This window comes from Streptomyces sp. PA03-3a, assembly GCF_033792735.1.
GTDB lineage: Bacteria > Actinomycetota > Actinomycetes > Streptomycetales > Streptomycetaceae > Actinacidiphila.
In genome coordinates this window covers 1-57,671 of the sequence record NZ_JARAVM010000017.1, presented here as the reverse complement: position 1 = coordinate 57,671, position 57,671 = coordinate 1, and the positions used below count along the sequence as shown (strand labels likewise).

Here is a 57,671-nt window from a genome sequence, read left to right as displayed (position 1 = left end):
CGGACCGAACCTGAGCCGGCTGGTGGACTCCGGTGACGCGCTGGTGGAGGCGGCGTCCGAGTCGCTCCCCCAGACGATCTCGCTGATCGAGGACTCGCGGAAGGTACTCAGGACACAGGCCGACCAGGGCTCGGCCATCAAGTCGTTCTCCCGCGATCTCGCCACGCTCACCGGACAGTTGAAGTCGAGCGACGGCGACCTTCGCCGGCTGATCGGCAGCACCGTGCCCGCCGCGCGGCAGGTCGATTCGCTGCTCAAGTCCACGCAGCCGCACGTGCCGATCCTGCTGGCCAACCTCATCAGCGGCGGCCAGATCACCGTGGCCCGGTTGCCCGGCGTCGAACAGGCCCTGGTCACGCTCCCACTCACTGTCGCGGGCAGCTACACGGTCATCCCCGGCGACGGCACCACCCACTTCGGGCTGACCGTGAACGCCGACGACCCTCCCGCTTGCACCAAGGGCTACAACACCCAGCGGCGCGACCCAGCCGACACCGGCACGCGCCATGCGAACACCGACGCGCGCTGCACGCTACCGCGTGGCAGCAAGTCCTCGGTGCGCGGAGCGCAGAACGCGCCCGGCGCCACGACCGGCCCGCACAGCGGTGACCAGGCCGCGTTCGTGGCCCCGTACGACCCGGAGACCGGCACCGTGACCGGCCCGGACGGAACGCTCCTCGAGATCGGCTCGACGGGCGGGGAACAGGCCGTGTTCGGAAAGGAGTCGTGGCAATGGCTGCTCGTGGGACCGATGGTGTGAGAGGCGGCATGAGGCTGCTGTCTGCGGGGCTCGTCGCCGCGACCGTGTTGACGACCGTGCTGTGTGTCTGGCTGGGCTGGAAGCTGTCCGACCAGCGCGCGGCGGAACAGCGCCGTCAGGACATATTGGCTGCGGCCCGCCAGTCGGCGCTGAGCTTCACCTCGCTCGACTACCGGCACTACGACCGGGACAGCGCCAATGTGCTGGCGAACGCCACCGGCGAGTTCAAGAAGGAGTTCGCCTCGCAGACCGAACAACTGACGAGGCTGGTCGCACAGAACAAGTCGGTGTCCGACGGACAGGTCCTGGAAGCGGGCATCGTGCGGTACGACGGGCGCTCGGCCCGGGTCCTGGTCGTGGCCGACAGCGAGGTGACCAACACCGCCGCGCCCGAGGGCCAGGCGCGCACCTACCGGCTCCAGCTCGACCTCGCGTATGTAGCAGGTCGCTGGTTGACCTCCGACGTCGTGTTCGTGGGCTGACCCGGCCGTGAGACCAACAATGAGGAGAGACACCGTGGCGAACCCGGCCTTCCGCAGCACCCGCGGCACCGGCTCACCGGCCCGCCGCACCATGACCGCGGCCACCCGCGCGGCGGCCAAGCGCGCCGGGCGGCCTGCGCCTCGCGAGTGCGGTGCCCACCAGGAAGAGCAGACCCGCTCCGGGCGCACCCTGCTCGTCGATCCGCCGCCGAACGGCTGGGAGGACCCGCCGGAGCCCGAGTCACCCGAGTCGTTCGAGGGGAAGACGGAGGTCGGTGCGTCCCCGCGCAAGGCCGGGCGGGGCGTGCTCACCGCGGCGCTGGGCATCGTCCTCGTGGCGGCCCTGGTCGCGGCCGCCGTACTCGGGCGGGAGTACCAGCAGGGGCGGCAGGCGGAGCAGGCCCGCGACGAGGCCCTCGCAGCCGCGCGGAATGCGGCGCCGGTCGTGCTGTCGTACGACTACCGGCACCTGGACCGGGACTTCTCCCGTGCCCGCATCCTGCTGACCGGGCGCTTCCGCGACCAGTACGGCAAGACCACGAAGGCGGTGGTCGCGCCGACCGCGACGAAGTACCACGGTGTGGTGAAGGCGACCGTGGCCACACCACCCGACGGTGACGCCCCGGCGGTGTCCGTCGTATCGGCCACACGGGACCGGGCCGTCGTCCTGCTCTTCGTCAACCAGATCACCCAGAGCACTCAGGTCCCGCAGCCGCGGCTGGACATGAACAGGGTGCGCATGACGCTCACCAACACCAACGACGGCTGGAAGGTGAGCGGCGTCGACGCGCTCTGACCAGGCCTCCGTAAGTGCCCTCGCGCGGTCGCGCGGGGGCACTTTTTCGAGGGGAACGGGCGCGGCCGGGCTGGGCCGGCGGGCTTCACTGCGGTCGGGCCGTGGTGGGCCGGGCGACGTTCTTGCCCCCGAGCGGTCTGCCTCACCAACTCCGGCCAACCCCCTCAGCACCCGTCCGGCCCGCTTCGAAAAGAGTCCGGTTGCTCGCGACGGACGCCGCCTGCCTCCCCGTAGAGCAGATGAAGGCTTCACCCGTACCGCCACCCTTCATCCGACTCGCGAATCCACGAGGTACCTGTGGCTCTCCTCTTCGCACGTCGCCTTCACCACCACCTGCGGTCGCGGGGGCGTCGCGCCGTCGGGTTGCTGGTGCTCGTCGCCGGAACCCTGCCGAGTGCGCCGGCCGGCGCCGCGACCCCGTCCTCCGGATCGGTCAGCGACACCGCGCTCACGACCACGTGGAGCGCCGGGCCCTTCGCCGTCCCGAATGTCTCCGGCACTGCCGGGACGGTGAGCTGCGGGCATGGGCAACCCTGCGACGACTACGCCCTGAAGGTGTCGGTGCCTGCGGGCTACGACGCCGGTCACAGCCTGCGCATCGACGTCAGATGGCCGGGTTCCGCCGCCGACTTCGACCTGTACGTCCTCGATGCGGACGACCAAGAGGTGGTGGCCACCTCGGCCTCTTCCAGCGACCCCGAGACCGTGCTGCTTCCAGCGGTGTCGGCGTCGTACACCGTGCGCGTGGTGCCGTACGCGCCGCTCGGCAACAGCTTCACCGGCACCGCGAGCCTGATCGCCGCTCCGGCCGATCCGCCGCCGAGTACGGCCACGCCGCCGACGTACGCGAACTCCCGGGCACCCGACGGCATCGCGGATGCGCACAACGCCGGTGAACCATCGATCGGCGTCGACCGTGCGAGTGGCGCCGCAATGTTCCAGGCGTACACGTCGACACTCAAGGTCACCTACGACAGTGCCGGTGCCGCCGCATGGCAGGACAAGAGCGCGAGCGCGGCCAACGGCTGCCCCCAGGGAAGCACCACCAGCCTCGACCCGATCCTGTTCACCGACCCGGTCACCCACCGCACCTTCGAGTCGCAGCTTGCCGGCAAGACCGCCCTGACCTGCTATACCGACGACGACGGTGACATGTGGACGCCGACGGGCGGCTCGGGCATCAACTCCGGTGTGGACCACCAGACCATCGGTGGCGGCGCCTTCGCCACGGGCGGTCCAGGCACCGTCACGTCGTACCCGAACGCCGTCTACTACTGTTCCCAGGACATCGCCGACGCCTCTTGCGCGGTCAGTCGGGACGGCGGTCTGACGTACGGTCCCGCCGTTCCGATGTACTCGCTGCTGGACTGCGGCGGCCTGCACGGGCATGTGAAGGTCGCCCCGGACGGCACGGTGTACGTGCCCAACAAGGGCTGCGGTGGCAATCAGGCCGTGGCCGTCTCCGAGGACAACGGGCTGACGTGGACCGTCCGCAAGAACCCGTCCAGCACCCCCGGGGACTCGGACCCGAGCGTGGGAGTCGGGGCCGGCGGGACCGTCTACATGGGCTACCAGAACAGCGACGGCACGCCGCGTACCGCCGTCAGCCACGACAAGGGCAAGACGTGGCTGTACGACCAGAACGTCGGCGCGGCCCTCGGCATCAAGAACATCGTCTTTCCGGCCGTGACCGCGGGCGACGACAACCGCGCCGCGTTCGCCTTCCTGGGCACCACCACCGGCGGCAACTATCAGGACGCGGCCAACTTCACGGGCGTCTGGCACCTGTACGTGGCCACCACCTACGACGGCGGCCAGTCCTGGGTGACCGTCGACGCCACCCCCACCGACCCGGTTCAGAAGGGGTCGATCTGCACGGGCGGCACCACGTGCGGCAACGATCGCAATCTCCTGGACTTCATCGACGTCACCACCGACGCCCAGGGTCGCGTGCTCGCCGCCTACGCCGACGGCTGCACCGGCACCTGCGGGACCGGAGGTGCGCAGAACTACGACGCGCTGGCGTCCATCGCCCGCCAGTCCTCCGGCAACACGCTGTACGGCGCGTACGACGCCTTGATCCTCGGCCGCACAAGAAGCCCTAAGGAAGTCACTAGATGAAGCCATCGCCCCCGGCTGCCGTAATGGCAGCAGCCGTCGTCAGCCTGGCCGCGGTCACCGGATGCTCAGCGGCGAACAAGCACGCCGAGCCACCGCGGGCGACACCGTACGCGGCGGAGCACGCAACCGATCCGCCGGCCGGGAATGCGGTCGGCTTCGCGCCCGGCGGCTGTCCCACTGCCGCGTCACTGCCGCTCCCCAAGGACTTCCCGGAGAACCTGCCGGTGCCCGACGGCGCGGTCGTGACCTCGGTGGAGCACCGCACCGGCGGCCGGCTCGTCGTCGCCACCGTCGTCCGGCGCGGCTTCGACACCACGCTGGCGTTCCTGCACAAGCGACTCCCAAAGGCTGGCTACATCCCCAAGGAGGGCGAAGTGGAGGAGGCCGACGCCGAGTCGAACTTCTCCTCCAGGAGCGTCCGGGGCCGCTGGACCCTGCGGAAGATGTCCGACTGCGAGGGAGGGGTGTACCTGACGTACCTGACGTCCGCTGTCTCCTGACCCTGCCCCGGCCAAGCCCTCTTCCTGGCCGGTGAAACTGCAAGGGGCCGCCTTCCGCGGCGAGCGGTACCACGTGCGCCGTTGACCGAGGGGTGGCCTCCCGGACTGGAAGACCCCTGGTGAACGCGTGCACCGCGATTCTGATCGGCCGGCCTGACGCAGCAGTCGGCCGGGGCCGTATACGGGGGCGGGTTGTCGCTGGTGCGGTGGAGAATGGGTCTTCGCAGGTCGTCGTGTCCGACTGCAGGCTGGGAGCGGAAGCCCTGACCAGGGACTCGGGACCCGGCCCTGCCTTGTTCCTCCCGGTGTCCATCTCGCGTGTCCGCCCCCGTGGCCCTGGGACCGGGGGCGTTCCCAGCCGAGGAGATCGGGAGCACTTCTCCTCGTCCATCGGTCCCGAGTGGTGGCGACGGATCGCGGGTGCGGTGGGTCCCGGGGGCAGCCGGATCAGGACCGGGGGAGGTCCAGGGAGTCGAAGCGGCGCATGAGGGCGGGCTTGGCCAGGTGGGCGGCCCGCAGTTCACCGGCCCGCCGGTCGAAGTCCGAGGTGCCACCGGTGCGGGCCTCCAGGGCGCGCAGGTCCGCCAGGAGTGCGACGGCGGCGTCGTAGGCGCTGGCGTTCTTCCGGGCGATCAGGTCGTCGACCTCACGCCACGCCTGTTCGGTGTTCTCGGCGAGCTTGTCCAAGCGCGCCTCCTGCGCCTCGGCGGCGGCCCGTGCCCGAGCCTGCTCGGCCGCGGCCTGGGCGACTTTCTCTCGCTGCCTGCGGTCGGTACGACGGCGGTAGGCCATGTCGAGGAGCTGGGCCGCAGTGCGCCGGCCAATTACGTCACGAGGGCCCGGGATAGTGGTCGCCGCCCGATAGCGGGCCAGGAGTCGGGGCCCTGGGGACGCGGTGGTCAGCGCGGCCTCGACCAGCAGGGCGTCCTTGTCGGCGGCGGGAAGACCGGCGACGAAGGCCGCCAGGGCCTTCCGGTCCAGGACGTCCGCGGTGGCGGGCCGGCTGTCCTCGGCGGCGACCGCCAGCAGGTCCGCGTCGACGCCAAGGAAGTCCGCCAGGGCCTGCTGCGGGCCGGTAAGCGAGGCCAGTCCCGCGGGGACGGGCGGCTCGACCTCGCGGGCGTAGTTCTCCTCGTCGTCCTCCGCGAGCTCCCAGGCGGTGAGCCCGGCAAGCCATGCCAGGTACAGCGGCCGCAGGTCTCCCGCCGCGAGTTCGGCGCGCAGCCCCACGAATGCGGAGAGCGTGTAGGACGTCTCGAATTCCCACTCGCAGCCGTCCTCCGAGGACACGGTGAAGTCCAGCAGCGTGTGTCCGGACCGATCCCATACGGTGAGCACGTCCTCCATGGCGTACGCGGTGGCCTCCTTGGCCGGGAGCGTCCCTGCGGGCAGGCGCAGGAGGAGGCGGCGGCTTCCCCAGTTCGCGTAGTACAGGTGAGCGTCGTAGAGCTCCTCGACCAGCTTCGTCGGATCGCCCTTGAAGTCGCCCCAGTGGTACTCGTTGACGAAGCGCGTCGCGGTGATGTCGGCGCGAGTGGACAGCGCCCGTACCTGTCTAACGTCGTCCTCGTCCAACGGCCGGTCAAGCGCGAGGAACTCGTAATACTGATACTCGCTCACGCCTCGGCAGCCTACCGGCCGTACACCCTGGGTTTGGGTCAGCCGCGGAGCCATCCGAACAGCCCATTGCCGCGCCGCTCCCGTTCCCACTCCGCCTGCGCTTCGGCTCGCTCGGCCGCGACGCGCTCGCGCTGCGTACGACAGCGCGGGCATTCATCGCCGCGGGCCAAGCCAGGGGCATCGTCAGGGTCGACGTCGCCGCCGCAGGTCGGGCAAGGCCACAGCGAGGCCTCCCATTGCCGGTGCTCGTCCTCCTGCCGACGTGCTTCCTCCTCCTCAGCTGCCCGCTGGGCGGCGCGACGTTGTTCGTCTCGACGGCCGTAGGCATGCAGGTCGTCGGCGTTGCGCAGGGCATCGGTGAGTGTCTGGGCTGAACCGTGGCCGAAGCGCCACCAGATCGCCCCGCACGGGCCGTGCTGCTGCAGCCGGTCCAGTGCGGTGGCCAGGACGGGCACCGTGCCGTCGTAGTCCCGGTACCCGTCCCGCTCTCCGGTGTTCCCTATCGGGCGGCCAGGACACCACATGCCCTGCCAGTGCTCCTCAGATGAGCGTGCGACCTCATGTATCCGTGCTTGCAGGGCCTCAGGACCGACCTGCTTGGTGAACACGAACGCCACTGGTGGGAATCCGCCGCGACCGGACGCCTGCCAGAGGGTCGACCACAGTGGGACTTGCTGCCCACCTTGGTCCTTCACGGTGCGCTGGAAGAACCGGCGGTAGCGAACGATCTTGTCTGCCACCTTGGCTGGCGGTTCGGTGCCGTTGTCCACCTCCACGAACAGCACCGGCAGCCCGGCCTCCGGCGCGCTCAGGACCGCGTCGGCGCGCAGGCTTCCCTTGCCCGGTGTGGTAAACGTGCCGGTGACGGGGAGAGCGACCTCGGTTTGCCAGCCGTGGAGTGTGCCAAGCCCTGGCGGCCTGGAAGGCAGCGGCTTCGTCGGCCCGGCGGCGGGCGGTGTGCCGCGGCGGGCAACCGGTTTGGTCGGCTCTGGCGGCGACTGCAGGAACGCGTCGATGGTGTCGGTTACCTTCACCGCGTGCGCCGCGCCGGCTCTGGCCGCCTCCCGAGCGGTACCGCCCATCTCACCGAGCGGCCGGTCCAGCTCGGTCGCGGCCACCGCCAATCCGGCCGTGGTGAGATTCCACAGGTGCTCGCTGACCGGCCGCCCCGACGGGTTCGTGCCGGTCACCTTGCCGACCGATTCCACCAGACCGGCGTCGCGCAGGTCCTTGCACGCGTTGCGAACGGTCTGTACGTCAGCAGTGCCCGGCAGGACGAGATGCCGAAGCTGTGCGGCCGTGGCGACCTTCACCACCCCCAGGGCCAGCAGCACCAGACCCCGCGTCCGCGCCGTCGACCCGAACCGCCACCGCGTCGTGCCCGTCATCGCGTTCTCCCTCCCCTCGGCTCTCGGCGCCGCACCACCCCACCCGCGTACCCACCGTCCGCGCCGCCACGGCGGCAGCCGGTGATCTGGGGCTGGGCGGACACCCGGGGCCCACCTCGCGCCCCCGGCACGACCACTCCACCACGTCCCACTGACACACAAGACAAAGAACAGGCAGGAGAAAAAGGGGTTGTCGAGGCGTCCGCCATCGGCCAATGCGCGGTCTGACCTGCGGCATCGCTGCACACGAGGTGGAAGGTCACCGTAGGGCGCGGTGTAGGGAGGACTGTAGGGAACGGTGTTGGGGCGTTTGTACGCACCGACGACAAATGCGGGTCACGAGCCGGAGAGGCCCACAGGCCGTGCACCGCGTCCTAGCCGCCCCGCCACTCACCGCCCGACTTCCCCCGACAGCCCATGCGCCACGAAAGGCACTCCCGGCCATCGGGCCTGCTTGAAGCACGACGGAGACTTGTCGGCCCGAGTCGGAACTCACCGACTACCGCGGCCGCACTCACCGTCCAGAGCTGAGGCGGTGGTCGGTGAGTGGCATCGGTCTCATGCACTGAGCGCCCCGGTGGTTCGCGACGCTCGGCAACGAGCAGGCGGGAGCACTTGGCATCAGCCGACCGTCGGACATCGCGAGGACACGGGGACCGGTTTACCTGTAGATCCTCCCGCTGAGCACGACATCGTTCTCGCGGGTTCTGGGGCGTGTGGACGTCTGGAGGTCAGACCGCCATGGGGCGATCATCACTCCTCGGCGTCTGGACTGGGGCAGCGCGGCGACAGCGTCCACCTACGGCTGATCCCGCTCCTCCGGCCTCAACACGTACGTGCCCATGCCCTTCTCGGAGCGCGTCAGCCCCTCGGCACGTACCCGCTCCATCGCACGCTGAGCCGTCGAGTTGACCACACCGAACTCAGCCGCAATCTGCACCACGCTGGGGACCTTGCTGCCAGGCGGATAGGTGCCGTCCGCGATCCGCTCAATGATCACGTCAGCGATCTGCGGCCACATGGCCCGGGTGCGATCGATCATGGGTCTACTGAAGCGCTCCGAAGTGTTCTCAGCATCCGAAGCGCACTGAGGTATACCGAGGTACACTGAGGCCTCAAACGAAAACGCCCCTGGGAGATCCGGGCTAGGGATCACTCAGGGGCTGACCGAAGAATGGAGCTTCGGCTATGCGAAACCCTATCGCCGCGCTTACCGCGTGGCTCCGACCCGCTCGTGGAAAGCGCCACGCGGCCGAGCCGGCGCAGGCAGTCCATCTCGTCCCGCTGTCCACGCCTCGGCTCTTACATCCGAGTGCGTGGGTCGAGGGTGACAGCCTTCCACTCGTGCCCTGGTACCTCGTCGACCACGAGTGCCTCCAGGAAGCACGGCGACAGCGCGACCGGCGAAGGGCACTGGCACTCGCCACGATGGGACAGGACTACGTGCCGGAGCGCACGGCATGACTGACGCTGTGGCGGGGCTCCGCCTGCTGCCGTGGGACGGTCCCAACGGGAAGCCCGCATACACCCCCGACGACAATCCCGAAGGCATGATCGCGCGACTCGCCGACCGCATGGAACGCGAACAACTCACCACAGCATCAGAGCTGCTTGAGCTTGCCCGTCAGATGCTCGCCGTTACCGAGCCACCGACCCCGAACCAGTCGCGCTTCGTCGTGGCACGTCTCTGCGACGCCCTGTCGAACACGCTGCGGGTCGCCGAGTCGCGCGGCATGCGTCTGACGACCGGAGACGCCGATGAGTAGGCGCGAAGCTCCGCGAATGACCATGCGCGTATCGCGCGATGGCGGGCAGACGTGGGGGCGCCGCCTGCACGTCCACAGCAGCGACAATCTCAAGCCCCTCCAGTCTTCCGAGTGGCCACCGTGCGAGTGCCGCCGATGCATGCCAGGCGTGCACCGCGCATAGCGACCCGCCCGAACGTAGAGAGGCCCCGTAGCGGCCTGCGGACAAGCAGGCCGCTACGGCCTGGCGCCCAGTCGTCTCGTGGCGTCAGCGGGACTCAGAGCTCCCAATCGCAGCGTTAGAGTACTGGGCCTCATCCCACCTTGATCGACAGCAACCCACAGCGAACCGTCCACGCAGGTCAGATGCGGTTTGCCATGAGGTCTGGACCGACGGCAACCGATCGCAACCCGCACTCTTGGTGCCATCCCTGCGCCATCAACTCACGTTCCTTTGGGGGCTCTAGGCGCGGGGTTCTTTCGGGCCGCGGCCCTTCCGGGAACGACGTTGGGCGAACTCGCGATCTCCCTCGTCGAGGGCCGCAATGCCTCCCCGCCCCCCACCCGCCGAGGACGACCAGACGCCGAGGGCGCGCGAGGAGTTCGGCGACCTGTTGGCCGCTGGCACCGGCCCGTCGACCCGCACCCTCAAAGGCAGGTACGGGATCGGCCAGGGCCGGGCCCAGCGCATCCAGAACGCGATCACCACCGCGGTCACCCGGCACGTTGAGTTGGCTGCCATCTCGCTCCGCGGCGGCATGGGGCCCACTGCGGAGGACGTGGCCCGCCACCTCAACGGCGGCGCGTACCAGTGGGTCCTGAACGCCGCCCTCATCGTCACGAAGGCGTCGTGAGCACGCCCCGCCGCTACCGCTGCGACAACCCCATGCCGAAGACAGGCGAGGACGCCCAGGCACCCGTGTACCGGGCTGCGCCTGCCCCGGAGCAGCAGCCCGTGCCACAGGTCGTCCACATCCACCAGGCGCCCCGTTACCGCACCCTTGCAACGCGTCACGCGCGGGGCGGAGGCCGGTGCCGTCGCGGCCGGGGGCAAGCCGCGCCCTGATGTCGAGCACGGCCGAGGTCTCGTCCTCGTCGACACACTCGCCCACGACTCGGAAAGCGAACTGGTCTGCGGTGGGGCACGGGTATGGGCCGAGCTGCGCGTGCCGATCGCAGACGGCGTCCCTTGAGCCGCCGCCTGGTGCCGGAGACTGAGCGCCCGGAACCAGGCGGTGCACCGACCCGCTCCACCCCGCGACTCCCCGGGGTGGAGCGGGCCCGTAAGCCTCGCCAGCGTCCTGGCCCGCCTTGCGAAGCACGCCCGCCGCCAATGGGTGCCGATCGAGACCACCTGGCCCTGGGCCGACGCCTTCACCACCAGCTGGCGACGGCTCGGCGCGCTGCCCGCCGCGCCATAAACCGGGCGCCACCACCCCGAACGAGGACCAGGACCCTCTCGAGAACCGTGGAAGCCTGGCGCGGCCGCAGCGACACGAGAAGAACCCACCGGCACCGGCCGGGACAAACGGGATGAACCGATCACCTCAACTGACAGCGATCAGGCCTAAAGTATCGAGGTGAAACGCCAAGCTACGAGCCGGGCGCGATTCGAACAAGCTTCTCGGCCTCGTCGCGGAGGCCCTTGATCGCTCCCAACGCTCTTTCACGTTCGGCGATGATCTCCACACCCTGCTTCGTAAGACCGCTGAGCGACTGCTCCACCTCCGCGATCCACTTGCTCAGGTGCCGCTCACCGGCGTCAGCGAGACTGGTCTGCTGCCTGAGTGCTTCTTCGTCGGAGCGACGCCTGATCATCTTCCGGCGCTTGTCAAGCTTCATCCGCTCGGCCTGGTCCTGCGCGACACTCTTCCAGTCGATCAACGACGGCCCGATGACCGTCAGCACCCACTGCGCCTTGCCGGCCGCGTTGGCGAGCTTGGCGGCTGCCTTGCCTCGACCCCACGGCCTGAACTTGTCCGCGCCGTTGGTCACCGTCCCGCCGGCGTCGAGCAACTTCTGGCCCACTCGACTCTTGATGATCCGGGTCGCGACGTTGGAGGCCATGCTTCCCTGCTCGCTATCGCTAGCCGCGACCTCCTCGATCCACTCGCGTATCCTTCTGCCGCCCGCCTTCGCGGCTTTCTCCGCGCCTTCCCTGACCGCACGTTCAAACCGTGATTCGGAATCCGGGGACGCGTCGATCGTCGTCTCGGGTGCGTCAAGGTCGTTCACCCAGGCTTCAGGCTCAGGCACACCGGTTCCGCACTCAGCGACCAGCGCATCGAACGCTGTCCTCATCGATTCGGAGAACTTGGCTTCGAACTCGGTAATCTCAAAAGCTAGTTCACTGCCGAGATCACGAGCGACGTCGGCGGGGACGTCATCTTTCTCTGAGACGCTGTCAGCGATCTTCCTTCCCGCCGCCCCGATCACGGAAGCGACGACACCGCTCTCCCGCTCAAGTGTGCTCAGCACACTCTCCTTCGCCTGGGAGATCGACTCCTCGACCTTCTTCGCGGTCTCCGCGGCACGGAGTTCCGCGCCGTCCAGCACCCACTTCTGTTCGGCGTCCGCCAGAACCCGGAGAAGTTCGAATGCCTGCGCGTTCGGTCGGATAGCGCTGACACCAGGTGCGATGATTCTCTGCAACTCGGCTGTAAGAACGTCGACGCCGCTCTCTGCTACAAGCAACTCACACTGAGCGACCGTAAGGTCGGGGTTATTGACCGCTTCGACGTAGTCGCGCGCATCGGTCGGGACGATCGGGACACGGTCGGCAAAGGGACCGAGTCGCTTGCGAATCTCGTCGAGAATGACGTCGCGATCACTGTTCTCGGCGTTCATCTTGTTGACGACGACCACACTTCGGTCAGCGAACCCGTCGGTGTCGAGCGCTTGCAGAATCGCCGTGGTCTCCGCTTCGCCCGGTAGTTCGCTCGTTGTCACGATCATCAGCGCGTCCGCACCACGCACGCCACGACGCGCCGCACCGGAATGCTCGTCGTTGCCCGACAGCGTCCCGGGCAGGTCGACGAGCGTCACGCCGTTCCACGGGTACGGCGTCGGCTCGTGCGTCTTGGGTGCCGCGTCGACAAGTTCATCGACGGCAGCCGGCGGGAGTCCGAGCAATGCCGCGATGAGCATCGACTTCCCCGCACTGTACGGACCCAGGAGCGCAATCCGTAGCGGGCTCGTGTCCGCATGGGGCAGGCTCGCTATCAGGCCCCGAGTACGAGGGTGAGCGTTCAAGACGCTCTCAGCCCGTGCAATCAGCACAGCTAGGAGGGCGCTCAGACTCTCGTCGCTCTCCAACGACTCAACCGGATTGCCGTCAGTCATCTGCGTTCCCTATCTCGATCCGCTCGGTGAGGACATCCACGAGGTGGTCCTGTAGACACGCCCGTACTTCCGCGATGCGGGACGCGTCGGTCCAGACGCGAAGTTCGACTCCCGGCGTTCGGCGTGCCAGGCGGATCGCCGCCGGGTCCCCGCCCGCAAGGGCCAGTAGTCGGCGCACTAGTACAAGGTCGATCGAATCGAGGGCGGACTGCACGGCCGACTGTAGCCGACGGAGCTGCTCGAACCGCTCCCGTGTGCGACCGACGTCCGCTGACCCCTCTTCGAACTGGGCACCGACTCGGGCCGTCGTGTCCTCGATGATTCGAGCCAACTGCTCTTCGACCCTGTAGAACAGTTCATCGAGTTTGGCCTCGGCCTCGGCCGCGGTCTCGCCAGTCCACTTGTCCTTCGCCTGCCGCGTGCGATTCACCTCGCTGCTCACCGCTTTCGCCGCTCCGGCCAAGGTGTCCAGGGCGTAGCCCAGCGCCACCGCAGCAGGGTTGACCTTACTGGCATTTGCAGCGAGCTTCTTGGCGATCCCACGGGCAGCGAAGGAATTCAAAAAGGCTGTCGCCGCCCCCTTGGCAGCCTCCGCGCTCAGGGTTCGGACCTTCGCGTCAGGACGCTGTCGTACATGCAGGTGCTCGTCGTCCTGTCGCTCCGCGGCGCTTGCCTGCGCGCGCAGAACCCTCTCCCGTTTACGCATCTCCTCCTCGAACTCGCTCTCAAGACTCGAGGCGAATCCCTCCAGCTCCAAACTGGTGATGAAGTCGCTCCATCGCTGCGAGTGATCCACGCCGCCCAGGTCCCGAACCACATCCGGCAACCGTTCTTTGGCATGGTGACGCTTGGCTTCGAGTCGGTCGCGCGTGTTCTGGCCCGCGATCCGGAAAGCTTCGAGCAAAGCGGCGCGTTCACTCGGCGCCGAGCGTTCGAGTTCGCCGAGCGCGAGATCGATCTGAGGGAGTTCCTCAGCCGCCCGGTCGTGGAACGCGGCGAGCGGCGCTCGCACGCCTTCGGCCAGCCGAACGGCACGAAGGGGAATCGCGCGCTCGGCCAAGAGCTGTGCGAGGGACTGCTCCAGCTCGGACAACTTGCTCGCCCGGAAGGCCCTGTCTCCCAGCTCGCGATCCCCCGCGGACAACGCTTCATGCGCGGCACCGGAGTGGACCGCGAGGACGGTGGGCGGTGTGACTCCGACCGCTCTGGAGACCTGCTCGATCCGGACGGCGTGACCGGGCACCGACTCGAACGCCTTCTTCGGTGCTTGGGCGAAGAGTTGAAGGCGGTCCAGTGTGTCGACTCGTCCCTTCACGTTGACGACCGCGAGCAGAGGTTTACCCGAGAGGAGGAGTCGCTGGAGTTCGGCGGACTCCTCGTCGCGAAGGGTGTCGGCGTAGTTCCATATGACCGCGTCGGCGATGTCACACGCGGCCCGGGCGTGTTGGGCGTCCAGGTCGTCGTCCTTCGCGGCGACGCCGGGCGTGTCGAGGTAGGTCACGGAGCCGAGCTCGAACGCGGAGGTCTTCCGCGTGGTGCGGTGCGCCCCTCGCCCGATCCCGGTGCGGTCCGCATCGCGAGTCAAGGCTTTGCGGAGCGTGGTCTTCCCGGACTTGGTTCTTCCGGCGATGGCCACGAGCAGTTTGCCTCTCACGGCAGGCATAGCCCCAACGGCATCGCGCAGTTCGCGTTCGATCGCCCCGATGCGACTGATGGCCTCGACAAGAGGCTCGCTCTCCATTGCGTGCGCGGAGTACGACGTTCGCTGAAGGCGAGCCTCGACCTCGGCCCGGAGGGTGGACTGAATGTCGCGGTAGGCCGATCGACTCGCGTCTACACCGAACGAATGAATGAGTTCGTCGACCAGAGGCTCAAGGGCCGCGCGGAGGTCCGGTTCGGTTCGCCGCGCATCCATTGCCGCTGCCACGCGGTCGAACAGTTCGACGTCTTTTGCGTACCAGGACTCAAGTGCTCGTAGCTCGCTGATGTCGGTCTGGGAGGCGACCGCCGGCAGTCCCGTGGCGAGCCGTGCGGCCGAACTCGTGGCAGGCGCGGCCGGGGAAGCGGTCATGCTCACGGGTACCGTCACGATCCCTTGCTCGACCACTGCCCTCACGTTGCTGTCCGCGAGCATTTCCAGCGTGCTGCCCGAAACGGCGCCGGTGTCGCGGGCCTCAATCGCCCAAAATAGGGCATCACACCGATCCGATCTGAACCTGAACCGCGCGTCCGGCCCGAGCCAACGCCACCATTCCGGTTGCACGGACAGAACTTCCTCGTACGACTCCTTCGCGACGAGGAAGTCCTGCACCTTCTCAAGCCGCGTCACCAGATCCCGGTTCTGCAGATCCCGAGCTATGGAGACACTGTGTTTGAGCACGAGCTCACGTGCGCCTCCCGTCTGCCGGCCGCCTCGGCGGTGACGACGCAAGTCAGTCACCGCGCGATCGACGTCGATCTCAAAGATCGAACGCCGGATCTCCTCGGGCCACCCCTGATCCACACGACGACACCGCTCAAGAACTCCAGGCAGTACCCGTTCCGCGAGCGCCACAGCCGCACGGTCCGCCCGAAGGGCTTCCACCGTCACACCCTCAAGTGCCGCGAGATGAGTACGTAGTCCTTCGAGCCGCATCAACTCTCGGAGGGCTCTGGCACCGCCTAGCGTCAGAGTCCGGCCTTGAGCCGCTGACAGACGGACTAGTTCCTGCTCCTCGACGCACGCCGCCACGGCATCGGATACCCACCGAAGAGTGGTCCCAGACGGTGGCAGACTGGCACACCCACACGCTTGGGCAACGGCATCCACCTCCTTGGCAAGCCGCTCGAGTGAGGCCAGCCCGGCCATGGCGTCGACGCCCAATGGCTCCAACAGAAGGGCCAAAATCTCAGCTTTGAGACTCGCCGTGTCATTCACTAAACTCGGCCCTTCGTTAATCCTGGGTATTCAGCGGAATTGGGTGACCTGACGCTCCACCAGGAGAAAGGTGCCGCTGGCCTGCAAGGATGCGAGTGTCGACGTCGTATCCACTGCGAGAGGCAGGGCACTAATCTGGTGAGCGAGCCTACAGGTTGAGACCGGCGGCTGTCCGTGGTCGCCGACGGCCAGGGGTTGATTTGGAATGCCGGGGCGGTTCTGCTGCTCCGGCTTGCCGACCGTACACGGCCGCGCTGGCGTACGAAGACACGGTGGCCGTCCTGGCCGCCACGCTGTCCCGGCTGTGTGGATGAGCTGGTGGCGCCGCGCGATCAGGCTGCGGCCCTGCGGTACTCGGCCAGGGCGCCGGACGCCCACAGCGGGACGAGCCGCGGCAGTTCGGTCGTGGAGACCTGGCCGCGTACACAGCGAAGGCCGAGCTTTGCCAGGGAGTCGGCCGCCTCGTTGAGGGGGTTGCCGACGTGGGCCTTCTCGTGCACGAACGTGAGGTGTGGGGTGTACTCGACGAGCATCTAGAGGCGAAGGAGCGTGGGCGTTCGCCCCCGGGAACGCAGGTGGACGTCGTACCCTCGGGCATCGCCGTGCCGCCTCGCTGCCAGGCGTGCAGGTACGCCAGTGCCTGGACGTTGTCCACGCGCACCTCGACGGGTTGGCCGGGGCTGGTGGCGAGTACGGCTTTCAGGCCCTAGTGGACCGCGCGCAGTTCAGTGACGACCACCCGGGCGCGGGGCCGGGCGACGTGCGCCGGGTAAAGATGCGCGCGCAGTCCCGCGTGCCCGGTGGTGGCGACATATCCGCAGGCGACCCGGTCCGTGGCGACGGACGGTCCGTCGCCAGGACGATGACCCCGGTCACGGCCTTGACCTTGTCGTCGACGCACACGCCGCGGCGGGTACGGGTTGCCGGGCGGGGTGCGCGGGCGAGCGGTGAACGACGACCCATGGTGATCCTCCTGTTCGCGTCGGGGTGGGCGTGGGCGAGCTGAGCGGTCAACTGCTGCAATCTTTAGTCGAGTTCGTCACCTGGGTGTAGACCGTGAGGAAGAGTTCCAGGTCGGCGCGTTCGGCTGACGGAAGCCCGCCCGCCGCGAGGTGGGTCCGGGCGTCGAGATGGGCGCGCTGCAGGTATCCCGTGCCGTGCAGGTGGCGCCAGAGGAGACGGAAGGCCTGCTGATGGTCGTAGAGGGTGGTCTCGTACGACCTCTGCGCGATGTGCCGGGCCTGGTCGAGGAGGGCGCGGAAGTTCCCCTCGTCGTCACGAGTCCCCAGCTGCGCCGAGTGTCGGTCGAATGCGGTGGTCTCCCCGCCCCCTGCCGCTATCAAGCGGCACCTCCCCCGGTTGCTGCAGTGCGTGTCATGGCGGTGTGAACGCAACGGAAGGTCAGCCGACCTTCATCCACTCCTTGCAGCCCTGCGTCTGGAAGTACTCGCCCTTCTTGATCGTCACGCGGCCCGGGCCCTTGAGGTTGTTGTTGGCGATGATCGCGTCGAACTCACCGCTGGCGTCCTTCAGGCGCGCCCAGTAGCAGCCGAAGGAGTCCGCTCCGGCGGTCTTGTAGGTGCCGGGCTTGATGTCCTCGCCGACGAGGTACTCGCCGTCCCCGGCGAAGCCGGCGGCCGGTCCGGGCTCCCGGGTCTTCTTCGGCTTGGCGGTGACCGTTCTCGTCACGGTGGGCGCGGGAGCCGCGCCCGCGGCCTTGGCGGTGACGGTCACCGTGGGCCGGGGCTCGGCGGTGTCGCTCGCCGTGGCGTCAGCGGACTCGCCGTTCGAGCCGATGCCGACGCCCATGACCAGGGCGACGAAGGCCACGGCGCCGTGGGTCAGCCAGCCCTTGCGGTGCGAGGGCTTGCCGGCGGGCTGGGGCGGCACGGAGCCCCAACCGCCAGGCGTGGCGGGGGCGTTGTAGCCGGGCTGCGGGATCGGAGTGGTCATGGTCGTCCTCCTGCGTGGTGGGCGGTGTACGCGAAACCGGAAGGGCAGGCCTCACGGCGGAAGCCATTAGACCCTCGCCTCCATGCGGAAGCACAACCAGATAAGCAGAAAGCTGAAAGCACTGTCAATCACGTTCAGATTGACGGGGCCTGTAAGCTGTTGCGGTCCGGTACCGAGAGGACCAGGAAGCAGCCATGTCGCAGCCGTCAGCCCTAGTGACCGCCGCCGAGATCTCCCGCATCGCGGGAGTGACCCGTGCCACCGTCAGCAACTGGCGACGCCGCCACGAAGACTTCCCCTCCCCCGCCGGGGGCACCGAGGCCAGCCCCCTGTACGACTTGGAGGCCGTGCGCGCCTGGCTGCAGGCACGCGGCCATTCGGCCGCCGCGACCCCGGCCGAGGAACTGCGCACGCTCCTGCGCCTGCACGGCGCCGGCATCGCGACCCGGCTGCTGCCCATGGTCCTTGCCGCTGCCCGCCGCTCCCCGGAAGAGCTGTCCGCGCTCACCGGCCTTTCGGACCCCGAACTCGGCACCCAGGCCGATTCCGCTGTCGCGGCACTCGCGGGGGCCGCCGCACTCACCGCGACCGTTCACTTCCCGCCCGACGACGCCCCGGCTCTTCGCGCGCTCCTGCGTTGTGTGCGGGACGCCGGCCCGCGGGCCGCGCTGGACGTACTGGCCGAGCGGGAGCTGGAGGAGAGCACCGCCTCCGGCACCTATCAGACACCGGCCGAGCTGGCCGTTCTCATGGCTCGTCTGCTGCCCGCGGACTCCATCCGCGTACTCGACCCCGCCTGCGGCAGTGGCACGCTGCTGGAAACGGCCGCCGCCCAGGGGGCGCGGGAGCTGTACGGGCAGGACGCGCTGGAGGTGCAGGCCCAGCGCACCGCCGTCCGTTTGCTGCTGTCGGCGCCGGACGCGCAGGTTTCCGTATCGACCGGCGACAGTCTCCGGAGTGACGCTTACCAGGGCACCGCCGCCGACGGCGTGCTGTGCAATCCGCCGTACGGTGATCGCGACTGGGGGCAGGACGAACTCGCCTATGATCCCCGCTGGGCATACGGCGTCCCACCACGCGCGGAATCCGAACTCGCCTGGGTACAGCATGCCTTGGCCCACCTGGTGCCCGGCGGATACGCCGTGCTCCTGCTGCCGCCCGCCACGGCCGCCCGCGCCTCGGGCCGCCGCGTGCGCGCCGAACTCGTCCGCGCCGGGACCCTGCGCGCCGTGGTGGGCCTGCCGGCCGGAGCGGCCGCGCCCCTGCACATCGGGCTCCAGATCTGGGTGCTGCAACGTCCGGAGCCAGGCGGCGCAGAGCGCAAGTCCGTGCTCTTCATGGACCTGAGCGGCGGCCGGGAGGACCCGGCGAGTTCGTCCCGGCAACGGTCACGACGAGCCGCGCCAGACTGGGACGATCTCTCCAAGCGGATCCTCGACCACTGGACGGCCTTCCGCGCCGCGCCGGACTCGGTCCGTGAAGAGCCCGGCGTCGCCCGCGCCGTGCCGGTCATCGATCTCCTGGGCGACCTCGTCGACCTCACGCCCGCCCGTCAAGTGCGCGCCGCGCCAGCAGACGTCGATCCGGCAGAGGTCGCGCGTCTCGTCGCCAGGCATCGTGAGCAGCTGACACGCCATATTGCCTCGTTGGCGGAGGCGGCAGGTCATGATGTCGGGGAACCGGCTGGGGACTCAACACGTGAGTGGCGCACGGCCACCGTGTCCGACCTCGTGCGCGGCGGTGCCCTGGAGATCCTGCGCGCGACGCCGCAGACCAAGGAAGGCTCCCTCGCCAAATGGCGCGCCGCCAACGCCGATCGGCCGGTGCTCACAGGCGCCGACATCGCGCACAGCGAACGCGCATCAGCAGGGCTCGACGACTTGACCGTCGAAACCGCACCCCTCATTGAGGAAGGAGACGTCCTGGTCCGCGCGATCCCCGGAGGACAGGGCTCCATGGCCCGGGTCGCCGACGAGGCGGACGCGGGAGCCGTGCCGGGCCGCTCGGTATTCGTGCTGCGGCCCGACCCGGCACGCCTCGACCCCTGGTTCGTCATGGGTTTTCTGGAGGCGGAGGACAACGTCGCCGGGGCCTCCACCGGGAGCACCACGGTTCACGTGCAGCCGGGACGGCTGCGTGTACCGCTGCTGTCGCTGGAAGAACAACAGCGGTACGGAGTCGCCTTCCGCCGCGTACACGACCTGCGCACCGCCGCCCGCCGGACCGTCGAACTCGCCCAGAGGACTGCTGACGCCCTGACCGCGGGTCTGACCGGCGGTGGGCTGCTCCCGTCGCGCGCCGAGACCCCCTGACGTCCGACGCCACAGGTCGCGACACGGCCGTCACGCAGGGTTTGTTTACATAGCAAACACATAGCTACGGCGCCGTGGGCGGCGCTCCGTGTACCATGGCGCGCATGAAGGATGCCGCGCGCCCCAACGCAGAGGCCCTCGTCACCGCCGCCGAGATCGGGCGCATGGCGGGTGTTACGCGCGCCGCGGTATCCAACTGGCGTCGACGCCATGACGACTTCCCCACGCCGGCCACCGGCAGCACCAGCAGCCCTCTCTTCTCCCTCACCGAGGTCCAGGCGTGGCTGGACAAGCAGCGCAAGGGTCGGCAGGTGTCCGGCGAAGTGCTCGTCTGGCAGCACCTTCGCGGCGTGTACGGCGACAACATGACCCGTGGCCTCACCGTGGTGGCGGAGACGCTCAAGGACGCTACGTCGGCCAAGAAGCGCGGCACCGGAACGGATTCCGCGCTGCGGGCCCTCGTCGACGACGTGACCACGAACGAGCTCACTCCTGCAGAGCTCCTGGCAAACCTGACCACACGTCACGCCGAGTCAACGAGCCGCACCGGCGCCGACGGCGTCACTTCGACGCGTCTCGTCCGGGCCATCCGCCACTTCGCCGATCCGCCCAACGATGTCTCCACCGTCCTCGATCCGGCCTGCGGAATCGGTTCTCTGCTGTTCGCCTTCGCTGCGGAGACACGCGCTCTCTTCGGGCAGGACATCGACCCCACGAGCACACGCTTTGCCCAGCTGCGGGCCTCTCTCTCCGGGCTGCGCGACGTGGCGGTCAGCACCGGGGATTCGCTGAGGTCAGATCATTACGAAGGTCTCAAGGCAGACTTGGTCGTGTGCGATCCGCCTGTGGGTATCGCCGACTGGGGCCGCGAGGATCTCCTCATCGACCCACGGTGGGAACTCGGTGTCCCGTCGCGCGCAGAGAGCGAACTCGCCTGGCTTCAACACGCCTACGCGCACACAGCTCCGGGCGGCCGTGTCGTGATGGTCATGCCGCCCTCCGTCGCCTACCGCAAAGCCGGCCGGAGGATTCGCGCGGAGCTCGTCCGCCGGGGGCTGCTCACACAAGTTGTGGCGCTGCCCCCGGGTGTGGCCGCCTCTCACGCGCTGCCCGTCCATCTATGGCTTGTCACACGGCCCGTGAGTCCCGACCACGCGGCGGAGACCGTGCGCATGATCGACCTGACGGCCAACGACCCGAACGACGCATTCGACCCTCAGAGCTCACAGTTGATCGACGTTCCCCGGATCGATCTCCTTGATGAAACGGTTGATCTGACTCCCGCCGTGCACATCGCTGCCATCGGAACCGACTACGCGAGAGAGTACGAAGCCGCGCGCGCCGCGGTCGAACAGCTGACATCACTGCTCGACCGGCTGCCCGCCCTGCCGCCGGGATCGGGACGGCACTCCTTCGATGGAGCGACCATCACAGTCTCCGACCTCGCGCGCGCGGGCCTGGTAGACGCCTCGGACGAGGGCGCCGTCTCGACGAGCGACCAGCTCGACACCGACTACCTCAACGGCTTCCTGCGCAGCGCGGCCAACACCCGCCGTTCCACCAGCGCGAGCGGGACCTTCCGCGCCGACGTGCGAGGATCCCGCATCCCCCAGATGGCGATCCACGAGCAGCGCCGCTACGGGGCGGTCTTCCGGGAATTCGCCGCATTCGAGGAGCGGATCAGAGAGCTGGCCAAGCTGGGCGAGAGGGCCGCTTCCCTCGCCCGGGACGGGCTGACCAGCGGCGCGCTCGCCCCTCCCCCGGCCGAGGACTGAACGTCCCGATCAGACGGCCGGCAGGAACGGGCTCCCCGCCCCGCTCCAGGACACGTGCAGCGCCTCACGCGCCCGTGTGCAGGCCACGAACAGCACGCACCGCTCCCGCAGGACGTCCGACGCGTGCTGCAACCGGTCGACCTCCACCGGAGTGATCTCACGGGCGAAGGGGACGGCCGTCGCCGTCACACCGACTACAGCGACACACCGGAATTCGAGCCCCTTCATGGCGTGCATCGTCGCCAGGCGCACGCCGTCCGTGGTGTTCGCGGGATTGTCCTTCACCCGGACCGTGGCGACGCCCGCCGCCTCGAGCCTGCTCGCGACCTTGTCGAGCAGCAGGTTGAAGCGCGTGCACACCGCGATCTCCGCTGGCCGGATGCCCTGCCCCAGCCACTCTTGGACGCGCTCCACCAGCGCGGTCACCTCGGCCTGCTCGCTCGCGTGGCCGTCGACATGAGGCTTTCTGCCGTGCAGCAGGGACCGATAGCCGGTGAGGTTGTCGCCGCCGTCCCCGGCCAGGCTCTCCACCTCGGCATCACGCAGGACGCCGGTGGACCAGAGCAGGATCTCCTCGGTGCTGCGGTAGTTGATCCGCAGCCGGCTGGACCGGCCCGCGACGGAGATGCCGAGCGAGGCCAGCGAGACGTGTGCGTCGTAGATGCGCTGATGCGGGTCCCCCGTGATGAACAGGTCGTCGGAGCCCGCCTCCACGGCCGCCCTCAGCACCCGCCACTGTGCCGGATGGAGGTCCTGCGCCTCGTCGACGACCACGTGGGCGTACCGGTGGGCGGGGCTTTCGGTCTCTCGCATCAGACGTGCCGCCTCGGCGCAGACCTGGAGGTGCGTGCTGACGCCCTTCGCCTTCAGCGCCGACAGGAACGCCTCGACGCCCCGCCAGAGCTGGACCCTTTTCATCGGCCCGAGGGCCGTTCCCCTTCCGCGGCGGGGCGCCGCCAGATACTCCGATTCCGTGCGGAGGTCCTGCCCCAGGATGACGTGCCGGTACTCCTGCGCCATGAACTGTTCCGTCCACGGCAGGCCCAACTGCTTGATCACCTTCTGCCAGACCCGACGCTCGTCCTGGTCCCCGATCGGCGAGGGTGCCCGGCCGCCGAGGTCCCGCACGACGCGGTGGGCGTAGGCGTTGACCGTGGTGACGTCCACGCGGCCCAGCTGGTCCTCGTCGTCCAGGAGCAGCGCGAGGTTCTCGCGCAGAGCCGCCGCGAGGGCGTTGGTGTAGGTGGTGAGCAGGATCCTGGTGTCCGGATCGCGGGAGAGCAGGTGCTTCACCCGGTGCAGGGCCACGACGGTCTTGCCCGTACCCGGTCCTCCGCTGACCTGCGCCGGGCCGTTGTAGGAGACGCGGTAGGCCACGCGCCGCTGCGAGGGGTGGAGGAAGACCCGCCAGGCGGCGAAGGGCTTCTCCAGGATCTCGGCGAGCTCGTCGGGCTCGGTGATCAGCGTGATGCGGCTGCTGGTGTTGGCGATGGCGGCCGCGAGATCCTCGGTCGGCTCCGGCGAGGCGTGGGCGGGCCGGCGTATCGCGACGACCTCTCGGTAGACGTCCTCCGCGCTGATTCCCTCCGCGAGGAAGGTCAGCACCTCGAACTGGTCCTCGGGAAGGAGGGTGCCGAAGGCGTCGAGCTGGGTGCGGTCCATGATGGTCCGGACGGCCCGCAGCACCTGCTCGTCGATACCGAGCTCGCGCAGGACGGTGTCCGAGTGCGCCGCGAAGAGCAGGGAAGGTGCCTCGTTCGCGGCCTTCTCCAGCGCCGGGGTCAGTTGCTCGATGGCGACGACATTGCGCACTTCGAGACCGCGGGTCGCGGTGTTCACGGTGTAGAGCCGCTTGGCCGCCCAGGTGTACGCGTCGTCATGCGGGACGATCTTGACGAGCAGGAAGACGTCGCTCCCGTCGTCAGGGGCGAGCACGACACCGCGCCAGAAGTCGTTGATCCGGATGGTCCGCATGCGGGAGTCGCGGGCGTTCTCGACCGACTCCAGGTGCAGGCCCTTGTCCGCGTGCAACTCGGCGACCGTGAGCTGCTGGAATTTGGCCATCGCTTTGCGCACGCCGGCCCTGAGCTGCTTGTCCAGGGCGTCGTAGCCGTCCCAGAGCGTGTGCGCGAGTGCGAGCTGAGGCACGGGACGGGCTCCTTCGGGCCGATCTGACGAATCTGCTGATCATACGGCCCTGCTGGCCAGTTGATCGGCCAAGCCGCGTATCTCCGCCAACAGCTTCGCGGGTGGCTGGTCCAGGTCCAGGGCGTGCTGGTGGATGGTGACGGGCGCGTTGCGGATGCGGTGGGCGGCGTGCGGCTCATTGCCCTTGGCGTACACGAGGTGTCCTTCGGACAGCCCGAGGGCAGTGCAGTAGGCGAGCATCTGGTACAGGTCCGCGTCGGGATAGCCGTCCCGCTTCTCCGCCTTGTACTTGGCGTCCACCACCGCGAGGGGCCCGGCCCCCGCGGCCCCGGCGTACCAGACGAGGTCCGGCCTCATGCGTACGGCGTTGTCCTGGTCGAGGTGGACGCCCTTGGCCTGAAGTTCGGCGCGGCCGCCGTGCGGGATCAGCGCTTCGCGCAGCGCCGTGCACACGAAGTCCTCGAAGACCTTGTTCATGTCGAAAAGAAAGCCGTCGACGCGCAGCGGCCCGGCCCCGTGCTCGGCCGAGGCGCCGCGCAGGAGCGCCTCGGCGAGCCTCAGCGCCCCGTGGTAGCGGGCGTTGAGCCGGGTGGGCCGCCACACCGGCAGCGCCTGGCCTCGTACGAGGGGGCTCGCGTGGGCCAGACGCGCCCGGTGATGGGCAAGCCGGCGCCGCACCGGCGCGGTGACGCCCGGCAGGCGCAGCAGCCGCTCGGCGGCGGCGCGCAGGATGCGGTTCTCCGCGGTGTCGGTGGTGTACTCGTCGTACACGATCTCGACGGGCAGCGTGGCGCCGAAGTGCCGTCGGATCTGCTCCGCCTCCCTGACGCGGCCGCGGACGACCAGAGCGCTCTCCTCGGTCGTCCGGTACCCCTGGACGAGGCCCTGGGCGAGCGCGCGGGCGAGTTGCCGCTCGAAGGCGTGGGCGAAGGCCGGGAGCACCTCGGACTGCTCGGCGACGTCGACGTCTTCGTCGTACGGCGCCCGGTTCGGGGACAACGTGTAGCCGAGCAGGAAGAACAGGCGGGCGATCGGCACCTTGGGCGTGACGCGGAGGGTGACGCTGCCCTCGCCGGGAACCGTCAGGGCGACGGCACCGACCATGCTCCCGGCACGCAGCCGCCAGTGCCCGGGCACGTGGGGATCAGGCGTCGCGTCGACGATTCCCGAGGCGGCGACTGCCTGCCCGACCGCGTGCGGAAGCGGGCAGGACAGGGCCGGGGCGTGTTCGACCAGGTGAAGCGTGCTCACGGCGCAACGCCGGGGTCGGCGACCGCCTTGCGGAGCGATTCCAGGCCGTAGCGGGCGCGGACGTCGATGCCGTCCCCGTAGTGATGCTCTTCGAGTAGCGGGAGGATCTTCGTCCGCCACGTACGCTCCAGTCCGCCGTCCCGGTACACGCCCTTCTTCATCAGGTACGACGGGCCTATGCGGAAGTCCGGGTCGTCGATGCGGGCGTTGAGGGCGTCGAGGAGGTCGGCCGGCTCCGGGTCCGTGCCGCGCCGGGCGAGCCAACGCCGCAGCAGCCCGCTGGTGGGCTCGGTGCGCGGCGACAGCTCCACGAAGGCGAAGCGGCGGCGCATGGCGGCGTCCACGAGGGCGATGGAGCGGTCGGCGGTGTTCATCGTGCCGATGACGAAGAGGTTCGGCGGGAGGGCGAAGTCGTCACCGGAGTAGGTGAGCCGCACGGACTTATTGCGGTACTCCAGCAGGAAGTACAGCTCGCCGAAGACCTTCGCCAGGTTGGCCCGGTTGATCTCGTCGATGATGAGGAAGTGCGGGATGTGGCCGTTGCCCTCGCGGGAGGCGAGGTCGGCCAGCTCGCGCAGCGGCCCGGCGGTGAGCCGGAAGTCCACCTTCCGGGTTTCGGGGTCCTCTCTGGGCCGGAAGCCCTCGAAGAAGTCCTCGTAGGCGTAGGAGGGGTGGAACTGCACCAGCTTGACCTGCTCGGGGCCGCCGCCGAGGAACTGCGCGAGTTCGAGCGCGAGATAGGTCTTGCCGGTGCCCGGCGGCCCGTACAGCACCAGCTGCCGCTCGTCCCAGAGCAGATCGCGCAGCTCGCGCAGCCACGCCACGTCGTGCACCAGCAGCTCGGACGCCAGGGCTTCGTCCGGCTCCGGCAGTTCGAGCTCCCGCCGGCGTTCGGTGATAGCGGCGATCTCGGCGCTCACGGCGCCCTCGTCGGCGGCGGCCTCCGCCTCGGCGGCCAGTTCGGCGTCGGACAGCCCGAGACCGTCGAGGAGCGGCTTGACGACGGTCAGGTCCACCACGTCGTGCTGGATCGAGAGCTTCTGCTGGAGCTCCTCGGGAAGCTCGTCGTAGGAGAATCCCCGGGCCTGCCACTCGACCGGCCGACGCAGATTGGAGCGGCCGCCGTCCGAAGCCGTCTGCTCCGCTGAGCCGGTGACCTCCCCGACGTAGAGCCTCCCGCCGGAGATGGTGCACACGGTGTCCCCCGGCCGCATGCGGGACAGGAAGGCGTGGAGGGCCTCGACCAGCTCGACCTTGTGGTTGTAGGTGGCCGACGAGGCGTAGTCCTCCTCGATCAGGGAGCGCAGCCGGTCCTTGCTCACGCCCTGCTCGACCCCCTGCCGCAGCCGGGACGCCGCGAGCGTCACCCGCTGCTCGGGAAGCCACAGCCGCTGGACGAGGTCCAGGCCGGAGACATTGGAACCACGGACCAGCCACGCCCGGTTCGGTCCCCACACCGTGTCGTTGAGGAAGTCAGCGAGCGGGTGCCCGTCGTCGGTCCTCCACTCCACCCATCCGTTGGCGCTGCGCCCGACCAGGATCTCGGCAGCGGCCGACGGTGAGTTGCACTCGATGTCCCGCACCGTCTCCAGCCAGCCCCGCCACGTCGCCGACTCCCGGATCGCGCCCTCGTCGATCAGCCGCTGCCGCAGCCGGTAGGAGGACGGCATACGCAGGGGGAAGGAGGGCACCACGTCGGGCCGGGCCGGCGAATGCGCGAGGACCACGAACTTCTGGCTGCCGTTGGTTCCCTTCTCCGCCAGCAGGCGCCCCCTGGCCATGGGACCGCCGCCGGGTAGGCGCAGAAAGAACTCCGGGTATGCCACCTGCTCGGGCAGCCGGCCGTGCTCGTCGCTCACCATTGCTCCTCGGTCTGATGCCTGAGAACTCCCCGTACCGATGTGTGCTGACCATATCCGCGCGGCGACCACGGTCCACGGGGATCACGTCGGTCCCCCTCCTCAGGTGAGGCAGCTCGTCAGATCGAGGGCAGGTATCGCCGACGACGTTGCCGTACGGAATGCAGCCCACGTCGTGGTACGACAGCCGCGGGACTGCGTGCAGGCCGGTCGGCTCACGACGCTGCGCGCCGCGGTTGCGAGCCCGCGGGCCACCGGTCTCCGCACGCAGAGTCTGTTGGCGGAACAATCCATAACGTCCCATTGACGAGGCAAACGTGCCGCCGGGCGCCCTACACGACGCGGGGCCGAAAGCACCGTGCGGGTCCCCCGGGACCCGCACGGGTGCCTGCAGCGGTTACCGTCAGTTCGCCACGGCAGCGCGCGGCTCACCGCGGAAGACCTGCGAGGTGTGCCACTCGATGTGCTCGGCGGCGACCGGCGCGCTGCCGGGCTGCGGGCCGAGTACCGGCCGACCGGCCAGGGCGATCACTTGCGTCTGGGCGGACGGGCTGTGCCCGGTGAACTCCCGGGACACCGTGATCCGGCGGGCCGGGTCCAGGCCGAGCACCCCCTTGTCGAAGAGTTTGTGGTGCAAGGAACACAGGCACAGCGCGTTGGAGACTTCGTCGGGGCCCTGGAACGCCCACCACTTCACATGGGCCGCTTCCAGTCCGACCGGAGCGCGCCCGATCGCTCCGTCGTAGCCGCAGAAAGCGCACTGGTACTCATAGGCGACGAGCACCCGCTCCCGCATCTCCGCGCCGCGCCGCCGGGGGCGCGGGATATCGAAGATCTCCTCCGCGCTTCGGGCTTCGAGGTCCAGACCCACGTCCGCCGCGATCTCCGCGTGCAGCGAGGGCGGGAAGTGCTCCTCGAGCAGCAGATGTGCCAGTCGCCCGAGCAGCCCCGGGTCGGCGGCCAGTGCCGCCCGCAGTCCCGGCACCAGCCGCCCCTCCGCCCCGCTCTCGCGCAGAACGCGCACCCCGGTCCCCGGACTGCCCATCCCGACGTTAGTCCGCACCTCCCAGACACCGTCATTGACGAGGTGGTGAAAGGGGTACGCGGGATTCGTGCGGCGAGGGGGACCGTACTCACGCAGCAAATGGGCCAGTTCGAGCTCGATGTCGCTGTAGCGCAGCGGCACCCCCGCGTCCCGCTGGAACCGCCCGAGTGCGTACAGCATCAGCAGCGGCTTGTGCGGCGCCCGCTCCCCGTTCTGCGACCACTGCCGCAGGTTTCGCACACGTTGCGTCCAGTCCACGGGTGGACTCTAACGAGTGCTCTGGCCGTGTCGAAGTACAGGGTTCCCAGGCCTCCACAGGTCCTGCCAGGTCATCAAGCCCCGGCCGGGAAGCAATTCGGTCATGCGTGTAGCTTGCCCGCAAGCCTCGCTATATGCCATGCTCCCGGCTCCGGTGAGCGATATGCCGCCGTGAAACTGGGGGGACCAGTTTTCGTGAGAACACATACATCCTTCAAGCATGCCCTGACGCAGGTAGCGGCCCTGTTGCTGGCCCTGGTCGCGGTGTGGGGAACCGCGACACCGGCCGAGGCCCACCGCGACGGCTGCCACCGCTGGCACTCCTGCCCATCCGACAGCGGCTCGTACGTGTGCGGCGACCTCGGCTACTCGACCTATTGCGGCGGATCGGCCGACACGCCCGGTACCACAGAGACGACGAGCAGCGACTACGAGGCCCCGTCCGCCCCTAAGGTGAAGAAGGCCGCGGCCGGGGCGGGCGGTGTCGTGACCGCGACCGTGAGCGCAGAACGCGGTTCCCGCATCGAGGTCCGCGACGACGACGAGCGGGTCGTCCACAAGGCGACAGCGATCGGCTCACCGCAGCGCGTGTCGTTCACCGCGAAGAGCGGCGAGCACAGCTACCGAGTCGTCGCCATCGACGCGGCGGGAAACGAGAGCGACGCCAGCGGCGAGTTCACCGTGAGCGTGGACGCCGACAAGCCGAAGGTGGGCGGTGTGTCCGCTCCGGCGGCCGATGCGGTGAGCGGCTCGGTGACGCTGTCGTTCTCCGCCGAGGCGGATGCGGCGTACGACATCACAATCGCCGGCCGCAAGGATCACTTGGCTGGAACCGTCGGAGCCGACGGCAAGGTCACCGGTGAGCTGTGGCTGCCGGACGGCACGTACCGTGTCAACGCGACCGTTCGCGACAAGGCCGGGAACGAGACACGCACGCACGGCAGTGTGAAGGTCTCCCTGGACAAGCTGACACCGTCGGTGCGCCGTGTCAGCGCCGCGAACGAGGCGTCATCCCGTTTCGAGCTGACGGGCCCGCGCGGGAGCCGGGGGAAGCTGGCGGTCGGTGACACGGTGCAACCCTTCACCTTGGACGACTCGGGCCGGACCGCCTTCGCGGTACGGCTGCCCGACCGCGTCTATGGCGAAGGAGCGGGCATCGTCCTCACCGATGCCTTCGGGCGCCACGGCGAGGCGAGGACAGCGGCGTTCACGGTCGACACAGCACCGCCGCCACTGGCGGTGACGTACGACACCGACCGGGCACGGTTCGGCGAGGCCGTGATCACTGTGGCCGGCGAACCGGGAGCCCGGATCCGGGTGACCGGTGCAGGCGCCGAGCGGAACTTCACCCTGCGAACCAGGCACCAGGTACTGCGCGCCGCGCTGCCGGCCGGCAGCCGTCCACTGGTGGTGACCGCTCGGGATCCCTACGGCAACACGACCCGGCGGGAACTCAGGCTCGAGATCTCGGACCAGTTGACCACCGGCCAACTGGTCAGGGCTCTGGTGGGACTGCTCGTGTTCGTCGGCGTCCTCGCGGTCGCGGCCTGGCTGTTGTGGCGGCACCGTAGGCGCTTGATCGTGTGGAACGCCCGGCGCCGGGAGCGCGCCCGCGTGCAGGCCGTGGAGCGCGCCGCGCGGGTGGCGGCCGAACGTCAGGCCCGTGAGGAGGAGCGGCGACAAGTGCGCCTCCGCCAGGCTCAACAGGACCACGCACGTCGACTGACCGAGTGGCAGCGACGACGCGACGAACTGGCCGATCTGCGAGCGCTGGCCGAGAACCTCCAGGGCGAGGAGATCAGCGGTGCAGGCTTCAGATGGGGCCGCCGCCGCGCCGGGGAGCGGGTGCTGCTGGTCGCGCCTGCGTCCCTCGTGGAAGCCCGGACCCGCCAAGGGGTGAGCTTCACCGAACGGACCGGGCACGGGGAGATGGTGATCACCGACCGCCGGGTGCTGTTCGACGGTGCGGGCAAGCGGCGCGAGTGGGCGTACGACAAGTGGCTCTCACACGAGCACCAGCAGAGCACGAGCCAGACCATGATGTCGGTCAGCAACCGCCAGAAGCCTTCGGGCGTCGCCTACTCAGCCACCGAGGGTGCCCGCGTGCGACTGGTGATCGACCTGGCCGTCGCCTCCTCCAGGGGCCGTCGCGCCGATGTCGTCGAGCGAACGCGCCGGGCCCTCTCCGACCACGACCGCATGCGTCCCGCCGCGCCCGCAGGAGTCGGGTGATGAGGGCGAAGGCGATCGGCATCAGTTCATCCTTGGAGCGGACATGACCCTGCACGTCCCGCCTTGCCTCTGGGACGAAGCATGCGCAACGCAGCTGCTGCGCCGTTACTGGGGCCGGCATCCGGACGGCTCACCGCGCTATACCGGTTCACGCTTCGAGCGCCTGGCCGGCGGCGGAGACAAGCCCTCCGTAGCCGACCGCTTCACCGCGGACGACGTGCTGGCCGTGTCGACGCTCAGCGTCACCCTCCCTGCGCGGGCGGCGCTGCGGTTGGTCGAGCCGTCGGCCGAGGAGCGTTACGGGGATCTGCTCGAGCAACTGCCCACCACCATCGAACTCGTGGACGCGAAACCGGACATCATCGCCAAGGACGGGCCCGCCTGGCAGCTGTGGGAGCAACTGCGCGAGATCGATGACATCGGCCCGGTCGGGGCGGGAAAGTTGCTGGCCCGCAAGCGGCCACGCCTTCTCCCCGTGTACGACTCGGTGATCAAGCGAGTCTTCCTGCGTCCTGGCAACGACCTGAGTTTCTGGACCGACGTTCGCGCGGCGCTGCGCGCGGACGACCGAAAGCTGGTCCGTCACCTCGAGACCGTCCGCGACCTGGCGGGCATCGGAGACGACATCACCGTGCTGCGCGTCCTGGACACCATGGCCTGGATGCATGGGAAGGACTCGTAGCAGACCCTGACCGACGCATCTGCCCGCTCGGGCGCTCCGAGCCCTTCCACGCTCCCTCAACAGCTCCCCTGGCAGCCTGCGCCGTGCCGCACCATACGGCAGCGCAGCGACGGCCGGCCCGAAGACCAGAGGCGAGTCGAACCGAAGGGCCAGCGGCACCTCCTCAACCGGATTCAGGTGTTGCGGGGGTACGCGGTCAGCCCCGTCGGGCGAGCACGCCAACGCCGAGCACGAACAGTGGCGGTCCCTTCAAAGCTGGACCGGGCGCCCCGAGTACTACGACGAGAACCATGGGGCCGGCGTCAGCCCTGGTTTCCGACCGCGTCGCCATGCGGTAATGAGCCACCAGCAAAGTGAACGGAGCCGCACTGAATGACCAGCCCCCAACGCCCGATGGCCCCGTCGGAACGCGTGCGCTTGGAGAAGCTGCTGGGGTCCTGGCGGGATTCCCTCATCGATCTGAGTTTCCGTAACCGGCTGCTCAACTACCAGCGGCGGTCCTCATCCGTCGGCATGGACGTCGTCGAGCCCGGTCTGCTCACCGTTCTGGAAGGGCTGGCCCGTGGGTGCGTCTTCACTCCGGTGCGGGAGGCACACCCCGACGGCGAGGAAACGCCCCTGATCGACGGTGAGTCGAGGGTCGCACCTCAAGTGGCTCCTTCTGCTGCCGGTCGCCCTATCGACACCCCCGCTTCCCGCGCCGGGATCGGCAATAGCCGGCCCACCGTCAGCCTCACCACGTCCAAGGCCACCCAGGCCGACCAGGACCGGCATCTGCGCCGACTCGCCTCGGTCGCACGCGAGAAGTACAACGACTACGGCCTGTGGGTCTTGAACCTAGGAGTGGGTTTTCTCGACTGGAAGCCGGCACCGTCCGCGGAGAAGGGTTTCAGCTCCCCGCTGGTCATGGTTCCGGTCGTGCTGGAACGCCGCCGCGGCGACTCGTACGTCATCAAGCTCAACACCGATGAGGAGGCGGTCCTCAACCCCGCCCTCGGCATCAAGATGGGCGAGCTCGGCATCGACTGGCCGCGCACGGAGCAGGTGGAACCAGGCGACATCCCGTCGTTGATCGCCCGGGTCCGGCGCGCGGTGGCCGATACCCGCGGTTGGGAAGTCTCCAACCGGATCGTGCTGGACACCTTCAACTCCAGCAAGGAGGTGATGTACCGGGACCTCCTGGACAACGCGAGCCGGGTGCTGGGCAGCACCCTGGTCCGTGCGGTCGGCCTCGGCGCCGATTCCGGGGTCTCTCCCCGGACTTTCGCCTTCGAGGCCGCGGACGCCGAGCGCATCGACGCCATCCAGCCGCCTGAGCAGGCACCCTTGGTGCTGGACGCCGATTCCTCCCAGCGCCAGTGCGTCGCCGCGGCGGTCGAGGGCCGCAGCTTCGTGATGGACGGGCCCCCGGGCACGGGCAAGAGCCAGACCATCACCAACATGATCGCGGGCCTGCTGGAGCAGGGCCGCACCGTGCTGTTCGTCAGCGAGAAGGCCGCAGCTCTGGACGTGGTCCGCAACCGCCTCGGCGACGTCGGCCTCGACGACTACGTACTCGCGCTGCACAGCAACAGTGCGGGACGCAAGCAGGTGGCCCAGGAGCTGGGACGCGCGTTGGAAGCCCCGCGCCGCGCCGTGTCGGGCGGTAGCCGGGCGGATCTCGGCCGCGCCCGCGAACTGCGCGAGGAGCTCTCCGGTTACGCCGCGGCGATGAACGAGCCCCGGCCGGGGCTCGGTATGTCCCTGCACGACGCCCTGGGACGGATCGCGCTGCTGGACAGTACTCACGCGCTGCCCGCGGACGGTGCTTTCGACACCGCGGCTCTCACCGCCGAGAGCCTCGACCGGGCGACCACAGCCGCTCTCCAGGTCAGCCGGTCGTGGCGACCGGCCCTGGAAGGCACCGCGTTCTCCTGGTATGGGCTGACGGATGCCGGGAACCCGCTGCGGGCGCTGGATCTCGCGTCCGAGACCCTCGTACAACTCGACACGACCCTCCGTCCCCACGCGGACCTGCTTGCGGAACTGCGCTGGGAGGGTGTCCGCGATGCCGAGCGGCTGACAACGGTGCTCCGCACCGCCGGAGCCAGGCCACCGCTGCCGCAGCATTGGCTGACCGCCGATCGGGAGGGGCTGACAGCCGCGGTGACCGGGTTTCTGGCCCGGCGGGACGCCGCCGAGCAGGCCCAGCTTCCGGCCGAGGAGGCACTCGGTTCGGCCTGGGACCGGCTGCCGGACTCTGCGGACGCCGCGCCCGGCCTCGAGGAGGCGGCCCTCTCCTCTCTTCTTCCGCCGGCCATCGACCTCACGGCCCTCACCTCCGACGCCGCACGCGCACTCGCCGACCGGCTGGACGCGGACGCCGCCGCCCTGGAGCAAGCGGTCCAGTCGCTGGCCGCCGTCGCCCAGATGTACGGGCTGCCCGCCCCCGAGTCCTGCGACGACGCTCTTCGCCTGGGCCGCCTTGCCGCCCTGTCCGGTCATCCGGACGAGGGCAAACCGCTGCCCGAATGGCTCTCCCGTACCGGCCTGGCCGATGCCCGAACGGCCACCCAGACCCTGCGGCTGGCGGTGAACTGGCTGCGCGACGCCCGGCAGAAGGCGGAGGCGGTCTTCACCGACGCGGTTCTGCGGGAGCAGACGCTGGAGGAGGTGGCGCAGCGGTTCGCCAGCGTCCACCGCTCCTTTACCGGGCGGCTGTCCGCAGCCTGCCGTGCCGACAAGCGGCTGATCCGGACCCTCCTCCCGGAAGGCGGTAGGTGCACGAAGACGGTGATCGGCGCGCTCCCGGCTGCCGTGGCCTGGCAGCAGGCCGAACGTGCCCTCACCGAAGAAGCCGGCCGCCACGCCCCGGCCCTCGGCCGGCACTGGCGGGGCGAGGACACGGATTTCGCGGCCGTGGAATCCCTCATCGCCCGGGCCGGCGAGATCGCCGATCTCGCTCCCCGGGTGCTCAACCCGGAATCGCTGGCTCGCGAAGTGGCTTGCGGCGGCGCTCCTCGCCCGGCCGCGCGGCGCACCGCGGAAGAGGCAGCCGCCCAACTGACCACGTGGCGGGATTCCCTGGTGCTCCCGCCGGCAGCGGGACCGTCGTACGAGCTGGAGTCGGGAAGCCTGCGGGCCGCCGCGTCGTGGAGCCGTGCGCATGTCGCCCCACTGCGGGCGGCAGAGCGGCTGATCCGGATTGTCGAGGAGACTGCCGCCGCAGGTGGCGTGGCAGGTACGACTCCGGGCAGCTGGACCCTCGCCGCTGCCCGTGCGTCCGTGCACAAGGTGCATGCGGCGCGTGCGGCCGCGGCCGAGTTCGAGTCAGGGGCAGACGGCGACCGGGCCCTGCTCGGTGATCTGTACGAGGGCCGCTCCACGAGCGGATCCGTCCTGGCCGCCGCTCTGGCCTGGAACGCCGAACTGCGTAAGGCCTGCGGGTTCGACGCAGCGGAGGGGCTGAGCGCGTCCGCCGCCGAGATCCTCTACCACGCCGGCCCCGATGCCGAGCTGGAGGCCGCTGAGCAGAAGTGGCGCCGCGCAGCAGAGGCGCTGTCAGACCTGTTCCGTCCCGAGCGGGCAGCCAGGCTTCGACAGGCGTTCGGCCGGAGCCAGGTTGCGGCATGGGCGGCCCTGGAGACCCTCGAGGGGGATCGTGGCGGTCCGGACGAGTGGCGCGCGTACGACAAGGGACGGCGGGTCCTCGACGACCTCCGCCTGGGCGATCTGGTGGACCGTGCGGTACGCCGTGGAGTCGCTCCGGAGGCCTTCCCGCCGGTGGTCGAGCGGGCGGCCCTGCGGGCCTGGGCCGACCTGCAACTGGCCCGCGATCCGCGGCTGGGCACCACCCGCTCTGCTGACCGGGACGACTTGGTGGCGCGGTTCCGGGAGCTGGACGCGAGGCTCGCGGGCCACGCTCGGGCGCGCGTCGTCAAGGCCTGCGACGCACGCCGCCCCCGTACCACGGCTGAGCCGGGTGCGGCGCTGCTCAAGCGCGAAGGCGAGAAGAAGAGCCGGCACAAGCCGGTGCGGCAGCTGCTCGACGCTGCCCGGGACACGGTGCGGCTGATCAAGCCGTGCTTCATGATGAGCCCCCTGACGGTCAGCCGGTTCCTCCCACCGGACCTGGTCTTCGACGTCGTGATCTTCGACGAGGCCTCACAGGTGCTGCCGCAGGACGCCATGAACTGCATCTACCGGGGCCGGGCCCTGATCGTCGCGGGCGACCAGAAGCAGCTGCCGCCCACGGCCTTCTTCTCGTCCACCGGCGACGATGAAGAGGAGGCCGAGGACGGGGAGCTACCCGAGCGGTTCGAGTCGGTGCTGGACCTGTGCAAGGCGAGCGGACTACTGCCCAGCCTGTCACTGCGCTGGCACTACCGCAGCCGCCACGAGGACCTGATCGCGTTCAGCAACCGGGAGTTCTACGACGAGTCGATGACCACCTTCCCCGGTGCGCACGCCCAAGGAGCCGATGTAGGGGTCGCCTTCTTCCGTGCGCCGGAGGGCGTCTACCGTTCGGGGTCGGCGGCCAGGAACAACCCGGGCGAGGCCGCAGAGGTGGCTCGCCGGGTGATCCACCACTTCACCACCCGCAAGGGCAGATCGCTGGGCGTGGTCGCCCTGTCGCAGTCGCAGGCCGCGGCGATCCAGGACGCGGTGGACGCCGCGCGGCGTGATCGGCCCGACCTCGACGAGTGCTTCTCCGAGGACCGTCTGGACGGGTTCTTCGTCAAGAACCTCGAGACGGTGCAGGGCGACGAGCGCGACGTGATGATCATGTCTGTCGGCTACGGGCCCGACGCCGACAACAAGTTCTCCATGAACTTCGGCCCCATGAACAAGGCGGACGGCTGGCGCCGTCTCAACGTCGCCGCCACCCGCGCCCGCTACCGCGTGGAGGTGGTGGCCTCCTTCGACCCGGGTGAGATGCGCGAGACCAGCAGCAAGAGCCTCGGCCACTTCCACCGGTACCTGCGGTACGCCCAGAGCGGTCCCTCCGTGCTCTCCCAGGGAACGGTGGACACGGACGCCCAGCCGGAGAGCCCGTTCGAGGAGTCGGTGCTGGCGACGCTGCGGGGCTGGGGTTACGAGGTGCAGCCGCAGGTCGGTGTCGCCGGCTACCGGATCGATCTCGGTATCCGTCATCCGCAACTCCCGGGGATGTACGCGCTGGGCGTGGAGTGCGACGGGGCCATGTACCACTCCTCCAAAGCCGCCCGGGACCGTGACCGGCTGCGCGAAGGAGTGCTGCGCGGCCTCGGCTGGGAGCTGCACCGGATCTGGGGCACCGACTGGTACCGCGACCGGACCGGTGCCGAGAGGCGGCTGCGGGATGCCGTCGAGCGGGCGGTGGCCCTTCGGACCACGGCGCACCGTGTCCACTCGTCGACACCTTCGGTGCGGTCAGCGCAGGACGTGACGGAGCCGAACGGGACATCGGCCTCAGCCCGCCCGCCCCGGCCGCGCGACGAGCCCGCGCTCGCCACCCGCCCGAGCGCCCCCGCACAGCGGCAGCCCGCCGCACGCCCGACCTCCGACAGCAGTGCCGGAAGCGGCGCTTCGGCTCGCCGGAACACGATGGACGCCTCGCGCCGGCCCCGCGCCACCGAACCGCGCCCCGCTGTCACCTTCCCGGTGACCGCGCTGGCCACGGCCTCCCGGCAACGCGTCAGCAATGAGCTCGAGCAGATTCAGCAGGATCTACGGCAACCCGTGGTCGCGGATCCCTCCGCCGATCCCCGAGTACGCGCCGACAACCGACGCACCCGGGAGAAGCGGCGCGAGCAGCTCGAGACCCGCGCCCTGCACCTGCGCGGCTTCCTGGCAACAGTACCCGCCGCGGCACGCACCGCCGGTGGCCCGCTGGTCGCGCCCGGTCGCCTGGTCGGGCTGCTCTTCGAGGGCGCCGACGCCGTCGAGGAGTACGAGATCACCTCGCAGAGCCCTGCCTCGGCGGACACCCAGACGCTCAGCCCCTTCACGGAGCTCGGCGCCGCCCTGTTGTGGCACGCGGCCGGCCTGTCGGTGGAGTACACCGACGGCTCGGGCACGCGCCGTTCCGTCCGCATCCGGCACGTCCGCGACTGACCGCCGTAAGGGCCCGCTTGCGTGCGGGCCCGCACGTAATGCTGTCTGGCGACGCCCTTGGACCCGTTTGCCGCTGTGCCCGACGCGACGGCGATCCGCCTGGGCCGCCCTGCTCCGCCCCGCCCTGGTCGGATCGGCAAGAGGGCCCCGGCGGGCTCACCGTTGGCGACCCGATCGCGGCACGACCGGTACCTCGCCGTCCGGGGGCCGGTGATCGGGGACGGGCCGTGGACGGCCGGGGGCCGGTGGTCCGGGTGACACCTACCAAGGACTGTGAGAAAAGAACCGGGAACCCCCACCCCACCGACCTCACCAGCAAGCGGTCACCCGTAGGGGTGACTTGGCGGCGCGGGGCCGGAAGGTGGGGGTATGGTCGCGGCAAACAACCCCACACAGACGAACGGCCCCGGCAGGGACTAGCGATCCCGGCCGAGGCCTGACCACCCAGGAAGGCAACCGGCGCCGTCCACGTACGACGCCGCCTCACGGCCAACTTCACGATCCTGTCCAACCGCCTCGCCCAGCGCCCCGGAAGCGCCGTGACCGTCGGCGTCGGGGCCTACCTGATGTCCGTACCGGACGGGGTGCCCGTCAGCATCGAGGCGCTGCGCAAGCACTTCACCGAGGGCGAGACGCGGCTGGCCCGCGCCCTGAACGAACTGGAGGCGGAGGGCTTCCTGGAACGGGTTCCGGTGCGCGCGGCGAACGGCCAGGTCCGCACCCGCACCTACGTCTACGACGACCCCTCCCCCGCCGCACCCGCAACCGGCCGGATCGGGCCCCAACCGCGGAACACAGTGCCATCCGAAACGCCGCCGGAGCCGGAACCCGCGCGGGCACCCGAGCCGCAGCCCACACCGGAGCCGTTGCCGCAGCCTGCCTCCCGGCCCATCCCCCGCCTCGCACCGGCGACGGCACCGCCCACCGCCGAAGCGGTCGCCGTGCTCGCCGCTCTGCGGCTCAAGGACCCGCGGTTGCTGCTCTCCGAGCGGGACGTCACGCGGCTGGCACCCGCCGTGGACAACTGGCTGCGGCGCGGAATCGCTCCCGACAGGATCGCGGCGACCCTCAGCGCCGACCTCCCCGGGCCGATCCTCCGAAGGCCCGCCGGGCTGATCGCCTACCGCCTGCAACAACTCAAACCCATCGAAGCGGCACCACTGCCCGCCCCTCATGCCCAACGCCCACGAGTCCTCCCCCTGCAGAACTGCGACGCCTGCGACCGCGCCCACAGAGCCGAACACCCAGGGCTGTGCCGGGACTGCGCCACGACCGCGGCGGTCGCCTGACGGAGCGCCGCCCGCGCGGTGGGCCTGGACGGCAGGCACCCGAGGCAGGGAGCGCCCCGCGCATGTCTGTCACTCCCTCTCCCGACGACTTCAACAGGTGCGCAGTTCGGCCCAGACGGTCTTGCCCGATGGCGGATACCGCTGCGTGCCCCAGCGCTCGGCGAGCGCGGCGACCAGGAGCAGTCCGCGCCCTGACTCGTCCTCCGCGGCCGGAACGGACCGAGGCTCGGGGAGATCGCCGCCACGGGCATCGCTCACCTCGATGCGGAGCATGCCCGCGGCGGAGTCGAGCGCGAGGGCGATCCTGAAGGAACGCCCTCGAACCCGTCCGTGCAGTGCGGCGTTGGCGGCGAGTTCGGCGACGACCTGTTCGGCCCGGTCGGCGACGCCGGAGGGCATCGGCCATGAGCGCAGCCGCGCCGCCGCGGCCTGCCGGGCGAGCCGGGCCCCGTGCCGGCTGGGCGGCAGAAGCTGGACGAAGGTTGCGACGGTGGGCGGTACATGGGGTGTGGTGGCGGTCATGAGACCACCGTGGCGGCGCTTCCCCGGCCTGGCCAGCGCGACACCTCGTACGCTGAGTGAGCGTACGAGCACCGGCGGTGGACCGTACGCGCTGCGTCCCACACCCTGGGCGAGCGGGATCTCCGCAACCAGGGCGGCTGGCAGGAGGTTTCGAGCATGACGGCTGAGGACGCCCTGGAGAGGGGTGGCGCTGACTGGGAGCGGGAGCCGGACCGCTCCGGCAGTCTGCGCACCTTCGGAGCCGTCGTCCAGGCACTCAGGGAACACGCGGGCCTGAGCCGAACCGAGTTCGCGGAGCGCGTCTGCTTCTCCCGGCACACGGTGGAGTCGGTGGAACTGGGACGGCGGATGCCCGATCCGTCGTTCGTGGAGCGCGCGGAGGAAGCCCTGGGCGCCACGGGCGTCCTGCGCCGTGCCGCACCCCATCTGTCGCGGGGCGAACCCGGGCTGGCGGCCTGGTTCCGGCACTGGGCCCGGCTGGAGCGGGTGGCGGTGAGCCTGTGCACGTACGAGTGCAGGCTGATGCCCGGACTCCTGCAGTCAGAGGGGTACGTGCGGGCGGTTTTCGCCAACAGCATCCCGCTGCTGACGGACGAGCAGTTGGAGGCGCAGGTGGCCGCCCGCCTGGAGCGGCAGGCCATGCTGCGAGAGCGGTCGAACGTCCCGTTCAGCTTCATCGTGGAGGAGTCCGTCCTCCGGCGCCGGCTCGGCGGAGCGGAGGTGACGCGGGGCTTGTACGACCACGTACTGGAGGAGTCGGGGCGGCGCAATGTCATGCTCCAGGTCGTGCCGATCGACTCCGAGGTACATGCGTGCCTGGACGGGCCGGTGCGACTGTTGGAAACCGTTGACGGCCGGAGATGCGCTTACTCCGAGGGTCAACAGAACGGGCGGCTCATCACCGACCCGAAAGATGTTCGCCTGCTGCAACAGCGCTATGACACACTGCGCTCGCAGGCCCTGAGTCCCCAGGAATCCCGGGCCTTCCTTGAGCTACTGCGAGGAGAGCTATGACCGCGACGGAGCCCGCCTGGTTCAAGTCCAGCCACAGCGGCACGCAGGGGGACGACTGCGTGGAGGTCGCCATCACCGCGGAGAGCGTCCGCGTAAGAGACTCCAAGGACGCGAGTGGCCCGTGTCTAACGGTCAGCCGTGAGGAGTGGGCGAGGTTCGTGCGGTTCGTGGCGGGTGGTTGAGCGGAGCATCCGCCACTCGTCAGCCGTGCACTCATTACACGATGCCGTGCGCCTCGAGAACTGACCTCCAATTGCGCCTTTTCACCGTCTCGTGGGGCACTTCGCGCTCAAGCTCGAAGAGGACATCCCAGTACGCGGGGTCAGGTCGCTGTCTGTTTGACTCGACCACAATCGCTGACAGCAGGGGGCGGGATTCTGGAGTTTCCCGGTCCGCCTCCACAAGGACCGCAAGCTTGTCTTCCGGCAACAGCGCCGCCAGCTTCGGCTCTGCCCACTCAGCGAGCTGTTCCCAGCTGAGCACCTGCTTGCTTTGCACGACGAGTTCTAGAGCCCGCCGCACAATGGACCCAAGAACGCGGATCTCGTGCCGGGACGGACGATTGAGCTCGACCGTGAGCCGGGCCTGCCACTGCTCCAGCCGTTCTTCCTGTTCCAGCCAGAAATGATCTCCGGCCTCTTCGGACAGGTCCTCCACCTCGCGTATCCGCCTACGCAACTCTTGAACAGCCAGACAGTCCCCCTCCGTATCAAGCCAGTCCAAGCACGAGGTGAGGCTTTCTGATGCCCGTTGCTCGTCTGCGTCACGGCGCTCGGCGATCCAGGCTTCGCACTCCTGGAGCTTCTGCCGTGCGCGCAACGCGTCCGTTCTCGGCAACTCGGTGCCAAGCAAGCGCTCCAACTCCCTCGCACCCTGTCTGACTGAGTCCATGTCCTCTTGATCAAGCGCAAGGGAAGTTTGATCGATTACTGCTGCCAAGACCCCCAGGACATCAGCTGCATGTCGCGCCGGCGTGGTCGTCGCAATAGCCCGGTCCTTCGGCGGTTTCGTCTTCGAGGCGGCGGGATGTGAACTCAGCCCCTGCCACATGGCAGCCGCTGCCTTCTCAATCAAGCGTATGCCGTCCGCTGAGATAAGCCACTTCACGTCGGGCTTGTCGGGCAGCGCGAGTGACGAAAGAACGGCCCCCTGGAGGAGGTAGACCCGCTGGTACTCGGGAACAGGAGCATCGGCCGGCAAGGAAAGTTGCGCCCGCACAACTGAGGACCCGATTGGTTGCACATCGGCGTGATAGATAATCCGGGCTTCCACAGCGGAAACCGGAGATTCTACTGCTCGCACCGCTCCCGTGAACGCGACGGTCTTGGCGGCGAGGGGGAACGCGACCGGGGCAGCGGAGTAAGTCGGTCTATCCGCGCGCTGAAACTCTCCGCTGACACCGCGATGCATCTCCGTCAAGCTGGGCGTTGTGATCCCACGCTCGGAGAGCCGACACTCCGAAAGGGTCGTCCACTCGACCGGCTTGTTCGGAAACTGAGTCCCGATCTCCACAGACCTGGTGGTACCAACGGTCCTGCACTGAACCCGAAGTGCGTATCCAAGACGCTCCATCTGCCAATTCGCGACCATACTGTCCGGCCCGAACAGCCACTCCACTTGCTCGCGGAGGCCAGCAAGCTCACTGTCCGCCGCCTCCCATTCCACTTTCGAGCGTCTCGACATCTGAACCCGGAGGACGTTGCGCCCGGCGGAGTACACAAGGTCCACCGCCTCCCCCACCTGGTGACCGCTCGGCCGGTAGGACGGATTGACACCCCGCTGCCCCTGTTGTGCGAACCACAGTTGGAGTGCCTTGCCAATGTAGAGGTGGTCGGCGCTGCTCTCGCTGTTGGCCGTTCGCTTGCAGTGCACAGGCGGATGGTGGGCGAAGTGGCACTTCTTGTCTACGTACCGCTTGGCGGAAAGCCTTTTCCCGCACCCACCGAGAAGGATGCCGCAGTAGAAGCTCCGCTCGGGATAGTGCTCAAGGAACTGGTCGAAGTCCTCCGCGTCAAACGGCATGAAGACGGGCTCGTCCGAGCCGGCCCTCCCGGCCACGGCCGTCTGGACCTTGCGGGTGTCCTCATCGTCAACAGACACGTTGCGCTCCAGAGATGACGGCCCATGGGCCGAGTGACCGGTAAGGCACCGGCCTCCCGGGCGGTTGGCGGCGCCCGGGAGCTCGGTCGGATCAGCTTCGGGCGGGGTGACGCGGACCGTGCCCGGGGGGCGGAGTAAGGGCCGAGGCGAAGTTCTCGCCGTCGACGAGCGGGGTTTCGAGGGAGACGCCGGCTGCGGTCATGCGGTCGTAGAGGTCAAGGATCAGCTCCTTGGTGCGGTAGGAGCCGTACTTAGCCTCGTCCTTGCGCTTGACGATGGGGAAGGTTTCGAGGATGTAGTCCACGTCCTCGCGGACGATGCCATAGAGGTGGAAGAAGAGAGCGTCCAGCTCGGCCCGGATGACCGCGCGGCGGTCGTCGCTCCACCGGAAGGGAGCACCGGTGTCACCCAGATCCCGGGCAAATGACTGCATATCCTCGGCGATATACGTGAGTTCAAGAACGCGAGGCGTAATGAGTCGAGAGTGCGCTGCAAGCGATACGGGCCCAGGCAGCGGGACCTGCCCAAGATAGTTGAAAGTGAGGTTCGTCCCCCCAAGCTTTTGCCGCAATACATAATCTGCGACAAATGTCGCAAGAGCGGCCATCAATAGGTGAAGGTTTTCCCCAAACATGAGTGGCGTACTGTGCCCGACAGCAGCGCGAGGAAGGGCAAACGGGATAATTGACCGCTCATTAGTTGTGTTGGTGATGTTACGAAACCCCACGAGCCACTCGCGGCCCCAAGATTTTCGCGCCAACCGAGCTTCGACTTCGGGCTTCGCAACCCAATAGCGAGGAATGGCGGCGACCTTTGGGTCATTCTGCTGCTGTGGAGTCAATCGGGGCAGAGTGCCCATATTGGCCTGGGCTACCGTCTGCCCCTCATAGGTCCCAAGCCTGTGGTCGTAATGGTGGAGCATCTTCGCTTCGTAAAGTGGAAGCATGTGGGCGGCATCGCGGGTGAAGACGTTGCCGGCAAGGGTCCAACCTTCTCTTTCGAGTTGGTCTCGGGTGCGGAACAGGCTTGAGTCGTTCGACATGTGAAACATGCTCAAGAAGGACAGGCTCCAGGGGTTACCGTTGGAGCAGTTCTCCTTAATGAGCACCGGGATGCGGCGATAGATCCCGAGGGTAGTATCCGCGTCGCGACGGGTACGGAACATCGGACTCGACCCCGTATTGGGATTGACAAGTAGGATATCCTCCCGACTCATCACAAATCTACGTTCCGGCAGCTCATCCATGTAACGAACTTTCGACGAGAAGAAGGCCTGCGGAATCCTCTCTCCCCGGCCGGCCATTGTCAATAGGCAAAAATTGACCGCATGATGGACATCCCGACTAAGAATGTAGCCTTCATTCTCAAACCCAAGATATGAGACAAGGCGCTCACTTTTGACTAGGTCCGAGAAGAAAGGAGCGGTCGTGGCATCTGTGCCAATGCCGATAGGCAAGACGAGACCAGAACGCCCCCTCTCTGTAACGACCCGACTGGCAGTTTCTGCGAAGACTGCATACGTATTAATGTCGCCCCGACCAGTAAGCGGGTAGCGCCCACCTAGGCGCAGGAGCTGGCTCTCGCCATCCGCTTGACGTTTTGCTGCCGTGAACTCGGCGAAGAGATCCGGGTTCGTTGTCGGCAGGGCCGCGATGAGCTTCTTGCGGGCGGCGGCGTTCGGGGCGGTGGCAATAGCCTCGTCGCGCTGGGCGAAGAACTCCTGCTCCTGGAGCTTGATGCGCTCCCACGGCGGGTTGCCCAGCACGCACGAGAAGCCGCCGGCCCAGCCGACCGAGGGCTCGACGGTCGCGTCCGCCGTCTCGGGGACCCGGAAGATGTCGGGAAACTCCAAGTGCCAGTGGAAGAAGTTGTACTGCTTCGCGATGCGGACGATCTCGTCCCGCGTCGTCGCCGGTATGCCCTCGCCCGGGTTCTGGAGGTCGCGGAAGACGCCTTCCGTCACCGGGGTCGGCGCGCCCTGGACCTTGGGCCACACGAAGGCCGCGCACCAGGCATCGGCGATGTTCAGCGCGTGGAGGTATTCCGCGGACTGCTCCAGGTCGCGGAAGCGGCTGGACTGGAGGCGGACGTCGCGCAGCGTGTCCACGGTGGCGCCGGTGATGTCGCGCACAGTGGCCGCGAAGGAGGCGTTGGAGACCCAGATGCGGTCGTCGGTGGTGAAGCTGAGCTGGCCGCCGCGCTCGGTCGCGTTGCGCTTCTTCAGGGCCGTGGCGATCTTCTTGTCGTCGCCCTCGATCGGCTTGAACGCGTCGTCGGGTATGCCGTCCGCCAGCAGCGCCGGCGTGGCGCCCAGCAGTGCGTTGCCGTGCTTGATGTGGGCGTCGAGGAAGCCCAGGGGCTTGCCCGGCTCCAGGGCCTCCAGCCACAGCGACACCTTCGCCAGCTCAACCGCCATCGGGTTGAGGTCCACGCCGTAGATGCAGCGGGCGACGACCTCGTGGAGGGCGTGGCGTACGGCGTCGATCGTCGGCTCGGGGTTCTGCTCGCGCACGGCGGCGACCCGCTTGGCGATGCGCCGGGCCGCGGCGACGAGGAAGTGCCCGGAGCCGCAGGCCGGGTCGCAGACCGTCAGGGACAGCAGCTCGTCCTCGATGGCCTTTCGGGCGTCCGGTTGTCCGGAACGCGTCGCGCGGATCTCGCCGCGCTTGACCGCGTCGTCGATCACCGGGTCGAGCGCGGAGTCGAGCAGGCAGTCGATCAGCGAGGACGGCGTGTAGTACGAGCCCGTCGTCTTGCGGGCGTTGCCGGCCAGCTCGACGAGCTCGAAGGTGCGGTCGGACGCATTGTGCTTGGGGACGAGCTCCAGCAGGGACTCGTAGATGGAGCCCAGTTCCTCCGCGTCCAGGTGGCGGTAGTCGACCACCCGGTTCCGGCGGGAGGTGGCGTCGCGGACGACCGACAGGGCGCGCACCGCGTCGAGCAGCGGCTCGTTGGAAAGGGCCAGGGCGTGCAGCAGCTTGTCGGCCTCGATGTCGTCGAAGATGCCGCCCAGCGCGGGCAGGCCGAGTTCGGGGCGGCCGTCGTCGTTGCCGAGGCCCGACAGGACGAAGCGCAGCGCCTGGTACAGGTCGCCGTGGGCCGTGCCGCGGCGGCGCTGGGCGTGGCGGCGCAGGCGGGCGGAGGAGAAGTACGCGGCGTACCGCTCCTTGGCGGCGGGGTCCGCGTCGGGGGACAGCAGGACGTCGCGGTCCTCGGCGACGAACAGGAACAGGAGCCGGTAGACCAGGCGCAGCAGGGCGTAGTGGAAGGTCTTGACGTTCTGCGGCGCCGCGTCGATGTGGGCGCGCAGCTCGCGGTTGTCGGGGTGCTTGAGGAAGCCCGTGCCCAGCGTGGTGATGGCGGTCTGGACGCCCTTGCGGAGCTGGTCCAGGGCGCGGGTGCCGGAGGCGATGGCCTCGGTGCGCCACTTCTCCAGCCGGCACGCGGAGGGCGCGGCGTCCTCGTCCACCTCGAAGCGGGAGACGTGCAGGAGCCGGTAGAGCAGCACGAACTCGCTGAACAGCTCGCCGTCGAAGATGGCTTCGAGGTCGAACTCGACGTAGGAGGCGGTGGCGAGCGCGCTGGAGTCGCGCAGCAGGCGCATCTGGCGGCCGTTGGTGAGGACGCCCCACAGGTGGGCCTCGGTGCGGTTCAGGCACTCCTGGAGCATGGACTGCGGCGGAACGGTTCCCGCGCCGCCCGGCCGCCGGTCCAGGTCGGCGTTCCAAGCCGGCTGGTGGATGAGGACGTGCCGCCAGCGGTGGGAGACGGCGAAGGTCTTGTCCGGGTCGGAGTCGGCCGCGATGCCGGTCTGGCCCATGGGCGTGAGCGGGCCGTAGCCGAGTTCCCGCCACAGGGGCGCCAGCCAGTCGTTGCCGGCGATGCCGGTGGGGTCGCTCGCCGGGGCGCCGGTCGCCGGGTTCTCGGGGAGGCGCTTTCGCAGGTCGCGCCAGAGGGGCTTGAGGTACTCCCAGCTGCGTTCGGCCTCGTCGCGGACCGAGCGGGAGGTGGGCAGGCCGTAGTCGGCCGGCTTGGAGCCGGGGACGTCCTTGCCCTCGCTGATGCGGACGAGCATGTCGACGGGCAGCAGGGCGCCGACCGTGTGGACGGCGGAGAAGACCTGGTTGCGGGTGGTGGCGGACATCAGGCGGCCTCTCCGGACACGGCGGCGGGCAGGTAGACGTAGGCGCCGAGGATGTCCGCGGGCTTCTGGGCGGTGACGCGCAGGCCCCGGACGATCTCGTCGGCGGCCTTGCGGACGCGGCGGTGGGACTCGTTGAGGCCGGCCGCGAGCTCGTCGCCGTAGGACTCCAGGTGGGCGGCCACATCGGGGAGCTGGCCGAGGATGCGGCTCATGGTCCGTTCGCCGAAGTCCGGGTCGGTGTTGGCGGTGGCGGTGGCGTCGAGCAGGGCAACGGCCGCCTCCTGCGACAGCCACTGCGCGTTCTTCGGGGAGCCGCGGAAGGCGAGCAGGCGGGCGTCCTCCGCCACGATCTGCTTCTCGCCGCTGCGCGACGGGAGTGTCAGGTGGAAGCGGTAGCGCACGAGCAGCAGCGTGGTGCGGGTGGTGACCGCGTCCGTCGTGATGACGCCGCAGCGGCGGGCCGGGCGGCCGCCGTCGGCCTGGGTGTCCAACGCCGCGTTCAGGACGTGGCCGGCGAGGGCGCCGACGACCGGGTCCGTGCGGACGAGGGCGGCTTCGCCGCGGGCCACGGCGGGGTCGGACCGGAAGGGGATGGGGCGGTCCTTCTCGATGACCTCCGCGCCGACGACCGGGGCGAGCGCGTCGCGCAGCCCAGCCGGGGTGCCGCCCACCTCCGCGGTGAAGTCCTGGCCGGTGGCGCGCAGCACGCCGCCGAGGGCGTTCAGGGAGTCGCGCACGAACGTGGCGATCTCTCCGGCGCTGCCCAGTGCCTCGCGCACCGAGGCGACCTCGCGGGCGACCTCCTCGGGGTGGATGGAGCGCTGGGCGAAACGGGAGCGGGAGGCCTTCTCGCGTTCGGCGGCGGAGTTCCAGTCCTGTTCCAGGTCGGCGAAGCTCTGCTGGAAGGCGTCGGAGCCGAACAGCGCCTCCTGCTCGCCCCGACGTCCGCGCAGCAGCAGCCACTCGACGATGGCGTCGGTGACGCCGGTGGACATCTCGTCGGGCACGGAGACGGAGATGCCGAGGTCCTTCTTGATCTGGCGGTGCTTCTTGATGAGGACTTCCAGGACCTTGCCGTCGATGCCGTTGTCCTCGCCGTAGAGGGTGATGACGCGGACCTGGTCCTTCTTCTGGCCGTAGCGGTCGACGCGGCCCTCGCGCTGGTCGTGGCGGGTCGGGTTCCAGGCGAGGTCGTAGTGGATGACGGCGTCGAAGTGGTGCTGGAGGTTGACGCCCTCGGAGAGGCAGTCGGTGGCGATCAGGACGCGGCGGGCGGCGGCCTCCTCCCCCGCCTCGGCCGCCAGCTCTTCGATGCGCTGGATGCGCTGCTGCGGGGAGAGGGTGCCGGTGACGGCCTTGACGACGGTCTTCGCGCCGAGCGGCCCGCGCTTCTTGCTCTCCGGGTCGTTGGCGAGCTGGTCGGCGAGGTATTCGGCGGTCGGGATGTAGCGGCAGAAGACGATCGGGTTGTGTCCGTCGGCGAGCAGCGCCTTGAGGTGCTTGATGAGGGCCTTCAGCTTCAGGTCCTGCTCGGGGCCCTCCAGCTCGGCGGCGCGCGCTGCCAGTTCCGCGAGCCGGGATCCCGCGTGCTCCTCGGTCTCGGCGCCGGGGGCCACATCCATGCCCTCCAGTGCGTCGCTGTCCGCGGAGTCGCTGGTCAGCGGGGCGCCGAGGCGGTCGGCCTCCTCCGCGGAGGCGGCGACGGCGGCGACCGAGCGGGTACGCAGGGTCTGTGCGGCGGCGCGCGGCGAGGAGACCAGCGAGCGCAGCAGGGCGATCGCCGACCACCAGGCGATGCGGGCCTCGCGCCTGCCCTGGGAGCCGGCGGCCTCGACGCGGTCGCTCGCGTAGGCGATGGCGTCGTCGAGCAGGGCCCGGTAGGCGGGGGCGAGCTTGTAGGTCTCGTCCTTGAAGTACCGGTCCGAGGGGAACGCGGTCTTCTCGGCGAGGCTGTCGTCGCTGAGCCCGTCGCCCTTGGTCAGGTACTGGCGTACGTCGGCCCGCTTGCGCGCCACGAAGTGCCGGGCGAGGAGCGCCCGGCCCGCGTCCGTGTCGAGGTCGACGTGGGCCAGCTCGGGCCTGACGAGGCCGAGCAGGTTGCGGAACGCGGACTCCTTGCCGGAGTGGGGCGTCGCGGTGACCAGCAGCAGGTGGCGGTCCGGGGCCGCGGAGACGCGCTTGAGGAGTTCGTAGCGCAGCTGGTTCTGGGCGCCGGCGGAGGTGTCGTCGGACGCGACGCAGGTGTGCGCCTCGTCGACGATCACGAGGTCGGGGCAGTGGCGTACGAAGTCGTCGCGGTGGCGGGTGGACTTGATGAAGTCCGTGGAGACGATGACGTGCGGGTACCGGTCGAAGAGGGACTGGCCGAGGTCCAGGCCGCGTTCCAGCCGCGTGACCGTGGAGGCGAGGACGAGTTCGGCGTCGATGCCGAACTTGGTGCGCAGTTCGGCCTGCCACTGCTCGGCGAGGGCCGGGGAGCAGAGGACGGCGAGGCCGGTCGCCTCGCCCTGGGCCAGCAGCTCGCTCGCGATGAGACCCGCTTCGACCGTCTTGCCGATGCCGACGTCGTCGGAGATGAGCATGCGAACGGTCGGCTGGCGCAGCGCCATCAGCAGCGGGACGAGCTGGTACGCGCGGGGTTCCACCGCGATGCCTGCGAGGGAGCGGAAGGGGCCCGCACCGGAGCGGAATCCGATGCGCAGGGCGGTGCGCAGCAGGCCCGCGGCGCGTTGGTCGCCCAGGTCCGAGGGCTCGGGCGGGGCGAACTGGGCGCCCTTGACCTCCTCGAAGGTCGGGAAGACGGCGGCGATGTCGTCGTCGGAGCCGCCGAGGGGGCGGAGCACCAGCATGTCGGGGGCGCTTTCCGGCAGCACCACCCATTCGCGTCCGCGTGCCGTCACCAGGGAGCCGGCGGAGTACGTGATTGCCATGTGAGTCCTCAGGTCCTTGCGGTGAGCGGGCGTCAGTGGGCTGTGGTGCCGAAGGCGCGGGGGCGCTCGGCTGCGATGGCGTCCCAGTCGGCGTCGTGCGGGAAGCGGACGACGTCCCAGCCGGCGTCGAGCAGTCGTTCCTCCGCGTCGTCGTCGCGCAGCGCCGTCATCTCGGTGCCGGGCAGGTCGACGAAGACGGCAAGGTTGCCGCTCCCCAGCCGGTACACGTAGTCGGCCTGGGCGTTCGCCTCGGTGATCAGCGTCTCGCCGTCGTCGGGAAGGCGCAGGCCCTTGGCCTTGAGCCAGGTCAGCAGGTCGTCCTGGGCGATGGCCTCGCCGAGCGCGACCTCGGGCGGGGTGGCCGTGCCGGAGGTCTGCTCCAGCAGCCGCTTGAACTGCTCGGTCCGGGACTCGCCGCGCTTGTCGCGCTTCGCCGTCGCCGTGGCCAGGCGCAGCAGCAGGTGTTTGACGGTGTGGCGGTCGATCTGGGCGTGGTCGAGCTGGTTGCCGTAGGTCAGCAGGCACTCGTAGCAGCCGCGGGCGCACGGCCGGTCCGGGTGCGGGCCGCCGAGGTCGTTGCCGTCCTCGTCGAAGTGGCAGATGGCGAGTGCCTGGAGGGCTGCCTTGGCAAGCGCGTCCTTCTCCGACTGGAGCCGGCGGAGCACGCCCGCGCCGCCCTCGGCGGCCTCGGTGAAGAGGATGCGGCCGCGCGGGCCGTCGTCCGGCGGGAGCAGTTCGCTGCTGAGCTCGGAGTCCTCCAGCTCGAACGCGGCCTCGATGCCGCGCTCCAGGGCGTACATCAGGGACAGCGCGATCGTTTCGGGCAGCGGCTCGTCGAGCGTGACGACGAGGATGTTGCGGCGGTCCTCGACGTACGGGATGACGCGCTTCTTGCGCCGCTTCTCGTTGCCGTCGGCGTCGACGCGGGGCATCTCGCTGCTGTCGCCGGACGCCTCCGCCGCGTCCTTGTCGTTCATCCAGCGTCCGTCGCCCAGGTCGAGCCAGTAGCCCGCGGGCTCGTCCTTCTTCGCGCGGACGCGTCCGGTGTTGGTGATGCGGACGGTCGCCGAGTCGCCGTAGGCCACTTCCGCCAGCGGCTTGCCGTCGGCGTCGGAGATCGCCGCGTCCTGACGGCCCTTGCGGGTGCCGTGGTCCTGGAAGCGGTACGAGGTCTCCAGCCGGAAGCCGGCGCGGCGGCGCTCCTCCTCGTCGGAGGAGATCCGCTCGCGGCGGGTGGTGTAGACGGTGTGCAGGTGCAGCAGGCCGTACGTGGCCGAGCCGAGCGGCTCGCCGCACATCTCGCAGCGGTCGGCGCGCTCCTTGGGATCGTGGTGGTAGCCGCAGCTCGCGCAGCGGCGGGCCTCGGTGGTGGCGAGGTCGCCGGAGGCGTCCGGCGGGAGCTGGATGCGGGTCACCTGGTAGCGGGCGCCCTCGTGGTAGATCAGGGCGCCGGGACCGAACTCGCGGATGGCGAGGAAGCGGGGCCGCTGGAGGTAGTCGCCCTCGCCGCGGCGTCGGCCGGTCGTCGGGATGTACGCGGCGAGCGGCAGGCGCGGGAAGGAGTAGCCGGGCAGGAAGCCCTCGGAGGCCAGGTAGCGGTAGGGGTTGAAGTCGGAGAGGACCGACTTGCTGTCGGCGCTCTCGTTCATCAGCAGGTTGATCTGGGTCTCGGCCTCGCGGCGACGTGCGTTGGCCCGGTTGCGGTCGCCTTCGGTCAGGCTGTAGTCGAGCCGGCGCTTGTTCTGGATGTACTGGTCGTCGAGCGCCGCCCGGAACAGGTCGCGCCACCGGTCGAAGGCCCGGTCGAACCTCTCGGGTACGGTCCGCACCCGGTCCTGGATCCAGTCGTCGTACCACCACGTGGTCTCGGCGAACCTCGGCAGCAGCGGGGCGAGCACCCGCAGCGCCGAGTCGACGGTGCGGTGCTGGGCGTCGACGTCGAGGGAGGCGGCGAGGATGTCCGGCAGCAGCTTGAGCTCCGGCTGGGGCCGCTCACCCGTGTCCGGGTACGAGACGTCGAGGACCCCGGGTATCGCGCGGCCCAGTTTCAGTCCGGCCTCGGCGATCCAGATGCCCTGGAGGTGGGAGAGGACGAGGTCCTCGTTGGCGAGGTCCAGGCGCGGCGGTGCGACCGCGCCCGCGACCATGCGCTCGGAGCGGCGGAAGTAGTACTGGTCGTGGCTGTTGCCCGTCGCGCAGTACGTGGTGACGAGGGCGGGCTGGCCGCTGCGGCCGGCGCGGCCGCTGCGCTGGGCGTAGTTGGCCGGCGTGGGCGGGACGTTGCGCATCATCACCGCGTTCAACGAGGAGATGTCGACGCCGAGTTCCATCGTCGGCGAGCAGTACAGCAGTTTCAGCTCGGCCTTGCGGAAGGCCTCCTCGCGGCGTTCACGCTCCTCCGGTGCCACCTGCGCGGTGTGCTCCCGGGCGAAAAGTCCGGCCAGTTCGGCCGCCGCGCTCTGGTACAGATCGCGGAAGAAGCTGTTGACGCGGGGGCCGTCGCCGCTCTGGTAGGTGCGCGTCAGCGGGTCGTGGGCGCCTGTCTCGCCCTTGCCGGCGCGCCAGATCAGCGACTGCGCGGCTACCCGGTAGCCGGTGACGGCGGGGCCCGTCTGCCGGTGGTAGCGGCCGGCGCGCTGCGGGGCCTCGGTGACCTCCTTGACGAGGCCGGCCTTGGCGAGGACCTTCAGCAGATCCTCGATCACGAGCTGCAAGTCGTCCTTGCCGATCTTCTTGAAGGACTGGTCCGCCCGCTCCAGGTACTTCCCGAACTTGCCGCGTGCCGAGAGGAACAGGCTCGAGCGGTCCAGTCCCGGCCGGGAGGGATGCGGGTAGGCGGTGCCGATGCGTGGCTTGTCGGCGGCGGAGAGCACCCAGGGGTCGACGAGGCGTTCCTCGCTCGCCCTCTGGAGCGCGTCGAAATCCTCGCGGAAGTAGGAGACGTCGATGGCCAGGGCCCTGCGCATCTCGTTGAGCAGCGCCTTCGTCACCTCGGCGCGCAGGGCCGGGTCGGCGTCGCGCAGGGTCTCGTGGGCGGCGTTCCAGCGGTCCTGGGCACCGGCCACCCATTCCAGGTCCTCGTAGTCGATCTCGAGGAGGCCGGTCTGCTCCAGGTTGGGCATGGTGATGCGCCAGCCGCGTTCCAGGTCGAGGTAGAGCCGGAAGGCGATGACATCGCGGAGGGTCTTCGCCGCGTTGCGCGCCAGTGACGGCGCGAGGTCGCTCTCGCCGGTGTAGTCGACGGGAGCCAGGCCGATCACGTTCGTGACGGAGGACGCGAGCTCCTCGTGGTGCAGGCCGTCCTCACCGCTGTCCAGCGCCGCCCGGTACAAGGCGCCGCGCAGCTGCGTGATCTGGACGAAGTCGTTGAAGTGCCCGGCCTGCAGCGAGGCGTCCTGCCGGTTGTCGACGAAGGTGAGGAGCTTGCGGGCCTCCTTGTCCAGTGCCTCCTCGGGCACGGACTTCAGGGAGCGCACCACGGAGGCGGAGATGAGGGAGGTCGCCGAGGAGCGTCCCTCCTGGTCTAGGGTGGCCAGCTTCGCGAAGTCCCTGCCCCTGGTCTGCTCGTAGGCAACACCGCAGTGGAGGCAGAAGAGGAACGGCGACGGGATGAACGCGGCCTGGAGTTCGCCCCGGCCCTCGTAGCCGTGCGGGTCGACGGTCACGGCGCGCGGCACCCGGTCGCGGTAGGACTTCTTGACGACCTCCTGACCGCCGGCGTCGAGCTCCAGCCAGGACTCGGGCAGGCGGCGGTCGTCGACGGCGTACTGCGGGTTGGCGGGCCACGGGCGATCGTGGTCGATGTAGAGGTAGCCGTCGCCCTGCCGGCCGCCGGTCGCGGACGTGTCGCGGCGCGCCTCGTAGCGGACGTCACCGTCCTTCTCGTCCCTCCACACGGTGACGTACTCCTGGCCGCACTCGCGGCAGAACGCGAGCGGCATCAACAGCTTGCCGCCGCTGCCGGGCTGTTCGAGCTGGTAGGAGCGGGTAAGATGGCGGGTCGCCTTGTCCTCCAGGGTCACGTAGACCGTGTCGCCCTTGGAGAGGAACTGGTGCAGGCGGAAGGCGAACAGCGGCCGCTCGGTGACGGGGTGGCGGACCTGAGAGCCGGCTTCCAGCGTGGCGCGGATCGCTGCGGCGCACTGCTCCTCGTCGACGCCGGACTGCTCGGCCAGGTCCATCGCGGCGGCCTCGATCTTGGCGGGGCGCTGCCTGACCAGCCGGCCCGTCGTCTCGTCGGTGGCGAGGCCGAACCGGGTCTCGATCCAGCGGGCGAGCGGGTCGCGGACGAGCTCCGCGTACGCGCGGGGCGCGGCCGAGGTGTGCAGGCGCGCGGCGGGCACGGTGTTGGGTGCGGGATCGGTGGCCCGTACGAGGGTCTCTCCGATGACGTGCTCGGGGCGGACGGGCGTGCCGAAGAGCGTGGTGGCGACTTCGGCGACGACCTTCTTCTGGTCGTCGACGGTGCCCTCCGTCGACATGGTGGCGGAGGTCCCGATGCACTGGAGCTCGTTCGCGCGGCAGGCCTCGCGGACCCGGCGGATGAGCAGGGCCACGTCGGCGCCCTGGCGGCCGCGGTAGGTGTGGAGTTCGTCGAAGACCAGGAACTCCAGGCCACGGGCCATCTTGATGAGCGAGCGCCGGTCGTCGGGGCGCGTGAGCATCAGCTCGAGCATCACGTAGTTGGTGAGCAGGATGTCCGGCGGGTTGTCGCGGATCTCCTTGCGGCGCTCGTCGTTCTCCTGACCCGTGTAGCGGGCGAAGGTGACAGGCTCGCGGCCGGCGCCATAGCCGTCGCGCAGATACTTCTCGAGTTCCTTCAGCTGGCTGTTGGCGAGCGCGTTCATCGGGTAGACGATGATCGCGCGGACCCTCTTCTGCGCCTTGGGGCCTTCGGCGTCCCGTTCCCGCAGGACCCGGTCGACGATCGGGACGATGTAGGACAGCGACTTTCCGGAACCGGTACCGGTGGTGAGGACGTACGAGGCTCCGGCCTTGGCGGCGTCGATGGCCTCGCGCTGGTGCTGGTGGAGGGTGAGCGGGCGGCCGTCGCAGACGGTGCCGCCCTCGGTCTTCTTCGCCTGGAAGATCCTGGCGCACTCGTCGTGGAGGACCTTCTGGCCCGCCAGTTCCAGCACGGTGCCGCCGCCGGCGAAGAAGGGGTTGAGGGAGAGCCAGGGATCGGGCCACTGGGACTTGGCGTTCAGGTCCTTCTCCACGAAGCGCCTGACGAGCTCGTCGCGGATGACGGTTCCACCCTCGGTGAAGGCCCGGTAGTCCTTGATGAGCGTGCGGTGGACATTGAAGACGTCCATGCCGGGGCCGGCCGTTCCGAGGTCGACTCCGTCGTCGGCAGGCTGCTCGGCCCGCACTTCACTGCCGGCCTGGGCTGAGGCGGACGCCGTCGCCTGGGCGGCCCGCAGAACCTTGAGACCCTTCACGGGGTCAAGAGCCGCCCAGGTCGGGAGGGCTCCAGGCCCACCGTCGGACGTGGCGAGCGGCAGGAGCGAGTCGCGGACCGTGGCGGCGTCGGCGGGGCGGTGGGCGGGGTCCTTGGCCAGCAGGCGGTCGACGAGCCGGGCGAGTTCCGTGGGAACTTCCTGGCGTATCAGACGTATCGGGGTCGGATTGTCGCTGACGTGCTTGTCTCTGAGCTCATAGCGGTTCTCACCGGTGAACGGCGGGACGCCGGTGAGCATCTCGTAAAGCACGCAGCCGAGGGCGTACAGGTCGGCGGCCAGCGTGACGAGGCCGGCCTTGAACTGCTCCGGCGCCATGTAGCGAGCGGTCCCGACGGCGACTCCGGTACTGGTGATCCTGGCGTCGTCCGGGTCGTCGGCGATGCGTCCCATGCCGAAGTCGAGGACCTTGACGACTCCGCCACGAGAGAGCATGACGTTGCGCGGCTTGAGGTCGCGGTGGACGACCCCGGCGGCGTGGGTGTGGGCGAGGCCGTCCGCGATCTGCGCGCCGATCGCGGCGGCCCAGGAGATGGGGAGCTGTGATTCCTCGTCGATGAGGTCTCCCAGCGTGTCTCCGTCGAGGAGTTCCATCGCCAGGTAGGGACGGCCCACCTCCCCGTCGGTGTCCACGCCGCCTTCGATGATGCGGGCGACGTTCGGGTGCTGGAGGCGGCGCATGATGCGCACTTCGCGGGCGAAGCGCTCGACGGCCTTGGCGTCGTCCCGGGTGTTGACGATCTCACCGGAGCGGTGACGGAGGATGAGCTTGACCGCGACGAGGCGGCCTGCCTCACCCTCAGGCACCTGCAGGTCCTCGGCGCGGTGCACCTCCCCCATGTTGCCGGAGTCGATCGGCCCCCGAAGCCGGAACCGTCCCGCGACCGTGCCACGTTCCACTGCCCCTCCTCTGCCCACCACATGTGCGCCCCCCCAGGCGCGACGCCGCCGCCCACGCCCGACATGAAGAACGTCGGCGACGCGGCACGCGATCTGACACAGCGAAGGAAGCGTACACGTGGAGGGCGTTACGAACCAGACCCCTCGGGCGTTTACATTGTCAACGCACCAGGTCTATCGTCAGGTTCGTCACGTGGAGCGTGCGCGCTTCACGGACACTCACTCGCGTCGTCCGCCTGAAAGTCGGGTCACAGTGGACCTCAAGGCCTCACTCGCCGTCCTGTACCGCAACCTTCAGCAAGCAGTCACCCACGACGGCGTCGTCCCCACCGCCGCTTTCGAGGCGGCGACGTCGGAATTGCCCCTGGACGACGCCTCGCGGGCTCGACTGCTCGCCGAACTGGCCCGCATGGGGTTGCGCATCCAACCTCAGGCAGTCCAGCTCTCACCCTCCCCAGACACACGACATGTGAAGAAGGTTGTACGTCCGCACACGGAACTTTCGCAACCGGATCACACAGTTCGACCGCGCGTCCGCACCGCCTTTGACCTGCTGACCCGTTACGCGGACAACGGCACGGTGACCGCACCCGCGGTCTTCGGGGTCGCCCGCCTGACCGGGTTGACGCCTGACGAGACCGAGGCGCTGAAGGCGAGTGCCGAGGCGCGATACCGCGTGCTACAGGGCGCGCCAAGTGCCCGTACCGGAGGCGCACGCGAGCGGGAGGCCGCCGATGCGGGACCGGCCTCGCCCGCGGTCTCGATCACCGGCCCCGTCGGCGACCTCGCGGCCGCCATAGCCGCGGCCATGGCGGTCATGAACGAGGACCGGTTCACGGGACAACCCGCCAAGCGGATCCTTACGGCGGCCGAAGAAGTAGGGCTTGTCGTGCTCGTTCGCGGCGGTACCGACCGCATCGCCGTCGAGCCGACTCGCGAGGAACTGGGTGAACTGCCCGCAACGGACCTCCGCCGCCGGGCGCGCGACTGTCTGATCCTGCACAACCAGGGCCTCGCGCACTCCATCGCCCGCGGTTACCTGGATCAGGGCCTGGACTACGAAGACGTGTTCCAGCACGCGGTGCTCGGCCTCATGGCGGCGTCGCGCAAGTTCGACCCGCTCCACGGCAACAAGTTCTCGACCTACGCGACCTGGTGGGTGCGGCAGGCCGTCAGCCGGGCCATCGCAAACGAGGGAAGAGCCATCCGTGTCCCCGTCCACTTCCACGAGCTGATGCGCCAGGTCGCGTACGCCGAACGCGCGCTCCAGGCGGCCGGCAAGCCCCGGCGGGCGGCGGACCTCGCTGTGGCCTGCGATCTGCCGGTCAGCAAGGTGGAGGAGATCCTCAAGCTGAGCCGGCCGACCGACTCCCTCGACCGCATCATCGGCGACGGCACCCACCTTGGAGAACTGCTGGAAATCCGTACCGCTCTGCCTTCGGTGGAAGCCGCAGTGCTGGAATCGATGGGCAACCAGCAGGTGCGCGAACTCGTCGCCCTCCTCCCCGATCGTTACGGGCTCGTCGTGTCCCGCCGTTTGGGGCTGGACGGCGAGGAACCGGCCACCCTTGACGTCATCGGAGCCGAGCTCGGGGTTACCCGCGAACGTGTGCGTCAGCTCGAGGCGATGGCGCTCCCGCTCTTGCGGCTCCTGCTTCGGTATCCGGCCTGGCGGCCCGAGGTCGCGTTGTCCACGATGCTGCGGGAGGCACAGCGCAGCGGTGTCGGCAATCTGGTCGGCGCACTGGCGAAGGACCTCAAGGAACCGGAGTGGTCCACGGGCATCGACGCGCTCCAGAGGTTCCGTTCCCGCGAGGGCCACGCGTGTCCCGTAGAGAGTCACGTGGAGGGGGACGTCCGGCTGGGAGAGTGGGTCGCCCGCCAGCGTCTCGAGGGCGGTCAGGGGGGCTCGCGTCTGCGCGTCTCACGAAGGATCCTGCTGGACGCCCTAGGTGTTCTGTCCACAGAGGTTGGTGACGGATCTCTCGGCTGAGGGATCTTGAAATGGGTGAGGGCCTTCTGGCTCGGTGTGGATTGCGACATCTGCACCGG

34 protein-coding genes (1 of these 34 running past the window's edge) are annotated in these 57,671 nt (G+C 69.3%); 16 read left to right on the top strand and 18 right to left on the bottom strand.

Going from position 1 to position 57,671, the window contains the following annotated elements:
• The 3 genes in view from PV342_RS21310 to PV342_RS21300 are tightly spaced (at most 34 nt apart) and all read left to right on the top strand, a layout consistent with a single transcriptional unit that may run on beyond the window.
• A protein-coding gene (locus PV342_RS21310) for an MCE family protein (protein ID WP_500318380.1) crosses the window boundary here: on the top strand, positions 1-760 show its 3' portion. Its footprint begins 515 nt before the window's first position; 760 of the gene's 1,275 nt are visible here — the last part of the coding sequence; its start codon lies off the left edge, out of view; the stop codon is at positions 758-760.
• A gap of 8 nt (positions 761-768) precedes the next feature.
• Positions 769-1,242 carry an Rv1363c family protein gene (locus tag PV342_RS21305; RefSeq protein WP_500318379.1) on the top strand — a complete coding sequence of 158 codons (474 nt, stop codon included), beginning with the start codon at positions 769-771 and terminating at the stop codon, positions 1,240-1,242.
• 34 nt (positions 1,243-1,276) lie between these two features.
• Positions 1,277-2,038 (top strand): Rv1363c family protein, encoded by a 762-nt coding sequence (locus PV342_RS21300; protein WP_500318378.1) that lies wholly within the window; start codon positions 1,277-1,279, stop codon positions 2,036-2,038.
• 323 nt (positions 2,039-2,361) lie between these two features.
• Here PV342_RS21300 and PV342_RS21295 read toward each other — a convergent pair whose 3' ends face one another.
• Positions 2,362-2,538 carry a hypothetical protein gene (locus tag PV342_RS21295; RefSeq protein ID WP_500318377.1) on the bottom strand — a complete coding sequence of 59 codons (177 nt, stop codon included), beginning with the start codon at positions 2,536-2,538 and terminating at the stop codon, positions 2,362-2,364.
• A 55-nt stretch (positions 2,539-2,593) separates the two neighbouring features.
• Between PV342_RS21295 and PV342_RS21290 the strand changes: the two genes are divergently transcribed.
• Together PV342_RS21290 and PV342_RS21285 are read left to right on the top strand one after the other, a co-directional pair.
• Complete coding sequence (locus tag PV342_RS21290) at positions 2,594-4,159, top strand: sialidase family protein (RefSeq protein ID WP_500318376.1); 1,566 nt, start codon at positions 2,594-2,596, stop codon at positions 4,157-4,159.
• Positions 4,156-4,659: a hypothetical protein gene (locus tag PV342_RS21285; protein ID WP_500318375.1), complete on the top strand. Its 504-nt coding sequence runs from the start codon at positions 4,156-4,158 to the stop codon at positions 4,657-4,659. The genes PV342_RS21290 and PV342_RS21285 overlap by 4 nt, the downstream gene beginning before the upstream one ends.
• 447 nt (positions 4,660-5,106) lie before the next feature.
• On the opposite strand, the gene PV342_RS21280 is transcribed toward PV342_RS21285, so the two are convergent.
• The 3 genes from PV342_RS21280 to PV342_RS21270 all read right to left on the bottom strand — a co-directional run bounded on the left by PV342_RS21280 (position 5,107) and on the right by PV342_RS21270 (position 8,709).
• On the bottom strand, positions 5,107-6,279 hold the full coding sequence (locus PV342_RS21280) for a hypothetical protein (protein ID WP_500318374.1): 1,173 nt from the start codon (positions 6,277-6,279) through the stop codon (positions 5,107-5,109).
• Between the two features lie 38 nt (positions 6,280-6,317).
• Entirely contained in the window at positions 6,318-7,667 is a 1,350-nt protein-coding gene (locus tag PV342_RS21275; protein WP_500318373.1) for a replication-relaxation family protein, read from the bottom strand.
• Between the two features lie 799 nt (positions 7,668-8,466).
• Positions 8,467-8,709 carry a winged helix-turn-helix domain-containing protein gene (locus tag PV342_RS21270; RefSeq protein WP_386993477.1) on the bottom strand — a complete coding sequence of 81 codons (243 nt, stop codon included), beginning with the start codon at positions 8,707-8,709 and terminating at the stop codon, positions 8,467-8,469.
• Positions 8,710-9,127: 418 nt separating this feature from the next.
• Here PV342_RS21270 and PV342_RS21265 point away from each other — a divergent pair, with 418 nt between their 5' ends.
• Positions 9,128-9,433: a hypothetical protein gene (locus PV342_RS21265; protein ID WP_500318372.1), complete on the top strand. Its 306-nt coding sequence runs from the start codon at positions 9,128-9,130 to the stop codon at positions 9,431-9,433.
• A gap of 524 nt (positions 9,434-9,957) precedes the next feature.
• The gene (locus PV342_RS21260) at positions 9,958-10,266 is read left to right on the top strand and encodes a hypothetical protein (RefSeq protein WP_396347378.1); all 309 of its coding nucleotides are present in this window, start codon (positions 9,958-9,960) and stop codon (positions 10,264-10,266) included.
• A gap of 739 nt (positions 10,267-11,005) precedes the next feature.
• Here PV342_RS21260 and PV342_RS21255 read toward each other — a convergent pair.
• The 5 genes from PV342_RS21255 to PV342_RS21235 all read right to left on the bottom strand — a co-directional run bounded on the left by PV342_RS21255 (position 11,006) and on the right by PV342_RS21235 (position 17,624).
• The gene (locus PV342_RS21255; protein WP_500318371.1) at positions 11,006-12,754 is read right to left on the bottom strand and encodes a GTPase; all 1,749 of its coding nucleotides are present in this window, start codon (positions 12,752-12,754) and stop codon (positions 11,006-11,008) included.
• Entirely contained in the window at positions 12,747-15,308 is a 2,562-nt protein-coding gene (locus PV342_RS21250) for a GTPase (RefSeq protein WP_500318370.1), read from the bottom strand. Before PV342_RS21250 ends, PV342_RS21255 begins: the two co-directional genes overlap by 8 nt.
• A gap of 695 nt (positions 15,309-16,003) precedes the next feature.
• On the bottom strand, positions 16,004-16,204 hold the full coding sequence (locus PV342_RS21245) for a hypothetical protein (protein ID WP_500318369.1): 201 nt from the start codon (positions 16,202-16,204) through the stop codon (positions 16,004-16,006).
• Between the two features lie 477 nt (positions 16,205-16,681).
• Positions 16,682-17,014 carry a hypothetical protein gene (locus PV342_RS21240; protein ID WP_500318368.1) on the bottom strand — a complete coding sequence of 111 codons (333 nt, stop codon included), beginning with the start codon at positions 17,012-17,014 and terminating at the stop codon, positions 16,682-16,684.
• 58 nt (positions 17,015-17,072) lie between these two features.
• Positions 17,073-17,624, bottom strand: coding sequence for an Rv1352/Rv1906c domain-containing protein (locus PV342_RS21235; RefSeq protein ID WP_396347382.1), 552 nt, complete (start codon positions 17,622-17,624; stop codon positions 17,073-17,075).
• A 194-nt stretch (positions 17,625-17,818) separates the two neighbouring features.
• On the opposite strand from PV342_RS21235, the gene PV342_RS21230 reads away from it, so the two are divergent.
• The gene (locus PV342_RS21230; protein ID WP_500318367.1) at positions 17,819-19,936 is read left to right on the top strand and encodes an N-6 DNA methylase; all 2,118 of its coding nucleotides are present in this window, start codon (positions 17,819-17,821) and stop codon (positions 19,934-19,936) included.
• A 104-nt stretch (positions 19,937-20,040) separates the two neighbouring features.
• Complete coding sequence (locus tag PV342_RS21225; RefSeq protein ID WP_500318366.1) at positions 20,041-21,711, top strand: N-6 DNA methylase; 1,671 nt, start codon at positions 20,041-20,043, stop codon at positions 21,709-21,711.
• Between the two features lie 9 nt (positions 21,712-21,720).
• On the opposite strand, the gene PV342_RS21220 is transcribed toward PV342_RS21225, so the two are convergent.
• The 4 genes from PV342_RS21220 to PV342_RS21205 all read right to left on the bottom strand — a co-directional run bounded on the left by PV342_RS21220 (position 21,721) and on the right by PV342_RS21205 (position 28,272).
• Positions 21,721-23,859, bottom strand: coding sequence for a UvrD-helicase domain-containing protein (locus PV342_RS21220; protein ID WP_500318365.1), 2,139 nt, complete (start codon positions 23,857-23,859; stop codon positions 21,721-21,723).
• Between the two features lie 39 nt (positions 23,860-23,898).
• Complete coding sequence (locus PV342_RS21215; RefSeq protein WP_500318364.1) at positions 23,899-25,110, bottom strand: McrC family protein; 1,212 nt, start codon at positions 25,108-25,110, stop codon at positions 23,899-23,901.
• Positions 25,107-26,891 (bottom strand): DUF4357 domain-containing protein, encoded by a 1,785-nt coding sequence (locus PV342_RS21210; RefSeq protein ID WP_500318448.1) that lies wholly within the window; start codon positions 26,889-26,891, stop codon positions 25,107-25,109. Before PV342_RS21210 ends, PV342_RS21215 begins: the two co-directional genes overlap by 4 nt.
• Before the next feature lie 481 nt (positions 26,892-27,372).
• Entirely contained in the window at positions 27,373-28,272 is a 900-nt protein-coding gene (locus tag PV342_RS21205; RefSeq protein WP_500318363.1) for a phosphorothioated DNA-binding restriction endonuclease, read from the bottom strand.
• Between the two features lie 171 nt (positions 28,273-28,443).
• Here PV342_RS21205 and PV342_RS21200 point away from each other — a divergent pair, with 171 nt between their 5' ends.
• From PV342_RS21200 to PV342_RS21185, 4 genes are all read left to right on the top strand, one after another.
• On the top strand, positions 28,444-30,504 hold the full coding sequence (locus PV342_RS21200; protein ID WP_500318362.1) for a hypothetical protein: 2,061 nt from the start codon (positions 28,444-28,446) through the stop codon (positions 30,502-30,504).
• A gap of 43 nt (positions 30,505-30,547) precedes the next feature.
• Positions 30,548-31,186 carry a DUF6308 family protein gene (locus tag PV342_RS21195; protein WP_500318361.1) on the top strand — a complete coding sequence of 213 codons (639 nt, stop codon included), beginning with the start codon at positions 30,548-30,550 and terminating at the stop codon, positions 31,184-31,186.
• Between the two features lie 372 nt (positions 31,187-31,558).
• Positions 31,559-37,261 carry a PDDEXK-like endonuclease domain-containing protein gene (locus PV342_RS21190; protein ID WP_500318360.1) on the top strand — a complete coding sequence of 1,901 codons (5,703 nt, stop codon included), beginning with the start codon at positions 31,559-31,561 and terminating at the stop codon, positions 37,259-37,261.
• Between the two features lie 539 nt (positions 37,262-37,800).
• Positions 37,801-38,550, top strand: coding sequence for a translation initiation factor IF-2 (locus PV342_RS21185; RefSeq protein WP_500318359.1), 750 nt, complete (start codon positions 37,801-37,803; stop codon positions 38,548-38,550).
• A 90-nt stretch (positions 38,551-38,640) separates the two neighbouring features.
• Here the strand turns inward: PV342_RS21185 and PV342_RS21180 are convergent, their stop codons facing one another.
• The gene (locus tag PV342_RS21180; RefSeq protein WP_500318358.1) at positions 38,641-39,072 is read right to left on the bottom strand and encodes an ATP-binding protein; all 432 of its coding nucleotides are present in this window, start codon (positions 39,070-39,072) and stop codon (positions 38,641-38,643) included.
• Positions 39,073-39,228: 156 nt separating this feature from the next.
• On the opposite strand from PV342_RS21180, the gene PV342_RS21175 reads away from it, so the two are divergent.
• Both PV342_RS21175 and PV342_RS21170 read left to right on the top strand, forming a co-directional pair.
• Complete coding sequence (locus PV342_RS21175) at positions 39,229-40,086, top strand: helix-turn-helix domain-containing protein (protein ID WP_500318357.1); 858 nt, start codon at positions 39,229-39,231, stop codon at positions 40,084-40,086.
• Entirely contained in the window at positions 40,083-40,268 is a 186-nt protein-coding gene (locus tag PV342_RS21170; RefSeq protein WP_500318356.1) for a DUF397 domain-containing protein, read from the top strand. Before PV342_RS21175 ends, PV342_RS21170 begins: the two co-directional genes overlap by 4 nt.
• Positions 40,269-40,302: 34 nt before the next feature.
• Here PV342_RS21170 and PV342_RS21165 read toward each other — a convergent pair whose 3' ends face one another.
• The 4 genes from PV342_RS21165 to PV342_RS21150 all read right to left on the bottom strand — a co-directional run bounded on the left by PV342_RS21165 (position 40,303) and on the right by PV342_RS21150 (position 55,559).
• On the bottom strand, positions 40,303-42,186 hold the full coding sequence (locus tag PV342_RS21165) for a hypothetical protein (protein ID WP_500318355.1): 1,884 nt from the start codon (positions 42,184-42,186) through the stop codon (positions 40,303-40,305).
• Positions 42,187-42,277: 91 nt separating this feature from the next.
• Positions 42,278-46,330, bottom strand: a complete 4,053-nt coding sequence (locus PV342_RS21160) for an Eco57I restriction-modification methylase domain-containing protein (protein ID WP_500318354.1) — start codon at positions 46,328-46,330, stop codon at positions 42,278-42,280.
• The gene (locus PV342_RS21155; RefSeq protein ID WP_500318353.1) at positions 46,330-49,260 is read right to left on the bottom strand and encodes a DUF8741 domain-containing protein; all 2,931 of its coding nucleotides are present in this window, start codon (positions 49,258-49,260) and stop codon (positions 46,330-46,332) included. Before PV342_RS21155 ends, PV342_RS21160 begins: the two co-directional genes overlap by 1 nt.
• Positions 49,261-49,292: 32 nt before the next feature.
• Positions 49,293-55,559 (bottom strand): protein kinase domain-containing protein, encoded by a 6,267-nt coding sequence (locus PV342_RS21150; RefSeq protein ID WP_500318447.1) that lies wholly within the window; start codon positions 55,557-55,559, stop codon positions 49,293-49,295.
• 313 nt (positions 55,560-55,872) lie between these two features.
• Here PV342_RS21150 and PV342_RS21145 point away from each other — a divergent pair, with 313 nt between their 5' ends.
• On the top strand, positions 55,873-57,612 hold the full coding sequence (locus PV342_RS21145; protein ID WP_500318352.1) for a sigma-70 family RNA polymerase sigma factor: 1,740 nt from the start codon (positions 55,873-55,875) through the stop codon (positions 57,610-57,612).
• Positions 57,613-57,671: the final 59 nt, after the last annotated feature.

Coding starts and splice junctions, on each gene's coding strand:
- PV342_RS21305 (WP_500318379.1), top strand. CDS start 769: ATGAGGCTGCTGTCTGCGGGGCTCGTCGCCGCGACCGTGTTGACGACC.
- PV342_RS21285 (WP_500318375.1), top strand. CDS start 4,156: ATGAAGCCATCGCCCCCGGCTGCCGTAATGGCAGCAGCCGTCGTCAGC.
- PV342_RS21275 (WP_500318373.1), bottom strand. CDS start 7,667: ATGACGGGCACGACGCGGTGGCGGTTCGGGTCGACGGCGCGGACGCGG.
- PV342_RS21270 (WP_386993477.1), bottom strand. CDS start 8,709: ATGATCGATCGCACCCGGGCCATGTGGCCGCAGATCGCTGACGTGATC.
- PV342_RS21265 (WP_500318372.1), top strand. CDS start 9,128: ATGACTGACGCTGTGGCGGGGCTCCGCCTGCTGCCGTGGGACGGTCCC.
- PV342_RS21260 (WP_396347378.1), top strand. CDS start 9,958: ATGCCTCCCCGCCCCCCACCCGCCGAGGACGACCAGACGCCGAGGGCG.
- PV342_RS21255 (WP_500318371.1), bottom strand. CDS start 12,754: ATGACTGACGGCAATCCGGTTGAGTCGTTGGAGAGCGACGAGAGTCTG.
- PV342_RS21245 (WP_500318369.1), bottom strand. CDS start 16,204: ATGCTCGTCGAGTACACCCCACACCTCACGTTCGTGCACGAGAAGGCC.
- PV342_RS21235 (WP_396347382.1), bottom strand. CDS start 17,624: ATGACCACTCCGATCCCGCAGCCCGGCTACAACGCCCCCGCCACGCCT.
- PV342_RS21230 (WP_500318367.1), top strand. CDS start 17,819: ATGTCGCAGCCGTCAGCCCTAGTGACCGCCGCCGAGATCTCCCGCATC.
- PV342_RS21225 (WP_500318366.1), top strand. CDS start 20,041: ATGAAGGATGCCGCGCGCCCCAACGCAGAGGCCCTCGTCACCGCCGCC.
- PV342_RS21210 (WP_500318448.1), bottom strand. CDS start 26,891: ATGGCCAGGGGGCGCCTGCTGGCGGAGAAGGGAACCAACGGCAGCCAG.
- PV342_RS21195 (WP_500318361.1), top strand. CDS start 30,548: ATGACCCTGCACGTCCCGCCTTGCCTCTGGGACGAAGCATGCGCAACG.
- PV342_RS21190 (WP_500318360.1), top strand. CDS start 31,559: ATGACCAGCCCCCAACGCCCGATGGCCCCGTCGGAACGCGTGCGCTTG.
- PV342_RS21180 (WP_500318358.1), bottom strand. CDS start 39,072: ATGACCGCCACCACACCCCATGTACCGCCCACCGTCGCAACCTTCGTC.
- PV342_RS21175 (WP_500318357.1), top strand. CDS start 39,229: ATGACGGCTGAGGACGCCCTGGAGAGGGGTGGCGCTGACTGGGAGCGG.
- PV342_RS21170 (WP_500318356.1), top strand. CDS start 40,083: ATGACCGCGACGGAGCCCGCCTGGTTCAAGTCCAGCCACAGCGGCACG.
- PV342_RS21160 (WP_500318354.1), bottom strand. CDS start 46,330: ATGTCCGCCACCACCCGCAACCAGGTCTTCTCCGCCGTCCACACGGTC.
- PV342_RS21155 (WP_500318353.1), bottom strand. CDS start 49,260: ATGGCAATCACGTACTCCGCCGGCTCCCTGGTGACGGCACGCGGACGC.
- PV342_RS21150 (WP_500318447.1), bottom strand. CDS start 55,559: ATGGGGGAGGTGCACCGCGCCGAGGACCTGCAGGTGCCTGAGGGTGAG.